Here is a 56,121-nt window from a genome sequence, read left to right on the forward strand (position 1 = left end):
GAAGCACTTGCGCCCTGGGTCGAGTACTACAACACTCGACGACGCCACAGCGCACTCGGAGGGCTCCCGCCGGTCAGCCGCCTGACACCAACCTGATGGCCGGGTACACCTAGTCGCGGTGGGTGTCAGGACGCCTCGAACCGGGCTTCGACGTCGGCGCTGATGGTGATCCGGTCGGGTTCGAGCACCAGCTCGGGTTCGCCGTCGACACCCATCGGCGCGGCGAGCGCCCGCATCATCGGGGCGCCGGCGGAGCGGACCGGTTCGGTCGGCGGAGCGACACCCAGCATGCCCGGGTCGGCGATCGCGACCGCGTGAAAGGTGCCGAACCCCAACGCCTCCGTGAACCCCTGCGCCTTCTCGATGGCGTCGAGGACCGCGAGATGCCGCACCTTCGCGAGCCGCTTCGCTTCCGCCTTGCGGCTCACCCACCACCGCAGATGGTCGACGTTGACGGCCTCGACCTCGGAGGCGCGGGTGACGAACGGGCCGACGGCGCGGAAGTCGGTGAACGTCACCGTGATCGAGGCCGACGACTGGTACACCCACTGCCGCTTCTTGCCATCCCGGCTGTACGGGCGGTGGCGGCTGTGCTGTACCTGATCGAGGGTCCACCGCTTGACGGGACTGTTCTCGTGATCGCGCAGCGCCGTCACCAGGTCGGTGACGGCCTTGACCGCCGCGGTGGCAGGCTCCGCCGCTGCCTCGTGGGTCGCGCCGTCGGTGTGGACCCGCAGTCGCACTGTGCAGCGGTTCGGCGTGAACTCACGCTCCGCGTGGCCGGTGACGGTGATGGCGATCGAGTGCTGGGTCATGTTACGAGTGTGCCAGCGTGTCCGAACGCGGCGAGCAGCATCCGGGCCGTCGTCGCGATCAGGGCGTCCCGATCCGACCCGGGCGGACGTAGCAGCGCGATCCTGGAGCACAGGCTCGCCGTCGCACCCATGGTGATGAACACCAGGTCGTCGATCGCCGCGTCGTCCAGGTCGGGACGCAGCCGTGTCGGAATGATCCGAGCCAACGGCAGCAGCGGCCCCTCGACCTCCGCCCACGCGTCGCCGAACGCGCTCTCCGCCGACGTGTACGAGGCCCGTATCACCGCCGCGTGCGCCTCGAATGCCGACGTCAGACCCTCGACGACCGTCACCATCGCGTCGAACGGTTGCTGGTCCATGGCGCGGCCGATGCTGCTCGACAGCCGGGTGGTGATGTCGTGCACGGCGGCCAGGCGCAGTTCCTCGATGATGGCGTCCATGTCTGCGAAGTAGCGGTAGACGGTGCCGATGCTGACGTGGGCGTGCTCCGCGATCGCGGCGGTGCTGGGTCTGCTGCCGGGTTTGCGCTCCAGAAGAGTGAGGGTGGAGGTGAGGATCCGACCGCGCATCTCCCGTCCGCGCTGCTGAACCGGTGAGCGTCGTGCGGTCTTACCTGCCATTTCGACCCTCCCGATGCGGCTGTGTGAAAGTGAATAGTAAGTGAGGATTCCTCGTGTTTACATGAAATGCATGGATCGACCGACTCCCAGCGCCCTCGTCAACGCCGATCTCGCGCTGCGCCGCTACGGCGACGCCGGCCGCGTGTGGCTCGACGGGATGTGGGAGGCCGATCCACTGGCCGACGCGGTGGTCGACGATGGGTTCGGGGGATCGTCGGCCATCGCATCGGTCCGTGCCGCCATCGAAGGTGGCATCGACTCCGTCGTGGACGCGCCGCAGTCGCTGCGTGACCTCTTCGCATTCCTCGACGACGAGCCCGAGTGGCTCGACCACGACCGGCTCGATCATGCCGCCGACGCCCTCATCCGCAACAGTGCCGTGATGGGCATGGTGCTCGGCGCCGCGTCCCTCGTTCGGGGCGCGGGTAACACGATCGCGGGCAAACCGCTCGCGCTCACCGGCCGGTACGCCAGCGAGCCCGCCATCCGCTCCGTCGAGGTGGGGGAGTGGCTGCGTCACGTCATCTCGCGCGGCGGAATGCGCCGCGGCGGTGCCGGTTTCGAGTACACGGTGCGCGTCCGCGTGATCCACGCGCACGTGCGTCGCGGTATCCGGCTCAGCGGGAAGTGGGACGACGCGGCGTGGGGTGTGCCGATCCCGCAGCCGTACATGGCATTCACCATCGCCGAGTTCGGACACATCGCCAACGAGGCCATGCACGGACTCGGCGTGCGCTTCACCGATCGCGAACTCGCCGACATCTACCACCTGTGGCGGTACGTCGGGCACGTCATCGGCATGAGCGACGCGCTGAACCCGCACACCGAAGCCGACCACGTCCGGATCGAGGAGCTGTACCGGCTCACCTCGCCCGGCCCCGGCGACGACGACCGCGACTTCGTCGTCGCGCTCACGGAGGACTACCTGGCGCCCGAGCTCGCGAACATCCTCCCGGGCAGCGAGAAGATGCGGAAGTCGTTGGCCGTCAAGCTGATGTACGGACTGCAGCGGGTGTTCATCGGTGACGCGGACGCCGACGCCCTGCGCATCCCCGACGGTCGGCTCAAGCACGTCCTCCGATACGCCGGACCCGTGCTGGCCGGGGTCGGGCGGGTCCAGCAGCTCCGCGTTTCCGATCGGGAGGCGGCCATCCTCAAGGCGTACCGGGTCCGGGATTCCGAGATGGCGCGGATGCGCGCCTCGTACCGCGTCGAGCACGGTCTGGTGGACGCGGCGCCGCACTGAACCCCCTCGCGTCGACGACCCCGAGCGTGCGCTCGGGGTCGTTTCGCGTTCCCGTTGCTCAGTAAGCGCAGAAATGATCTAATCTGCGCAGCAACTGAAAGGGGTTTCAAGATGCTCGTCAGTAGGTGCGCGTTTGTGCTGTTTCAAGTCGAGTTGTTGCGGCGGAGCGCTGTAGGTCGGACCGGTGATCCGCTATCCGAGGGGTTGAGGCTGGGTGGCGAGCGTCGACATCGCCGGCTTCGGCACCTCCGCGGCGAGGTGAATGACCGCTGCGTGCGGAGTAGTCCGGTTCAGCGAGTGTCCGCCTTTCTCGGGCGTTCGGGTCGGGAGTCGGGTACCGTAATCGAACATCAGTTCGGACTGAGGTGTGGGTTGGGGGGTGGGGCGGTGATCCGGGCATACCTGTTCGCGCTCGATTCCACCATCGAGCAGGAACATCAGTTTCGGTCGCATTGCGGGGCGCAGCGGTTCGCCTACAACTGGGCGCTCGCACAGGTGACGGCGAACTGGAACCAACGCAGCGCCGAGGAGTCCTACGGGATCGCCGAGGCCGACCGCACCCCGTGGATCAACACCTCCGCGTACTCCCTGCGGAAAACCTGGAACCAGGTGAAAGACGTCGTGGCCCCGTGGTGGGGTGAGAACAGCAAGGAGGCGTACGCCTCCGGGTGCACGAACCTGGCTGTGGCGTTGAAGAACCGCCGGGATGGGCGTACTCGGATGCCGCGGTTCAAGTCGAAGCGATCCCGCCCATCCTGCGGCTTCACCACGGGTGCGTTCGGGCTCGGCCGCGACCGGCGGCACATTCGACTTCCCCGGATCGGTGAGGTCCGCACGTACGAGTCGACCCGGAAGCTGGCCCGCAGGATCGAGGCCGGGACCGCCCGGATCATCTCGGCGACCCTGTCGTTTCAGCGGGGCCGGTGGCATGTGTCGTTCGCGGTCGAGCTTGCCGACACAGACACCGATGCCGCCCCGCGTGGCGGGCAACCGGTAGCGGGTATCGATCTGGGCATCACCGCATTGGCGACCCTGTCGACCGGCGAGACGATCGCCAACCCTCGCCACCTCGATAAGGCACAACGGCAGCTGCGGCGGGCTCAGCGAGTCACGGCCCGTAGACAGGGGCCGGATCGGCGCAGCGGGCAAGCGCCGTCGAATCGCTGGCGCAAGGCGAACGATCGTGTTTCGCGGTTGCATACCTGTGTCGCGAACCAGCGGCGTGATGGTCTGCACCAGCTCACCACCCGACTCGTCGGCGAGTTCGACACGATCGTGATCGAGGATCTGCACGTCGCCGGGATGGTGCGTAACCGGCGCCTCGCCCGCCGAATCGCCGATGCCGGGTGGGGTGAGTTCAGGCGCCAGTTGACCTACAAGGCGGACACGGCCGGTGTGCGGCTCGTCGTCGCGGACCGATGGTTCGCGTCCAGTAAGACCTGTTCCGGGTGTGGCGCGGCGAAAACCAAGCTGGCCCTGTCGGAACGGACGTACGTGTGTGCAGTGTGTGGCCTGATCCTGGATCGGGACCACAACGCCGCGCTCAATCTCGCCGCCCTCGCGGGCGGCGGCACCGGAGAGTTGCTTCGGGAGCAGCCCGCTGGAACTCGCGTCAGACCCGACCATGTGTCGGGCAGTGAGATTGCCACGGGAAGACCGCGATGCGGTCAACGCCACGTTCGTGAGGACGTGGCTCACGGAGCAGAGCTGCACGCTTCGTGAACGGCGCCATGATCACTTTCCTCAACTCGACCGCCTTCACCGCGTTCGGTGCGCCGACCACCTGGGCCGAAGTGCTCGGCTTCGTCACCGGCGCGCTGTGCGTGTGGCTGGTCGCGCAGCAGTCCGCCTGGAACTGGCCGATCGGGATCGCGAACAATCTCGTCTGGATCCTGCTGTTCGCGACCACCGGCCTCTACGCCGACTCCGGACTCCAGGTCGTCTACATCGCCCTCGCGCTGTGGGGATGGTCCAACTGGGTGCGCGGCGCCGACACCGGCGCGCTGCATGTCACCGGCACCAGTGCGCAGGAATGGGCATGGCTGGCGGGCGTTGGTGTCCTCGGCACCGCCGGGCTGACCGTCCTGCTCGACACGGCGACGTCGTCGACGGTCCCCTTCTGGGATGCGGTCACCACCGTCCTGTCGCTGCTCGCGACGTGGGGTCAGGCGACGAAACGCTGGGAGTCGTGGCTGCTGTGGATCGCCGCGGACCTCATCTACATCCCGCTGTACCTGCACAAGGGGCTGACGCTGACCGCCCTGCTGTACTGCGGGTTCCTGCTGCTGTGCGTCCGCGGGCTCGTCGCGTGGCGTCGTAGCCGCGTCGCGACGCCCGAGTTCGCGGTGGTGGCGTGATGTATCGGCACGCGCTCGTGATTGGCAAGTTCTATCCGCCGCACGCCGGCCACCACCACCTCGTCCGCTCGGCGTCCGAGGTCGCCGAGCGGGTGACGGTGGTGGTGATGGCGTCCGCTGCGGAGTCGATTCCGTTGGCGGACAGGGTGTCCTGGATGCGCGACACTCACGCCGGCGCGGAGACGGTGACCATCACCGGCGTGTTGTGCGACGCGCCGATGGACCTCGACTCGCAACCCGTGTGGGCGGCGCAGGTTGCGTGCATGCGGGCCGCGGTCCGCCGCGTCACCGCCGTCCCCGTCGACGCCGTCGTCTCCAGCGAGAAGTACGGAGACGAACTGGCGCAGTGGTTCTCGGCCACCCACGTCAGCGTCGACCCCGGACGCGTCAACCATCCCGTGTCGGGGACGGACTGCCGCGCCGACCTGCCGGCGCGCTGGGACGACCTCGACGCCCCGGCTCGCGCGGGTCTCACGACGCGGATCGTGGTCGTCGGTGCCGAGTCGACCGGCACCACCACCGTCAGCCGCGCACTGGCCGAGCGGTTTCGCGGGCGCGGCGGCGTCTGGGCGCGGACCGGGTGGGTGCCCGAGTACGGGCGGCAGGCCACGGTGGACAAGCTCGACCACCTGCGACGCGAGCGCTCGGATGCGTCGATGGACGACCTCGTGTGGACCGGCGACGACTTCGCCCACATCGCCGCCGAACAGACACGGCTCGAAGAGGCGGCGGCCCGCGCCGGGTCGCCCGTCCTCATCTGCGACACCGACGCGTTCGCCACCACCGTGTGGGAACGGCGGTACCTCGGAGAGTCCGCGGGGCACGCCGTCGCCCCCGAGCGCGGCGCCCTCTACCTGCTCACCGACCACGACGGAGTTCCCTTCGTGCAGGACGGAATTCGCGACGGCGAACACATCCGCGCCGACATGACCCGGTGGTTCGAGGACGCGCTCACCGCAACGGGACGGTCCTGGGTCCTGCTCACGGGCACCGTCGACGAGCGGGTGCAGTTAGCGGAGCGCGTCGTCGACCAGGCGCTGCGGATCAACGCGACGTTCGCGGACCCGCTGTGAGTGGGTGGTCGTGCGCTGGGCCGGCGTGACCGAATGTGGCGTTCGGTCACTTGAAGTGACCGAACGCCACATTCGGTCAAAAGAAAGGGGGTGTTGGGGCGGCGTCGGCCAGACGGGTGGTGTGGGTTGGGGGCGGTGGATCAGCGGGAGCCGGCGACCACCGGCAGTGACTCGTCGCGGGTGAGGGAGAAGAAGTAGGGGCGCTCCGATCCACGCAGGTCCATCCATCCGATGACGGTGTCGTCGGAGACGCGGCGGAACACGTCGTTGATGGGGTGTGCGTCGTAGATCATCGTGGCGGTGTCGACGCCGCGGAAGCGGGTGGACCGCAGCCGTGCCTTGGGCTTGCGTGTCGAGACGACGGGTCGGCCGGTGGCGACGAGCCTCGACAGGTCCTTGCCCTCGAAGGACGGGACGAGGCGGTGCATCAGCAGCGTGAACGGGATGCGCTGCGGATCGAGGGCCCACAGGGACCGGCCGTCCGCGGACGGGAACAGGAGCGGGTGCACGGTCTCCGCGTCCACGAACTGCTTGCCCCACCAGCCGCTGGCGTCGAGCATGCCGTCCATCTTGTGTCCCGTGCGCAGCTCGGCGCCGCGCCACGTGCCGATCAGGAAGTCCGGGTCGGCAGGAGGCGCGTCGTCGAACACCGCCTGTGCCTCGTCCACCGTCGCGCGCTGCTCGGCGATGATCCGCTCTGCCACAGACATGCCGTCCTCCTGTCATTAGTTAACCGACATTCTGCACAGAGTTGTGCAAACAGGGAAGGGGGTGGTGGTTACCCGCGTCGGGATGTGACCGTGCACCTCCAGCGAGCCGCATGCCAGTTGGCGGCCCGATGTTCGCCGACATCGACGCCCGCGCCGCCGAACTCCTCGCAGGCACCGAAGCCCTGCTCGAGTCCATGAACCTGCCGGACCAGGTGCGATGGGATCCCCTCGTCACCGGTGGGCTGGTCGACGAGTCGGAGTCCCTCAGCGATAGCGGTCCACACGTCACGCACGTGTACGGCGACGCTGCGCACCACACGATCGATTGGGGTCAGCCTGGAGATTCTCGGGACAGCGCGGAGCTGCCACCGAGCAGAATCGTGCTGATCAACTCAGGATCGTCGGTCATCGGCACGTGCCCGATCCCGGGCAGCACCATCACCCGGGCCTGCGGGAACACACTCCGCACACGCCGCGCCCGATACACCGGCAAGATCATGTCCCGCCGACCCCACGCGACCGTGACCGGCACCTCCGGGTCGACGGGCGCCGGGAAGTCGAAGGTCGCCTTCCTCGCCCGGTCCAGCACGGCGTTCGTGGCGAGCGAATGGGCGCCGATCACCGCATCCTCGTACGAGACACGGCTGGGATGGCCGTAGAACGGCGCGAGTGAGGCGGAGCGAAGGGGCCGCAGGCTCATCGTCTTCGGCATCCGCGAACCAGTCGCCCGGGTGAGTCCGCGCAATATCAGAAACGTCAGATCGGTGAGCCTCTGATCGACATGGTTGACGAAGAATCCTGCTGGAGAAAGCGCGGTAACCGAGGCCACCTCGCCGCGGGCAGCCATGGCCAGGGCAAGCCAGCCCCCGAGAGAGTTTCCGGCGATGTGTGGGCGTTCTCCCGCCGGTGTCACGGATCGGACGAAACCGGTCAACTCGTCGAAGAGCAGGCCCAACACGTCGTCCCCATCCGAGAGGGCGGCCGACTCTCCGTGGCCCGGAAGATCAACGGTGACCACCCGGCGATACGGCGTCAACTGATCCAACACGCATGCCCAGGATTGCCGCCGATCTGCGATCCCGTGCACGAGTATCAGCGTTGGCCCGACACCGGCGACGTCGTGGCGCAGGTCCATACAGAAACGCTACCGCCGACACTGCCAGCGAGCAGGACATTCGATGGAAGCGTTTGGCGAGGACGAGACGACGGTGGCCCCGACTTCGGTTGGGGCCACCGTCGTCTCACGTCCGGGCCGCCGCCGGCGCGGCTGTCCGGATTCGGTGGCGCCACGCCGGGATGCGATCGGAAGCGGCACCGGCATGCTGTCGTACGCCAGGCTTTACTTCTTGCGCCGCCTGGCGTGCACCGCTGGATCCGCAACGCTTTGGGGAAACCATGCAGGTCATCGGCCACACGTTGGATGCCGAGACAGCAGCGATCACCGATCCACAGTGGCAGGAGATCGGCGCTCTGGTCCGCATCGTCGCCACCGCGACACCCGAACAAGTCGAGCAGTTCGCCACCGCCCGGGCCACGGCGGCCGGCGGCTGTGGAGGTTCAGCCGCCGACGGTGGGGCCATCGACGCGGCCGGTATCGCCATGTGCGCCGCCTGGTGCGAGGTCCGCAACGTCGACGCCGCGTGGGCCGCGGCTGCGGACGCCACCAGGCCGTTCGGTGGCGTCTGGTCCGTCGAGTGGAAGGCCGCCTGGGAGGCTGCGCTCGCGCTCGTCGTCCGAGATCTCGTCGGCCGGTACGGATTCGAGCAGCAGCACTATGACCTGTTGGCGGGGCCGTGGCGGGCGGTGTTCGGGCCGCTGCACCCCGACGACGACGCCTTCTGAACGGGCCCGCTGGGGGCACCCCCGTTGTGCGATTTCGGGGGATCCGTTGTCTACTCCGATTCACGACTACGGCTGCCATGCTCGGCCGGTTCTTCCTTCCCTGATCGCCGCCGCAATCTTGGCGTCGGCGGTCGCCGTCTGGCGCCGACAGAAGATGGCTCCGACACGTGCGGAGTTCGTGTCCGTCGGTCAGACCGTCGCGGCGGCGCGGTGGGCGCGTTCGCGGTGGGTGGCGGTCCGGACAGTCGCCCCCGGGGGCAGTGATGGCAGGCGGCTCGCTCCGGCGCGCACCCGGTGACGGGGACGTCCCCGACACCACCGCGGTGTCGGGGACTTCTGGTGCCCTTCGCGTGAGGGTCAGACGGTCTTGTTCGTGCCTGCGTCGGCGAACTGGCCGAGCAGGCACTCCGCGGGTGCCTTGTCGTGGCGCTGGCGGATCAGGCGCGGCTGGACCATGCGCGGGTGTTCGGGGTTGGTGACGTACAGGAACGTCACCACCCAGACCTGACCGACCTCGACCGCACCCTTGCCGATGGTGGACGCGGTACCGACCTGGACGAGGTTCCCCTCGGCGTCGTGGACGGCGAGCTCCGCGGAATCTTTCACCGGGTGCAGGGCGGTGACGACGACATCGACGTCCTTGATGAGCTTGTGCTTGACCAGCATGGTCGAGCGGCGACCGGACTCGTAGGTGCCGCCGCGATGGCGCAGGATGATGCCCTCACGCTGCTCGGCCACAGCGGATTCGAGCATGGCGACCTTAGTCTGGGCGGTCACCGCGATCGGCGCGAGCACCACCGAACTGCCCTCCGGGGCCTTGTCGACTGCGGGGATGCCCAGCAACTCGGTGAGGATGGTGAGCGCGTGGTGACGGTCCGGGAACGTGGTGGTCTCCCGCGTCCAGGTGTGGACGCCGTTGGTGGCGACGATGAGGTCGAACAGCACCAGGGTGCGTCCCACCACCTCACCGTCAAAGACCCAGCGGCCGGAGTGCAAGGCGCTGAACGGATTCAGGTGCGCCGGTCCGACATTGCGGACCTTCGCCTGGCCCTGGCGGTTGAGCACGCGAATCTCACCGTTGTCGACTTCGATGACGACACGGTCGCCGTCGTACTTGAACTGGGCGTACCAGTCGTCGGAGTCCATCGCGTCCGCTACGGTCGCGGCGGGCTGCACGGACGCGAGCATCGGCCGCACCGGCAGCAACGGAATGGAGTCCTCGGCGACCGCGGGCTCCCCGAGGGACGAGATGGCGGTCAGTGCCTCGACAGCGGCAGCGGTGAAGTCGTCACGGCGGGCATCCATCTCGACGGCGGCGACGGGCTCGGTGACGATGCCGACGGCGTCACCCTTCTGCAGACCCTCCGCGAGTGTGTCGAGCACCGTGAGGTTGTCCGCTGTGATGACGGCGCTGGTTTCGACGGCACCCGAGCGCACCGGCTCGTAGCCCTTCTTCACCTTGCCGGCGAACTTGGCGGCGGCGGCCTTCGCTGCCGCCTCGGGGCTGGCGGCCTCGACGAGCTTGGTGAAGGTGCCCAGGGTGCCGTTGCGGCCGTACTGAGAAACCCACACGGAGCCGAAGGTGAAGGTCCGGTAGAACTTGTCGTTCCCGGCACGCGGGTCGATGTAGACGGCCTCGTTGACGTGGGCGGTGGTGGTCACTGCGGGGACCGACATACTCGGCTTCCTCCTGAAGGGCGGTGGGTGCTGCGATGCACCAAGCTTCACATCCACCCCCGACAGGGTGCGGCAGTCGCAGCATGGCTGCGACGCCGCCGGACAGTCCGCACCCCGGGAGGCCGAGTAGTGTGGCCTCGACACCGATCGGGTGGTGGTCATCCGCGCGAGCAGGCTTGTCTCGGAACCCAACTCACCCATCGCATTGTTGCGGCACCTCGAAGCCAACCCGGAGTGCCGTGAAATGGTCCGGCAGGCAGGCGCCCGCGACCTGCTCCGGTCCGCACCGCTCAGATCTACGTCCGAGTGCTCAGGCGACGAGATCCTGGTACTCGGGATGCTTCGCGACATAGGCGTTCACATACGAGCAGGACGTGCGGATCTTCAGCCCCTCGGCGCGCGTGGTGTCGAGGGCGGCTGCGACCAGCGCGCCGGCGAGTCCCTGCCCGCGGAACTCGTCCTCGGTGACCGTGTGGTCGAAGTCCCGCACGTGGTGGTGCTCGGAGTACTCGGCGTAGGCGGCGACCTTGTTGTCGACGAGGAGTTCGAATCGGTTGTTCTCCGGCAGGTGCTCGATGCGATGCGACACGGTCGCCGTCCTTTCGTCGGGTACCCAGCACGCTACGGCGTGCACAGTCGACTCGAACAACCGCCCGAAGTGGTGTCGTTATTCCGCTGCGCTTCGGCTCGGCTCACAAGCTCCTGGAGGCACCGGCCACGGGCGCGGAGCAGGGTCACGACACGACGACGAAGGCCCGTGCGGCGCAGTGCCGTACGGGCCTTCGTCGGTGACGAGCCGGCGGATCAGCTCTGGCTGATCCCGCCGGCCAGGATGACCAGCGCGTTGATGGTGTTGGTGACCGAGTCGACCAGGCCGGCACCGACGATGTCGACGCTGCCGAGCGGAATCAGGGCGGCGGTTTCGAGAGAGCCCATGGTGTACCTCCAAATGCGGCGGGACCGCTGCGGTCCCGAGTGAAAAGTTCACCCCGACGGGTCGGGGAGTGGCGCTGCGCCCGCTGTCCAGGTCGCAGCGTGGCGGTCAGGAGGCGGAGAGTCCCGCGAGCACGCCGAACAGGTGCTCCAGCGACGAAACGAGCTGGCTGGACGCCAACAGATCCTCGACCGATCCCATGTGTTTCTCCTCACGTGAAAGCGCCGCTCGACGCAGTTCTGTTGAGCGGCAGTCATCTTCGATGGTTCTCGGGTCGGTGACCCAGGAACTTAGGCGATGCTAACAGTGGGAGGGTTGGCGTGGGGGAGCCACGATTTCAGTTGAGCAGCTCGCGGATGTCCTCGGCCGACAGCGACGAGCTGAACGCACCGCCCTCGTCGACCACCGACGAGAACAGTTCCGACTTCCGCCCCTTGAGCGTCATCACCTTCTCCTCGATCGTGTCCTTCGCGATGAGTCGATACACCATCACGTTTCGGGTCTGGCCGATTCGATGGGTGCGGTCCACCGCCTGCGCCTCGGTGGCGGGGTTCCACCACGGATCGAGCAGGAAGCAGTAGTCGGCCTCGGTGAGATTCAGCCCGAACCCGCCCGCCTTGAGGCTGATCAGGAAGACGGGCGCGTCGCCGCTCTTGAACTCGTCGAGCACCTGCGCGCGACCCCGGGTCCGCCCGTCGAGGTAGGAGTGCGCGATGTTCTCCGCGTCGAGGCGCGTGCGAACCCGGTCGAGGAAGCCGGTGAACTGGCTGAACACCAGCGCGCGGTGCCCGCCCGCGACGACGTCCTCGAGCTGCTCGATCAGCGCGTCGATCTTCGCGGACCCCACCGTCCGGTGCGTGTCGTCGACGAGGGCGGGGTCGAGGCTGAGCTGGCGCAGCACCGTCAGCGACTGCAGGATCGTGAACCGGTTGGAGTCGAGGTCGTCGACCAGACCGAGAATCTTCTGCCGCTCCCGCTGCAGCCGGGTGTCGTAGAGCTTGCGGTGCTGCGGCGACAACTCGACCTCGAGCACCTGCTCCTGCTTCTCGGGCAGATCGGCGGCGACCTGCTCCTTCGTGCGGCGCAGCATCAGGGGACGGATCCGCCTGCGCAGCTGGGCGAGAAGTTCGGTGTCCCCGGACTTCTCGATGGGCGTGCGGTAGAACTCCTGGAACTTCGTCGGATGCGGGAACAGTCCCGGCGCCGTGATCGACAGCAGCGACCACAGCTCCATCAGGGTGTTCTCCAGCGGCGTGCCCGAGATCGCGATCTTCGTCGGGGCGTCGATCCGGCGCATCGCCTGATACGCCTTGGATCGGTGATTCTTGACGAACTGCGCCTCGTCGAGCAGCAGCATCGACCACCGGTACGACTCGTACTCGTCGGCGTCGAGCCGGGCCAGCGTGTACGAGGTGATCACCACGTCCGCACCCTCGATCGACTCACCGAGGGCCGCGCCGCGCTTCGCGGACGTCTCGGACATGGCGACGACCTTCAGGTGCGGCGCGAACCGCTGCGCCTCGGACGCCCAGTTCGGCACCACCGACGTCGGCGCCACGATCAGTACGGGTTCAGCCGACGACTTCGTCTGCCGCGCATGGCAGATCAGCGCCAACGACTGCACCGTCTTGCCGAGACCCATGTCGTCCGCGAGGATGCCACCGAGTCGGTTGGTCCACAGGAACGCCAGCCACCGGAACCCGTCGAGCTGGTAGGGCCGCAGTGTCGCCCGCAGCGTCGACGGTGGCTCCAGGTCCGCGGTCTCGGTGAGGTCCAACAGACCCTGCACCTGCACCCGCCACTGCTCGGCCTGACGCTCCACGACGCCGAGCGCCGCCAACTCCTCCCACACCCCGGCCTGGAACCTGCTCAGCCGCAACTGGTTCGGATCCTGGTCGTGCATGTCCCTGGCCTCGGTGATCAGCGCCTTGAGGCGCTGCAGCTCAGGCTTGTCCAGGGACAGGTACGCGCCGTCCGGGAGCAGCAGGTGCGAGTCGCCCGCGCTGAGGGCGGTGAAGACGTCCTTGAACGGCACCGGCTGACCCTCGACACGAACCGTGATCTCCAGATCGAACCAGTCGCCGTCGTCCGTCGCGTCGGTGCCGACCCCGATCTGCAGGGATTCGCCCGCGTCCCGGTAGTCGGCGGGACTACCGCTCACCCGGACCTCGACGTCGTCGCGGCTCTCGAGCAACGGCAGCAGCTCGCCCGCGACCCGGGCGGTGTCGAGGCCGTGCAACGTCACGCGCGGGTACGGACGGTCGACGCCCTCCCGGCGTAGGCCGTATTGGTCGAGTGGCGCGTCGAGTCCGGCGAGCAGCGCACGTTCACGTTCCTCCGAACGGAACGCCTCGTGCAGGGGACCGTCGAGCGCCGCCAGCCGTTCCACGCCGTCGATCCGGTAGGACATCCACCACGTCACGTCGGCGCGGTGCCCTTCGGAGTAGGCGACGTCGAGGACCAGTCCGGGGCCCTCCACCGTCGGCGGCGTGAAGTCGTCACTCGACGAGCGGACCGCCGCGGCGCGCTGCAGGCGGGGGAAGTACTCGCTGGTGAACCGGGTCGTGTCCTCCGGCGGCACCGTCACCGACTCGTTCCCGATGATCAGGTCCTGCATCGCCCGCGGTGCGCGGCCGGTGAGCCGGGCCATCCGGAACGGCCACCGGTCGGGTTCGGGCTTGCGAGGCTCGTCGGAGGGAAGGTAGAGCACCCCATGCGGGTCGGAGCCGAAGAATCCGAGCACGCTCACGGGCAGGTCGGAGTCGTCGACGTGGATGGTCGGCGTCACGTCGAGACCACGATCCGACCGGGAGAGGTCCACGACCAACTCGGCACGGGCCGGCCGCGGTATCGTCCCCATCTCCTTCCGGGTGTGGACGAATTCGACACCGGCGTCGTACATCTCGTCGATCAGCGTCCACAACCGTTCCGGCATCACGGATGTGAGGTCGATGTCCTTCTCGTTGCCGTATCCGTAGTAGCCGCGCCTGCCCACCTGATACGTCGACCACAACTCGGAGAGAAGCAGGACCTGCCGCGGGTCCGCCTCGGGAACGTGCCCGAGACCGGACCACGTCATGTTGCCGTTCACCCAGCCCGCCTTGCCGGGCCGAACCAGTCTCGCCGCCATGCCCCACCGGTCCGAACGCGGGCCGCGCATCAGTGACAACTGCACACCGAGCGGCATCGTCCCGGCCGGGGTGTGGTCCTCGGGCAGGGCGGAGTCGAGGATCGCCTCCCAGTCCGGTCCGGACTCCGCCTCGTCCAACGCGGATTCGACCAACACGACCGTCAACGCCACCACGTGCTTGCAGTTCATCCGGACCGGGCACGAACACTGTCCGAAGGTGAACTCGATCTCCTCACCGAACCGCTGGAAGTTCGCGATCGCCTGGTACGAACCCGTACCCTCGACGGTCCCGATCGCCCTGAGTTCGTCCGGATACCAGTCGATGCCCGCGACGGCGCCCGAACGGGCATAGCGGACGCCGCGACCGTAGGACGTCTGCCCGACCACCCGCGCCAACGAGGCGAGGGTGAAATCGGCGTGCGGGTCGGCGCTCATAACCTCCGACCGTACCGCGACCGCGAACCGAAGCGGTGTGCACAGGTGGCCGGTTCGGGTGACTCCGCCGCTGGTCCCACGCTCAGCCGAGTGACACGGGGTGGAAGTAGAGGGCCGTGTCCGTCTCCTCGATCCGCACGTCCACGGTGTCCCCGACATGGAGATGGCTGGCGACGTTGATCCGGGCATTCGTCCCGAGTGCAGCCCGCACGGATCGTGCGGGAATCAACCCCTGCCTGCCGTCCGGGGAGATTGCCAGCGCATAGCGTCTGCCCGTTCGGGTGACTCGCGCGAACACCGTCACCTCGTCGAGCTCCGGGCCCGCTTCGCCTTCCGGTGCTGTCTGCCGATCCAGTTCCGCCGCGAGCAGGTCCGCCATCGTGTCCACGTTGTCGAGGAGTTCCGCCATCCGGCGCGCCACCTCCTGGTGGAACTCGTTGGGCTTGAGCGCCTTGCCGGGCTTGTACATGTCCTCGTGCGTCAGCTCGCCCCACGCGTCCTGCAGGCGCGTCTTCACCTGCACCTCCACCTTCACGGGGAGATCGCCCTCGTGCGTCGCAACTTTCACCAGCAACACCGCGTGGTAGGCGCGGTACCCGCTGTCCTTCGGTGCCGTGACGTAATCGGTGGGCGGGTGCGCGAGCCGTACCGAACACGCAGGTGACGCGCACGCCTCCTCCAGCTTCTCGGTGAACGCCGTCAGATCACGAGGTGTCTTGCACAGCACCTTCACGCCGAGCAGGTCGTGCAACGACTCGGCGACATCCTCGGGAGTCGTCGGGCGCTGGATCTGCCCGTTCGCCACCTTGCGCATGATCTTGTCGACGGTCCGCGCCCGATCCTTGATCCGGGCCTCGTCGGCGTTCAGCCGGTCGCGATCCTCGTCCTCGAGTACCGAATCGGCCAGCGTGTCCAGGAAGGTCTGCGTCGTCACCAGCGCCGCCGCCCACGCTCGCTCCCGCTGGTCGTACAGCGTGTCGACCAGCGTCGCCACCGCGTCCGCCTTCTTCGTCCTCCGCATGGTCCGCCGGTGGTCGATCAGTTCGGCTCGTCGAAGAGCGTCTGCTCGTCCGGATCCGGGAACAGTTCACCCTGACGCCCCGGTCGTCCCTGACTCGGCGCCTGCGGCGGCGTCAACTCGCCACGCTGCACCTCGACGGCGTCCGGTTCGTCGTCCGCCAGGGCGTCCAACCGGCCGCCGAACCGGTTGGCGAAACGGGGATCGACCGTCCGCGCGAACGCGAACAGCTGCTGCAGCGTGTCGATCAGATGCTGGGGAACGTACGGGGTCGCCAGCACCGCCGCCCACACGTCCACCCGATCCGCGGTCAGCGTGAACTTCAGATGCGGCCACCGCCGATTCAGATCTGCCACCAGCTCACTCGCCCGGGTGCGGTCGCTGACGTCCCGCACCAGCGGCATCCGGACCTGCACCTCACCGCCGTCGAGGTGTGGTCCCACGAAACCGACGAGCTGCCCGATCGCCACCATGAAGTCGTCGTCGCCGTCCGGGTCGTCCTCGCCGGCCGGCTCGTCGAACAACTCCGACAACGTCGACGCGACCAGGTCGTACAGGTGAGCGGAGTCGCGCGGAGTCACCGCCCGCGCCAGATCCAGGGAGTACGGCTCGTCATCCGCCTCTGCCGGCTCCAGCGCGTCGGCATACTCCTGTGCACCCGGCGCATCGACCCGCAGGAACGTCGGATGCGGCACCGACCACACCTCGCGGAACACCGTCACCGACATCGCGGCCAACTGATCCGCCCAGTTCGACGGCTTGTCGACGAAGAACGCGGGCGAACCCGAATCGGGCTCGTCCTCGGGAGCCCGGGTCGGTCGTTGCCACCCCAACGCCACCAAGCGGGCCTCGTCGGCCGCGGACAGCCGATACCGCGGATCGAGATAGGCGTTCGACGGCACCTCGCAGCGGATCTGGCCGTCCCCCCACGCCAGGAACTGCACGCACGGGACGAACCCGTCGACACTCGACTCCTCGCCCAGTTCAAGTGCGAGGAGATCGTCCTCCCGCATCACCGCGATCACGTCGGCGAGACGATCCTGATGGTCGGACCAGGCGCGGTCGACGACGACATCGAAACTCTCCGATTCGGCCATGATCCCCCTCGTCCGTCGTGCCCGGCATGCCATGTGACGTCCACGCTATCGCGACTGACGGCCCGCAGCCGGGAGCCGAGCCGGTGTTCCACGACATGTCCCCAGAACGTGGAACCGAATCGGACTCCCGCGCGTCCAAACGATCAGTGGGCCGACTTCGACAGGGGGTGACATGCGGCGAATCGCAGTTGCGGGAGTCGTGTGGGCGGCCGTCGCCGTGAGCGGGATCGTGCGTGGGGCCTGATGGACGCGATGTGGAGGGGGCGAATATGAGCTTCGTGGACAAGCTCGTGCCGACCGAGGTGCTGGGCTCGGCCATCGTGGAGGCGGCAGGTATCGCCATGGACGTGGCGGGGCCCGCCCTGGTGGACATCGTCGGCGGTGAGGTGTCGGGGCGCGCGCAGATCAACCACTGGAGCGTCGGAAACGACGACCGTGCCGCGATCTACCCCAGACAGTCCGAACTCGAAAGCCGCTTCGGCGGCGAGTTCGACGCCACCGTGTACGTCGACGAGAACTTCGACTCCCTGTCCCACGAGGCGATCATGGCAGCGGTGGAGCCGATGAACCCGGCTGTCGTCACTGCCAGTGCGGAGGGGTGGACCGCGATCGGCGCCGCACTGAGCATGGGGCTCAACGACTTCAAGGTCGCCGTGATGGGCGAGATCGGGAGCGGTGACGCGGCCCGATGGGCGGGTGTCGCGGCGGACAACGCCAAGCAGGCCACCGAGCGCTACGTGACGGCGTCCGATCAGTTGGCGGCCGCGGGCAGCCTCGTGGGAACGAAGGTGGAGGAGGCGGCCACGGCGATCACTCAGGTGAAGGCGACCATGCCGCCGCCGGTGGAACTGGGCTTCCTGTCCCGACCGCAGGACTTCGTCCTCAGCGCCTTCGGGATCAAGGGGCCGATGCACGAGGCCAGCGAAGCCCACCAGCAGGCCATTCACATCATGAAAACGGTGTACAGCCCGGTCATGCGGCAGGCCGACACGCGGGTGCCGACGCTGCCTGCCCCGGTCAGCGTCACCGGTGGTCCCGGCGGCGACGGAGGCATGGGCGGCGGAGGCGCCAGCGGCGGAAGTGGTGGATACGGTGGCGGTGGCGGCACAGGAGCGTGGTCGGCCGACTACACGGAGCCGCGGAACACTGACGTCGACACCGCGGCGGGCGCTCCCGGAAGCGAGGGCGGATCGTCGCAGGGCGCCGGCGGCGCGGTGGCGGGGGACGGCGCGAATGCCGCGAACCCGAACGAGTGGTCGGGCGGGTCGGACGACCGAAGCGAGGTGCGAGCGGCCGGACTGGGTCCGGACGGCCCGGGCACGGCGGTCGGGAGCGCCGGTGTGGGCTCACCGGGAAGTGGCAGTGGAAATGGCAGTGGCAGTGGCTACGGTTCCACGACACCCGGCCACGGATCGGGTGGGGCAGGGTCGACCGGGTCAGGTTACGCCGGAACAGGTTCCGTCTCCGGAGGGTACGGAGGATCGGGTGTCGTGGCCGCTCCCGGTGGCGGACAGGTGCCCGCGGCATCGGCTGCCGGTGCGGGCGCGGCGGGGAAGCCGGGCGCACCCGGCGCGGGCATGATGCCGCCCGCTGCCGGGCGCGGCCAGGGCGACTCCGACGCCGAGCACGACACGCCCGCCTACCTGGTCAACGCCGACAACGGCAACGACCTCGTCGGGACGTTGCCGCTGGTCGCGCCACCCGTCCTCGGGGCGTGACGCAGGGTCAGGAGAGGACTGCGCCGGGATTGAGGATGCCGTCCGGATCGAGAGCGTTCTTGATCCGGCGGGTCAGGTCCATCACGTCCGGTCCGAGTTGGTTCGGCAACCAGTCCCGCTTGAGGCGACCCACACCGTGTTCGCCGGTGATGGTGCCGCCCAACCGGAGGGCGAGGTCCATCACGTCACCGAACGCACGCTGAGCGCGGGCAGTCTCGTCGGCGTCGTTCGGGTCGAAGACGATCAGCGGGTGGGTGTTCCCGTCACCGGCGTGCGCGACGACGCAGATCCGGACCCCGCAGTCGGCGGCGATCCGCTCGACGCCCGCGATCAGCGTCGGCAGCACCTGCATCGGCACGCCGACGTCCTCGAGGAGCAGAGACCCGAGCGCCTGCACAGCGGGGAACACCGCGCGGCGGGCGGCGGTGAACGCCTCACCTTCGTCGGGGTCGTCGGTGGCGAACACTTCGGTGGCGGAACAGGACTCGCAGGCCGCGACCATCGCGGCGATCTCCTGTTCTGCGGCAGCGCCAGGAGCGTCGGACTGCGCCAACAGCAGGGCATGGGCGGACCGGTCCAGTCCCATCCGCAGTGAATCCTCGACGGCGTTGATCGAGGCCTGGTCCATGAACTCGAGCATCGCCGGGCGCAGCGTCCGGGTGATCGCCAGCACCGCTTCCGCCGCAGCCTCCACCGTCGCGAACGACGCGACCATCGTCGACCTCGGTGGTTGGGCCGGAATCAGTTTCAACGTCAGTTCGGTGATGACGCCGAGAGTGCCCTCGCTGCCGACGAACAGTTTCGTCAGCGACAGTCCCGCCACATCCTTCAGACGCGGCCCACCCAACCGAACCGCGGTCCCGTCGGCCAGCACCACCTGCATCCCGAGAACGTAGTCGGTGGTGACGCCGTACTTCACGCAGCACAGGCCGCCCGCATTGGTGGCGGCGTTGCCGCCGATCGAGCAGATCTCGAACGACGACGGGTCCGGTGGGTACCAGAGGCCGTGCTCGGCGGCGGCCTTCTTGACCTCCGCGTTCAGCAACCCCGGCTGGACCACCGCGGTCCGCGTCACCGGATCGACCTCGATGGCTCGCATGCGTTCGGTGGACAACACGATCCCACCGTCGACGGCGGACGAACCACCCGAGAGCCCGGATCCGGCGCCGCGCGGCACCACCGGGACCCGGTGCGCGGCGGCCCACCGCACCGCGGTCTGCACGTCCTCGGTGCTGGTGGCGCGTACCACCGCGAGCGGCGTTCCCGCGTTGGGGTCGGCGGCCCAGTCCTGGCGGTAGCCGGCGACGATGTCGGGGTCGGTGAGGAGGACTCCGTCGGGGAGCTCCCCGGCGAGGACGGTCAGATCAGCGGTCATGCCCTCATCATTCGCTCACGACTGCTCCGCGACCACCGAGACCGGTGGATACGGTGATCGGATGCGGACAGTGGGCATCGACCTCGCGGCCGAACCGGACAAGACGGCGGTCGCCGTCATCGAGTGGGAAGCGAGGTCGGCGCGGATCGCCGACCTTCGTCTCGGCGCGTCCGACGCCGACATCGTCGCGGTCGTGACGCCCGCCGATCGCGTCGGTATCGACGCGCCGTTCGGGTGGCCCGACGCGTTTGTCGACTTCGTCGCCGCGCATCATCGGGGTGATCCGGTCTCGGTCGACCTCGGTACGAAGGCGGGGCGCCAACCGTTGGTGCGTCGCCACACGGATCGCGTGGTGCACGAGGTGACCGGGATCGTTCCGCTGAGCGTGTCCGCCGACCTCATCGCGCACGTGGCATTGCGCTGCGCCGGGCTGCTCGGGGAATTGGCCGTCGCCGGACTCGACGTCGGTAGGGTGGTCGGGTCGGTGGTCGAGACCTATCCGGCGGCGGCATTGAAGCTGTGGGGACTGCCGTCCCGTGGATACAAGGGCGTCGCGAACAGTGCGCGCCTGGCCGACCTGGTGAGCCTGTTCGAGGCCGCCACACCGGGATTCGACTTCGGTCCGTACCGTGACCTGTGCACGGCGTCGGATCATGCCTTCGACGCGGTCGTCGCGGGAACGATTGCCCGCGCCGTCGACCTCGGGCGGACCAGGCTTCCCGTCGCGGACGCCGTCGACGTCGCACGGCGTGAAGGGTGGATTCACCTTCCCGGCGGGACCCCGGGCGACCTGCTTCGGGGAGCCTGCGCGGACTCGGAGTGAGAGCCCGAACTCGGACCGGATTCCTTGTCAGCTCGCGCGTTCGACAACCAGGAAGGTCGCGATGCGGCCGATCAGGTCGTAGGGGATCGGCTTGTTCAACGGGAACTTCGCGGTTCCCGGGCCGGACCGGTAGGGGGCGAGCTCGGCGGCGAACGCGTCGTCGCCCTCCGGGAGGGGATACACACTGACGTGCTTGGCCCACCCGGCGAAGTGCACGACCGGCTTGCCGTCGACGGTGAGAGTGGGGATCTGGTAGCTGATCTTCTCGCCTGCGTCCGGAACGGCGTCGTGGAGCGTGCGCCGGATCCTGTCGAGCACCTCGCGGGTCTCGTCGGGGAACGACGCCAGATAGTCGTCCACCGAGTCGAATGTCTCTGCCATGAACTCCCTTTCGGCGATCACATCGGTACGACCGCGGTGACCTGCAGTTGATCGACGTTGGGTAGTGCGCATCCGGTGCCCGGGTAGGCGACGAACAGCGCGGTCGAGTCGTCCGGCGGATACACGTGAAGTCCGGCAACCGGTGTCGGGCCACACTGGTAGTCCGGGTAGTTCAGGACCTGTACCGCGCGGACCGTCGCCGTCGCGCGTCCGCCGGGGGGCAGGGTGGTGGGACCGCTCGGCGAACCCGACCGGGTCGCCGCCGCGCCGACCTCCGTGCCGTTCTCGGCGGTGACGTACGAGACGCCGGGGAAGCCGGACAGGATGCAGGTGCGGTCGCCGGTGTTCGTGAACACCAGCGGCATCGTCACGGACCCCGCCGATCCGTCGGTGCGCCCGAGGTTCAGTGACAGTTCGTCGGCGGTGCACCGGTCCGCGACCGGAATGTCCGTCGTCGCCGACACGACCTGGTCCGTGGGTGCCAACTCGATGGTGATCGATTGCGGTGGGTCGTCGTCCGAGGAACACCCCGCGAGGATCGTCACGGCGACCAGGACACCGGCGCCCAGGACAACGGTGCCAAGCGCAGCGGCGCGAGTGATCACCGCGGACCCCGTCGCAGGCATTCCTCGAACAGCTCGCGCACCTCGCGGACGTGGTCGTCGAGACCCTCCGTCGTCCAGTCGGTCGTCGGCACCGGGTCGAGGACCTCGACGTGAACCGTGCCGGGATGGGCGACAAACGAATTGCGCCACATCAGTTCGCCTGCGTCGTGGATGACGATCGGCACGACCGGAACCCCGGCCTGCAGCGCCAGGTGGAAGCCGCCCTTCTTGAACCGGCCGAGTTTCGGAGTGGGAGACCGGGTTCCCTCCGGCGCGATCGCGATGGAGATCCCGGACTTCAGTTTCTGCACCGCGGGAGCGAGCGCGGCCTTGGCTCGTGACGTGTCGGCCCGATCGACGTACGCGACGTCGAGCAACGCCCCGACGGGAGCGAAACGCGGATCGTGTGACGCCTCCTGCTTCGCCACGCCCGTGACGTCCCGGCGGATGACGGTGCCGAGCACGAGCACGTCCAGTGAACTCTGGTGGTTGAACATGAAGACCGCGGGACGATGGCTCCACGCATTGTCGCGTCCCCGTACCTCGACGTGAATCCCGAGGATCGTCAACGCGAGATCGGGCCCGACGGTCCCGACGAGATTCGCGGCGTTCTGACGACTGCGGGTCAGCAGACCGGCGCCGACGCCGACCGCACTGGCGGTCATCAGCGCACCGAGCGCGGTCGCGGTGCGGGCCGTGGCCAGCACCGTCGGTCCGCGCTGCGGCTCCGCGAGGCGAACCACGGGCCACTCGCTGCGCTCGGCCCGTCGGGTGAGGCTGCGGTCCGGATTGAGTGCAACGGGCCTGCCCACCGACTCGAGCATCGGCACGTCCTCGTTGCCGTTCGAGTAGGCGAACGCGTCCGCGAGGTCGGCGCCGTGACCGGCCGCGTACTCGGCGAGTGCCTTCGCCTTCGCCTCGCCCCACAGCGGCGGTGCCGCGAGGCGTCCGGTCAGCATGCCGTCCACCACTTCGGGAGTCGAGCAGAGCACGTCGGCGATGTCGAGGTCGTCCGCGACGTACTGCGCCTGGTACGGCGTCGCGGACGTCGCCATGACGATCGTGTGTCCGGCCCTGCGGTGCGCGGCGAGGATGTCGCGGGCGTCGCGGTAGATCATGCCCGCGATCTCCTGCCGGAACAGCCGCAGACCCCACTCCCGCAGTTCGTCGTCCTGCCTGCCGGCGAGGGCCTGCACGGCGATGTCCATCAGTGCGCCGACGTCGGCTCCCCGGAACTGCGTGTCGAAGGCCGCACCGGTCGTGCGCAGCAGCTCGCCGAGACTGATGTCGAAGCTGCGCAGTCGATCCCGGTACACGACTGACGCCGAGTACCCCGAGATCAGGGTGCCGTCGAGGTCGAAGGCGGCCAGCGTTCCCGGGCCGGGCGGCGCCTCCGCGATCGCCCGGTGCAGGTCGTCGAGGGCGGTCATGCGCTCGGCCCGTCCGCGTCGGATTCCGGTGCGCTCGCGGCCACACCGGGTACGGTCAGGGTGGCGAGTCGCTCGTGAGCGAGTTCCCGGATCCGCCGCACCCGACCGACCAGGGCCCGTATCTCCGCGGCGAACTCCTCCCGGCGCACCACGACGGCATCGGCGCCCGCCGCGTCGCCGTCCTCGACGTCGGTTTCGACAAGCCCTCGATTGCGGGCCAGCGCCAGGGCGGTGCCGAACAGTTCGCTCGAGATCGACTCGCTGCTGGCGATCTGCTGGCGCAAGCGGCGCTGCTTGGCAATGCCGAGACACGTTGTCATGAAAGATTTCTCGTCGAACGTCGACGACACCGGCATCACTACCAGCTGATCGGCCACCACCTCGTAGGCTTCGAGGAACGGCTGCAGCACCCGGTGCGCCAGGTAGGGGAGAACCGCCTCCAGCATCTTGGACGCGTGGTCGGGGTCGTCGAGGTCGTTCTCCCAGCCGGGGCGGATGATCGTCAGTTCGTCCCGCATCTGTTGTTCGAACGTGGCCTTGTCCGGGAAGAAGAACTCGAACTTGAGGATGTCGCGGATGCGTTTCGCGTCCTCCCACCCCGACGTCACCAGGTTGTCGGGGTGATCGTCGACGGCGCCCTGGATCACCAACTCCGCGATCGCGCGGGTGACGAGGAAGTGGATGCTGTTGTTGCGGTAGAACGCTGCGACGAGGTGCTGATCGGATCCGAGGTAGTAGACGAGTTCGTCGCCCTCGGCGTAGCGCCGCAGGACACCCGAATCGAGGTGTGTCTGCAGTGCCTTCCGCACAACCTGCGGATTCGTCAGGTCGACGTCGCCCGCTGTCGGCAGGTCCCGGATCAGGATGTACTCGATGAGCGGAGTCAGGATGAGCTCCAGCTCGCGGACGGTCAACGCACGATCCTCGATGCCGAGGAAGGCCAGCAGCACCAGTGACGACGCGGTGATCGGCGTGACCTCGTTGATGCGGTGGCAGACCTCGAACGCGGTCTTCTGGATGGCGCGACGCTGATCGGATTCCTGGGCGAGAGCCTGCGCCAACGACAACGGTCTGCCGATGGTCACGTGCGCGACACCGTTGCGTTCACCCTGCGCGCGGACGTAGCCGACCATCCACCGCAGACCTTCCTTCTGCTTGACCTCGCCGTGCGCCTCCGCCGCCATCGCCGACACCTCGTACAACTGGTCGTAGATGAGCGACACCGGAACGAGATACACGTCCGAGGCGACCGACGACTGGAACGCCTGCGCGAGATACGTGAGAATCCCGAAGCGCGGCGGCCGCAGCTTCCCGGTGCGGCCGCGGCCGCCCTCGATGTACCACTCGAGGTTGAACCGCTTCGTGATCAGGTACCGCATGTACTCGCGCAGCGTCCACTTGTACACCTCGTCGTCACCGAACTTGCGCCGGATGAACACGGTGCCACTGCGTTTCCCGATCGGACCGATCGGCCAGAAGTTGATGTTCAACCCGCCCATGACGTGATTGAGCGGAAGGTCGTTGGCCAGCAGCGCCGGACGCAGCACCAGCGGGTCGAGGTACGAGCGATGGCTCGGCAGGAACACGAGTGAGTGCTGGCGGTTGAGTTCCCGCAGCTCGTCGAACCGGGCGGTGTCCACGTCGAGGCGGTAGGCGCGGGAGAAGTAGCGGCCCAGCCTGCCCCACAGTGCGACCGCACGCCTGCTCTGCGTCGCGACCAGCTCGTCGAGGGATGTCCGGGCGTGCTGGTCGACATCGCTGAGTCGGACGTTCTGCTCCGCCGAGAGCCGACGGATGCCCTCGCGGTACCGCCTGCTGTCGGTGATCTCGTCGACCACGAACCTCGACACCTTGTACTGGTCGCCGAGCAGGGTCCGTTCGGCCCGTTCCAGTGCCAGCGCGGCCTGCCTTCGGATGTACTCGGGCAGCGATCCGCCGCCGTCCTCCGCGAGGCGGCGTTCGAGGTCACTCAGGGGGGCGGGCTCACCCTCGATCACCCGGCAGCGCGTCGGATCGGTGCGGAGCAGTCGCCGCTGCGCGCCGCGGCCCGGATGCAGTGGGTCGCGCGGGGACATCGCCTCGCGCATGCGAACCGTGCCCGGCTCGTTCGGGTTCCGCGGCAGCCACACCACCCGAACCGGCGTCAGCAGCGGGTCGTCCTCGCGTCTGGTCAGGTCGAGCAGCGCCTGATCGGTGATGGCGACCGCGGTCGCCGGGACGGTGGCGTCGCTCAGTTGCTCGCCGAGCCAGGTGTGCAGCACCCCCGACTCCGTCTCCGTCATCGCTTCGGTCAGGTACACCCGAGGCCTCGTCGAGTTCGTCATCGCACTCCCCATCCTCGCTGCACGGCCATGCTCACAGCACCTCCATCCTCGCCGAGGTCGTCAGCTCGACCCGTCGGACACGCCAAGGGCCACCACTTCGTCGAGGGCCTCCTGGAGGCAGTCCATGAACAGCTTCGGATCGGCTACCGCAGCCGTGTCGAGGTTGACGCCGATGCAGCACACCCCGACGTGCGAGACCATCGTCGCCATCACCGCGCAGCCCGGCGCCGGGCCGAACGGGAACATTCGGTCGATCCGGGCGCCCGCGAGGTAGACCGGAACGGGAACTCCGGCGACGTTGCTGGCCTGCAGATCGAGTCCCGTCGACTGTGACAGGTACCAGTTGGCGAGCAACCAGGTCGGGAGTCGAGACAGGACGGGTGCGGCCACGTCGAGTGCGTCGATCGCCGGTTCCTCCCGCAACCCGAGGACGATCGCCCGCACCTTCGCGATGCGCTCGGTGGGGTCGTCCACGGTCGCGGGACCCACGAACCGGACCGCGGTGAACCGGTTGCCGCCCGACGGATCCGAGGCGGTGCGCATGTTCACCGGCATACCCATCGGGACGGGGGAGGGCTCCTGGCCTCGTGCACGTTGATACCGGGCGAATCCTCCGAGCAGCGCGGCGACATAGGCGTCGTTCACCGAGCCGCCTGCCGCTCTGGCCGCGGCCTTGAGTTCGGGCAGACCGACTTCGAGGACGCCGAACCACCGTCCGAGGCCGCGGTCGCGGAGCAGGGGAGAGCCCTCCGCCGGCGGCGGCGTGACGATTCGGCGCAGTGAGTTCGCGTAGCCGAGCACGTCCCCCGCCGTCCCCAACGGATCGGTGACGGCCGCCGCCGCGGTGCGCACCGCGCCGTCGACGAGTCCTCGGATGAGGCCGGGAGTGCGGCGCAGCTGCGTGACGACCTCCTCGCCGAAGGCCGTCACGGTGTTCAGGTTCTCCGGCGGCGCGGGCAGACGGTCGGGCTTGTCCGGGGTCGGCTCGCGGCGCCTGCTGTGCAGGAGCGTCATCAGGCCGATGCCGCCCATGCCGTCGGTCATGCTGTGGTGGGTCTTGACGAAGTAGACCGCGCGGCCGTCGTCGAGTCCCTCGATCAGCATCGCCGTCCACGGAGGCCTCGCCTTGTCGAACGGCTCGCAGGCCAGATGCCTGCAGATCCGCAGCGCGTGGTCGAACGTCGCGGGCTCGGGCAACCGAACCCGACGCAGGTGGTAGTCCAGGTCGAATTCCGGGTCCACCGACCACACCGGATTGCCCAGGCCGAAAACGGGTTCCACGGCGCGCATCCGAATCCGCGGGACGATGTGCGACGCCCATTCGTGCGCCCGCACGAGCCGATCCCAGTCCGGGGATTCGTCGAGGACATCCACGGCGACGATCGGTGACCGGAGCCTCGGTTGTGCCTCCTCCATCCGCCACATGCCTGCCTCGAGATCGGACATGGTGCGGTCCCAACCCGCTGCCACACCGGAGAGGTCGACATCCACCGCGCTCGGAGGAACGAGAGGTCGGCCGTCACCCATGTCGCACTCCCAACGTCGTCGACTGCTGGTTGCGCACACGCCGCCGTCCACTCCAGGTCGTTGCCGACGCGGGTCACGCCTGCGGGTGCCTCCCTCAGTCTGTACCCGCCCGGTGCGCTCCGGGGCGGATTCCGTCGTGAGTGCGAGTGTCGTGCCGGGTGGGCACGCGTGCGCGTCGTGCCGAGGCCGTCCACCGGACGGGGGAGTCGACCCGTATCGCCTCCGGATCCAGCCGGGGGGTGTATGAGTGTTTTGTGGTGCATCACACACGCCGGTTAACCAGATGTTTCGATGCTGGCTATACAAACAATGCTCTGACCGCGCTAGATTGCCCCCATCGCTCGGTGCCGGTGATTCGTTACAGGTCCGGCGAAAGTGTCGGTTGGTTGGCCGACGCTCGTTGTTACCGCGCCCGGATGCGCGGAGTGCGTGATTGGAGTTACCGATGGCCGTGACGAGTGCTATCGACGGGATCGTGCGGGCAATCTTCGCCTACGAGTTCGACGACCTGGATTCCGTCGACCCGGATGCCGTCGATGCGATCAGGGCCGGGAAGCTGGACGACTGGGTCTGTGCCGTCGCCGACTCCGGACTGCTTGCCAACGACATGGTGCGCGACCTCGAAGCTGCCTGGCGTGGAAACCCGGAACTCCTGGTCGACGCCCTGTTGGACGGCTCCGACGAGGTCACCTCACGGCGAGTGCGGGCGTCGCGGGTACCTGCAGCTGTCGCTGCCGAAGCCGCGTTCGTCAGCTGATCCCAGAGGGCGGCCGACCGTTCGTCGTCTCGTTCGTCACATCAGTCACAGTGGACACTCTGTTACCAGATTGTGGCGATTCGTCCTCGTCAAGGCCGAGAATTCCGGCTAGGTTGGGCTCCAATCGCTCGACGGCGTCACAGTGTTACACCGTCGCTCGAAGTCATTACGACGAAGGGATCGGCCGTATGAACAACATGGCAACTCCGACCCAAGAGTTGATGAGTGCGGTTCTGTCCTGTGAGTGGGACGGCGGGGAGATCGACGTCCACGCCGTCGACCAGGTACGCGACGGTGAGCTGAACACCTGGCGAGAGGCGCTCTCGGACAGTGGACTGTTCACGGACGAGGCCCTCGCCGGAGTGGTCGCGGCATGGCGCCGCGACCCCGAGATCCTCGTCGACGCGCTGCTCGCGGGAGCCGACGAGATCTCCCGTCGACGACTGAAGGCTCCGCGCCGCGCGTCGCTGCTTCCCGTCCTCTGCACCCGCTCGGGCGTCCTCGGCTGATCCGAGATCATGAGCCCTCACCGATCACGACGACGTCGTCATCGGTGAGGGTTCTGTATTTCACGCCCGACCTCCGGTAGCCGTCGGCAATGCGGTCGATCAACTCGACCTCCTCTGCCGGATAGCCCGGAGAACGATGGTGCGGCACGATCGCGAAATCGATCAGACCGAGACCGTCCCAGATCGGCGTCGTCCCGCACACCGCCTCGACCTCGGCCGGGTCGTCCACGAGTTCGAGGCCGCGCAGGCTCGGTGACATCACGCACGCGCCCGCGCTGTAGCCGGCGTACGCCAGCGCATCCTGCCGCAGCAGATCCGTCAGAACCACGTCACCGCCGCACGCCGCGAGCTGTGCGCGCAACACGAAGGTGTTGCCGCCGCGGACCCACACCGCGTCGCACCCCGCCAGATGATTCCGCAGGGCGTCGGGCGTGCCTGCGTACTCGCGCAGGTCCAACTCGTGTGCGTCGAAACCGAGTCTCCGCAACGGAACCAGGTCGGACACCACGGCAGAGTCCCGCGCCGTCCCCCAGGCATCCGCGGCGTTCGCGATCACCGCGACCCGGCCCGGGCCGCCGACGAGGCGCACGAACCGGTCACGGTGCGCGCCGAACCGGTACGACGCGAGAAACAGTCGCATCGCCGTCAGATCGTGAACGCCAGATTGGTCGCGATCTGGATGCCGAGTTCCTCGTGACCGGTGATCGTCACCTCGCCCGCTCGGTCGGTGGGCGAGACCCGGCCACCGCACAGCCGGGTGAACAGCCGCGAATCCATGGCCAGTGTCGTCGTCGCCGGTCCAGGCAGCTCGTCGACCAGCGCGGCGCGCCCCTCGACCGCCACGTGAATGTTCCGAGCCAGCGGACCGGTCAGTGCGAAGGTCACCGACGTGCCCTGCGGAGCCCTGCCCTTCTTCGCGACGGCGAAGGGGACACCCGAGAGGAGTTCGGCGAGGGCGTATTCGGCACGCACGTCACCCTCGTCGCCCGGCCGCCCGATCGCGTCGCGGATGTCGTGTTCGTGGAACCAGCAGTCGAACAGGCGGGTCCGCATGAAGCGGCCGTAGCTGTCCGGGCCGACCGGCGTCATCGACGGCGCGTCGAAGTCGGCCTGGGTCATCGTCCGGAGCGCGTCGGCGCGGCGGGAGGTGATGTCCCGGTAGTGAGCGAGGATCTGCTCGGGCGTGTGCTCACGCAGTCCGTGGATCCAGCGTTCGTTGAACGCGCCGATCGGATTGTGCACGTGGGGCGAATCGGGGACGTCGCCCTCCTCGACCGGCGGATCGATACCCGCGAGCATCGACTCCGTTCCGATCAGGTGCGCCACAACGTCCTGCACCGACCAGCCGGGCAGGGGAGACGGCGTCGACCACTGCGCGGGCGTCAACTCGTCGAGCAGGAATCCGATCGTCTGCCACTCGCCGATCAAGGCGTCCGTGAGGGGTTCCTTGTCGAGCAGGGTCGGTGTCTTCGCGTCACTCACCCGGCCAACTCTAGGACCGGCCCACTGGCCGCGCCGGGAGTAGGCGAATCCGGCGTGCCTACCCGGCGCAGCGCGGGCAGGGGCGTTCGGGACCGTCGGGCAGGAACGCGCCGCACTCCGGGCACACGCGATCCAGCCAGCACACCGGGTCGCCGCCGAGGTCGTCGCCGCTCGATTTCCGCGCGTCGGAGTGCTCCGTCATCGGCTCGTGGGTCATCGGCTCCTGGGTCATGGGCTCACGGCTCGCAGGCTCGCGGATCACCGGTTCTCGTCCAGGAACTCCGCCAGGACCTCCGCGTGGCTGTGCGCGACGTCCCGGGTTGCGGTCAACAGCACGAGGGCATGACCCTGCGCGAGAGCGCGGACGTGGTCGACGGACTCCCGGCCCGCGTCGGATTCGAGCTCGGCCCGATAGCGGGCTCGGAACTCGCGGAAGTGAGAGGTGTCGTGGCTGTACCAACGACGCAGTTCCGTCGACGGGGCGAGGTCCTTCGCCCAGTCGTCGTAGTGGAAGGAGTCCTTGCGGACCCCACGCGGCCAGAGCCGGTCCACGAACACGCGAACCGTGCCCGCTTCGGCTTCGGGATGGTCGTAGACCCGTTCGACGGTGACGTGCCCGCCGCCGAGGGCGGCTCTGGTCACTGCATTCCTGTCGGTCATCGATCGCCTCCGGTGCTTACGCCCGAATCGTCACGGCGTGCTGTGTTGGCTCCCACCTGAGCCCAGTTTAGGGAGTCCGGACGGACCGCGCCGGGCACATCGTCGAGTTGTGACGGTTACCCGCTTACCGTTGTGAATCTCACGCCCTTGGTGTGTGCTCTGTGAGATCCAGTTGCGCTACGAACAAAGGTCCAGGTCACCCAACATGCCGAATCAGGCCTGTGACCTGGGGCACAATAAGAGGACTCTGTGCTGGGTTAACTCCAGTACGGATTCGATTCAGTAGGCGAAAGTCGGGATCCGAGGTGCCTTCGGGACCGTAAGTCTGGCTAGCATTGGCCCACCTCGTGCCGCCGGACATACGCCGTTCGTCCGCATTCGGGCCTCCACCCTCTCGGCCCGCCCCAATTCATCGCAGGAAAGCAGTCACATTGGAAACATCGAAGAGCACGCCGCAGGCGCGCCCGACGGTCGGCGTCGTTCGGGAAACGAACGACGGCGAACGGCGAGTGGCCCTCGTGCCCAAGGTCGTCACGACTCTGATCGGCAAGGGCCTCGACGTCGTCGTCGAAGCCGGTGCCGGACTCGGGGCGTTGATCCCGGACGAGCTGTACAAGGAGGCCGGTGCCACCATCGGCGACCCGTGGTCGGCTGACCTGGTCGTCAAGGTCGCGCCGCCCACCGACGCCGAAACCGCGAAGCTGAAGTCGGGATCCGTCCTGATCGGATTCCTCGCGCCGCGCACCAACCCCGACGGGATCGCCGCACTGAAGGCCGCGGGCGTGTCCGCGTTCGCGGTCGAAGCCATCCCGCGCATCTCCCGCGCCCAGGTGATGGACGCGCTGTCGTCGCAGGCGAACGTTGCCGGCTACAAGGCCGTCATCGTCGCCGCATCGGAGTCCACCCGGTACTTCCCGATGCTGACCACCGCCGCGGGCACCGTGAAGCCGGCGACCGTGCTGGTCCTCGGTGTCGGTGTCGCCGGCCTGCAGGCCCTCGCGACCGCGAAGCGGCTCGGCGGCCGGACCACCGGCTACGACGTCCGTCCGGAGGTCGCCGACCAGGTGCGCTCCGTCGGCGCGCAGTGGCTCGACCTCGGTATCGACGCCGCTGGTGAAGGCGGCTACGCGCGTGAACTCACCGAGGACGAGCGGGCCCAGCAGCAGCAGGCGCTCGAGAACGCGATCAAGGGCTTCGACGTGGTCGTCACGACCGCACTCGTGCCCGGCCGTCCCGCTCCTCGCCTGGTCACCGCCGCAGCGGTCGAAGGCATGAAGCCCGGCAGCGTCGTCGTCGACCTCGCGGGCGAAACCGGCGGCAACTGCGAACTGACCGAGCCCGGCCAGACCGTCGTCAAGCACGGTGTGACGATCTGCTCGCCGCTGAACCTGCCCGCGACGATGCCCGAGCACGCGTCGGAGCTGTACTCGAAGAACCTGCAGGCCGTCATCGAGCTGATGCTCGACGACAGCGGCGCACTCGCACCCGATTTCGACGACGAGATCCTCGCGGCCGCCTGCGTCACCCGGGAGGCGAACGCCTGATGTACAACGAACTGCTCGCGAACATCGCGATCCTGGTCCTGGCCGGGTTCGTCGGATTCGCCGTCATCTCCAAGGTTCCGAACACGCTGCACACGCCGCTGATGTCGGGTACCAACGCCATCCACGGCATCGTCGTGCTCGGCGCGCTGGTCGTCCTCGGCCACCTCCCCGGCGACGCGCCGTGGTCGATCAAGCTGATCCTGTTCGTTGCGCTGGTGTTCGGCACCCTGAACGTCGTCGGCGGCTTCGTCGTCACCGACCGGATGCTCGCGATGTTCAAGCCCAAGAAGGCTGTGGCCGAGAAGAAGGAGGCTGACGCCTGATGGGCTACCTCGTCACAATCCTGTACATCGTCGCGTTCTCGATGTTCATCTACGGTCTCTCGGGTCTGACCGGCCCGAAGACCGCGGTGCGCGGCAACTACATCGCTGCCGTCGGCATGCTGGTCGCCGTCGTGGCCGTGCTGATCGACGTCCGCGAGACCGACAACTGGATTCTCATCGCCGCCGGCCTGATCGTCGGTGTCGTCCTCGGTGTGCCGCCCGCGCTGCGCACCAAGATGACCGCGATGCCGCAGCTGGTCGCGCTGTTCAACGGCGTCGGCGGTGGCACGGTCGCGCTGATCGCGTGGGCCGAGTTCCTCAACTCCGACGGCTTCACCGCGGTCGAGGCGATGCCGTCGGCACCGTTCATCGTCGGGTCGCTGTTCGCCGCGATCATTGGTTCGGTCTCCTTCTGGGGCTCCCTCGTGGCATTCGCGAAGCTGCAGGAACTGCTGAACAAGAACGTGGAGAAGGTGTTCGTCTCCAATGCCAAGGCCTTCCAGGTCGCGAACATGGCGTTGGCGCTGATCTCGATCGGACTTGCCGTCTACATCGGCTTGGGCGCCGACGGTGACCCGCAGTCGTCGCTGCTGATCCTCGGGCTGCTCGTTGCGGCCGGTGTGATGGGCCTGTTCGTGGTGCTGCCGATCGGCGGCGCCGACATGCCCGTCGTCATCTCCCTGCTCAACGCCCTCACCGGTCTGTCCGCCGCGGCAGCCGGCCTGGCACTGAACAACCAGGCGATGATCGTCGCAGGCATGATCGTCGGTGCGTCGGGCACGATCCTGACCAACCTCATGGCCAAGGCGATGAACCGGTCCATCCCGGCGATCATCTTCGGCTCGTTCGGCGGCGGTGACGCCGGCGGTGCGGGCGGTGCGGCAGCCGGTGGCACCGTCAAGGCGACCTCCGCCTCCGATGCGGCGATCCAGATGGCGTACGCGAACCAGGTCATCGTCGTCCCCGGCTACGGACTGGCGGTCGCGCAGGCCCAGCACGCCGTCAAGGAAATGGCGAACCTGCTCGAGGAGAAGGGCGTCGAGGTCAAGTACGCGATCCACCCGGTCGCAGGCCGCATGCCCGGACACATGAACGTCCTGCTCGCCGAAGCCGACGTCGAGTACGACTCGATGAAGGAGATGGACGACATCAACGGTGAGTTCTCCCGCACCGACGTCACCATCGTCATCGGCGCCAACGACGTCACCAACCCGGCCGCACGCCAGGACTCGTCGTCCCCGATCTACGGGATGCCGATCCTCAACGTCGACCAGTCGAAGTCGGTCATCGTGCTCAAGCGGTCCATGTCGTCCGGCTACGCCGGCATCGACAACCCGCTGTTCACCGCGGACCAGACGTCGATGCTCTTCGGCGACGCCAAGAAGATGGTCGGCGCCGTCACCGAGGAACTGAAGGCGCTGTAGATCCGGCACCGCCACAGGCAACGAAGGCGCCCCTCTCCGACTCGATCGGGGAGGGGCGCCTTCGTTGCTTCGTGTTCCGGAGCCGGTGGTCAGGTGATGACGCTGCCGGTCGGGATGAGTGCGGTGGTGATCGCGGCGATCACCAGGGCGAGTGGGTCGAACTCCGTGATGCTTCCCATTGCAGTGACTCCTCGTGTGGATCAGAGAGTGATCGGCATCGGTTCGTTGTCGATGATCAGGTCCAGGATGAACCCGATGATGTCCTCGACGCTGCCCATGGATGCTCCTGTGTGGTGTCGCGGTTGTTGTCGGCCCGAGGATAGCCACCCGATTGGGTCCTGGCGGCCCACACTGCCCGTGACATCCGCCGCTCGACGCACCCGGACCGTCCTGGTGGTGAGTGCTGGCTACTCGGGATCGACGGGACGGGTCTGCCCGTAGCCGGTGCGCACCGCCTCCTCGATGACGGCCTGCAGGTGCGTTTCGGTCATCGACCGCGGCGTCGCGACCGACGCTGCCTTCAGGTACACCCGGCACAGCCATTCGAGGAGGACCGCGTTGTCGAGTGCCTGGGTCAGTGACGAGCCGACTGCCACGGTCCCGTGGTGAGCGAGGATCGCGGCCCGCGTGTGCCGGAGCGCGTCCAGGGTCGCGGTGGTGAGTTCCTCGGTGCCGAACGGAGCGAACGGCACCAACGCCAACTTCCCGCCGAGCAGCAGCTGCTGGTAGTGCACGACCGGGAGTTCGTCGGCCACCAGCGACAGCGCCACCGCGGCTTCCGAATGCGCGTGCACGACAGCCGTCGCGTCCGAATCGCGGTACACCCCGAGGTGGATGCCCAGCTCCGAGGTCGGCTGCAGCAGACCGCTGCGATGGCGACCGTCGAGATCGACGACGGTGACGTCGTCGGCGGTCGCCGTGGCGAGCGTGACACCGGTTGCGGTCAGCGCGACGAGGTCGCCCATCCGGACGCTGACGTTCCCGGCGGTGCCGAGAACGAGTCCCTGCCGGGCCAGCTCGCGGCTCGTCGCGGCGACCTCCGCCCGAGCGAGGTCGAGCTCGTGTCCGGTCACGCCGGGTCACCGCCGCGCTCACGAACGAAAGCCTGGACGGTGGCCAGGTCGAACGCGCCGTGGTCGCTGCCGAGTCCCTGGGCGACCTGGGCGGCAGTGGCGTTGCCGAGACGTGCGGCGTCCACGGGCCCGAATCCGAGCGAGATGCCGCGCAGGAAGCCCGCCGAGAACGAGTCGCCGCAGCCGGTGGTGTCGACGACGTCGACGTCGTAGGTCGGCACCTCGGTGATGCCGTCGGCGGTGGCGATGACGGTCGGCTTCGCGCCCGCCGTCGCGACCACACACCGCGCGCCCCGCTCGACGAGGCGACGGCACCCGTCGTGCAGGTCGGTCGTCGCGGTCCAGCCGAGCACCTGCTCGTCGTTGGGCATCAGGAAGTCGATGTGCGGCAACGCCGCCTCGAAGTACGCGAGGGCCTCCGGCAGTCCCGCGGCCAGGCTGTCCGCGGAGGTGACGGCACCGTTCGCGCGGGCGCGGGAAAGCAGTTGCGCCGCAACCTCGCCGCCGTAGAACTCGGGTGCACCGAGATGCACGATCTCGGCGTCGTCCAGCGCGTCCCACGGAACATGCTGCGCCAGAAACATGTTGGCGCCCACGACGTGGAAGGCGGGGCGTGAACCGTCCGGGCGGATCGGCAGCACCGACGCCGACGTCTGCACGTCGGACGTCCGGTGCAGCAGCGACGTGTCGACACCGTCGCGTTCGAGCAGCGAGGTGAGCAGGGTGCCGAGGGCGTCGTCCCCGATGACGCCCGCCGAACGCACCGACGCCCCGAGCTTGGACAACACCAGGCCGGTTGCCGCCGCGGTGCCGGCGGCGGTCATCGTGATCTGCTCCACCAGGGCACCACCCTGGCCTTCGGGGATCTCCGTCACCGGACGGACGAGGGTGTCGAGAACGTGCACGCCGACGACGAGGGCGCGCACCTGATTCGAATCCGTGGTCATGCCGTCATTCCTTCTGTATGAGTAGGTCGATCGAGTTCCGAGTCCGTGCGTTCGGACAGCACGACCGCCTCGAGCGCCCGCATCGAACGGTCGAACTCGGCCGCCATCCCCCTGCGGAGGACGCGGTGCACCAGCGCGCCGAGGGGGCGAGGCGCGAGGTCGAAGTGGAACTCGTAGGTCATCGACGTCGCCGCACCGCCGCTCAGTGGTGCGAACCGGAAGACGTTGACGACGTCGCGCAGGGGTGCGAATCCGGTCCCGGAGTCGACCCGCAACCGTCCGGGTTCCATCTCGCGCACCGTCCACGTGGCGTGGGTGGTGAGCGGGCCGATCGAGGCGACCGTCTCGGTGTACTGGCCGCCGATCTCGGCGAGCCCGTGGTGGGTGTGGACCTCGTGCACGCTGGTGACCCAGTCGGCGTAGCGGCGAGTGTCGCTGGTGACCGCCCACACCTCCTCCGGCGTCACCACCAGGTTCCGGTGTGCGCGAATCACGAATCGGTCGGTCATGCGGTACTCCCTTCGGCGGCAAGGATTTCGGCTGCCGCGTTCTTTCCGGACCGGACGGCCCCGTCCATGTAGCCGTTCCAGTGATTCACGTGCTCGGCGCCTGCCCAGTGCACCTTCCCGAACGGGACGTCACGCCACCGTCCGAGACTGGTGAGGGTTCCGGGAGTGAGGACCGATGTCGGCCCGCCCCGCGTCCACTCCTCGGAGGTCCAGTCCTTCTCGATGCACATGGTGGGGTGCAGGGCCTGGGGGCCGAGTGCGGTGGCGAACGCGCGGAGCACCGCGCCGCGTCGCTCGGTGGGAGACTTCGGCGCCCAGGTTCGCCACTGGTCCGCACCGACGAATCCCATCAGGACGCCGGGGCCGCCGTCGGGTGGTGAGTTGTCGAACATGGAACAGACCGGGAACGACGGGTCTCGGAAGATCGCCTGCCCGGACAGTCCGTCCCCGCGCCAGAAGGGTTCCGGGTACACCGCCTCGAACTTGGCGAGGGTCCCGAAACTCATCCTCTGGAAGAGTGCCTCCTGCGGGGCGGGCAGCAGGGGGTCCCAGTCGATGCGGGTGGCGAGTACGGGCGGCACGGCCACCACGACGTGATCGGCGGTCCACCGGTCGGTGTCGGTGTGCACGACCACCTTCGGACCGGTCTGGTCGATGCGGCGCACCGGGGAGCCGAGCGTGACGATGTCGCCGAGGTCCTCGGCGAGGCGCAGTGAAACGCGTTGTGACCCACCGACGAATCGCGCGTCCTGGGCAGCCCCGGTGACGCCCATCATCCGGCCCACCGTTCCCGGCGTGTACTCGTTGCCCGCGCCGGCGACATACCAGAGGCCGAACAACGCGGACGCGTCGGCGGCGGTGCCGCCGAATGCCGACCCGAGCAGGATGTCGAGCAGTTCGACACCGCCGTCGGTCACCGCGCCGCGTCGGCACCACGTGGCGAGGGTCTGGGAGTCCAGGGTTCGGGCGTCGGCGGCGCGCCACGGCTCGTCGAGGGGGATCGAACGCGCCGCCCGATCGATCCGGGAGATGAGCACCCCGACGTCGAGCAGCGCCGACGGGTCCGGCGGGACCCCGCCGCCGAAGCGTCGGGCCACCCCGTCCTTGACGTAGACGTTGGTGCCGGTGTCGAACGCGGGGAAGGTGGCGACCCCGAGTTCGGCTGCCAGCGAGAGGATGTGGTCCTGGGTCGGACCCACGAACTGTCCGCCGGCCTCGACGACGTGCCCGCCGCCGATCTCGTGGTCGACGGTACGGCCGCCGACACGGTCCCGTGCCTCGAGGACCTGGACGGAGTGACCGGCGGCGCGCAGAGTCCGCGCCGCGGTGAGTCCGGCGAGTCCGGCGCCGACGACGAGGACGTCTCTGTGGTTCGTCATCGACGGCCGCCGTTCGTCGCGGGAACAGACGACCGCAGGCCGATCTGCAGTGCACCCGCGGCCTCGGCGAGCGCCGCGGTGGCGGCCTGCCCGACACCCGTCGCGTTGACCAGTCCGTGCACGATGCCGGGGTGCCGTCGGATTCCGACAGGAACGCCCGCCTCGCGCATCCGCCGCGCGTAGGCCTCACCTTCGTCGCGCAGCACGTCGAAACCGGCAGTCGCGACGTATGCGGGCGGTAGTCCCGACAGGTCCTCGGCCAGCAGCGGCGACACCAGTGGGTCGACGGCTTGCGCCGGGTCGGTCAGGTAGTGATCTCGATACCAGTCCATCTGCGCCTCGGTCAGGAAGAGGCCGTCGCCGAACAACTCGTAGGAACGGTGCTTCGAGCTGAGATCGGTCACCGGCATGAACAGAAGCTGGAAGTCGGGAGTTCGGCGATCCGGTCGTGTGCGGGCCTCGATCGTGGTGGCCAGCGACACCACGGCGGCGAGGTTGCCTCCGGCACTCTCGCCGCCCACTCCGACCGCGGTGGGATCGATGCCCAGGTCGTCGGCGTGCGCGATTGCGTGGTCGAACGCGGCGATCGCGTCGTTCACCCCTGCGGGGAAGGGATGTTCGGGAGCGAGCCGGTAGTCCACCGACAGCACCGCAACGCCGGCTTTGGCGGCGAGGAAGCGGCACACCGAGTCGGCGGCACCGAGCCCTCCGAGCACGAATCCGCCGCCGTGGAAGTACACGAGTAGTGGCAGGCGCAGGCCGGGGTCGTGGTGCGGGCGGTAGAGCCGGGCCGGAATCGGCCCGTCGGCCCCGGCGACCGTGAGCTCGCGGACCTCGCCGACCTCGCTGGCGGCGCCGACGATCCACGCCTCCCGGTCGATCTGGGCTCGCCCTTCCGGTAACGGCAGCTTCTCGAAGGTCGTTCCGGCGGCGAGGGTCATCAGTCGAAGTCCGAGCTGCACCTCCGTGTCCAGCTCGGTGCCGTCGATGCGGAGGGGCCTACCGCCGAGCAGTCGCTGCACCGGGCGAGGCAGAGCGGCGACGGTGCGGAGCACCGCCCGGGCGAGCCGGTCTGCGGAGTGGGGTTTCTCCGAAGGCATGTGTCTCCTTGCGTGAGTGCTCGTCGTGACCGGTCCGGAAAGTCGAGCGGCGGACCGTGGTGGAGCAGATGCTAGGCCAAAGTCTGGCCAACTGACCAGACTTTGCGGCGGTCGGTATCGTCGCGGTCCATGGACACCGGCGGACGCACGCACTACACGCGCGGTCGTGAGCGGCGCGACGACCTGATCAACGCCGCCATCCGGACGATCGCGCGCCGCGGACTCGAACGCGTGACCTTCCGCGCCGTCGCCGAGGAAGCCGGATTCCCCCCGTCGACGACCAGCTACTTCTTCGACTCGGTCGACGACGTGATCGACGCCGCCATCACCCGGGTCGCCGACAGCGTCACCGCCAAGGTTGCCGCGCTGCTCGACGCCAGCCGGTCCGGGGAACTGGACGCCGCAGACCTCGCCGAAGCGATGATCGACATGGTGTCCGGTCAGGACAGCTACGATTCCATCGCCCAGTTCGACGCCTACCTGGCTGCGCGCCGCCGACCGGAGCTGGCGGAACCCGTGCACCGCATCATGCGCGGCCTCGAGGAGTCGACCGAGAACGCGCTTCGCGCGCTCGGGGTGGACGACCCCGTGGTTCCCGCGCAGCAGTTCGTCGCCCTGATCGACGGATTCACGCTGCACGAGATCGCGAGGCCGGGGCGGACCGAGAGCCGGGACGCGCTGCGTGACCTGCTGATTCGGGTCCTCGACTCGTACGTCGGCGACTCCCGGATCCGCTAGGCGGTCGGTTCGGAAGCGTTCTCGTCGGCGATGCCGGCACCCGATGTCGCCGGACGCACCTGGCCGGCGAACCACGATGCCAGCAGGACGATCACGAGCGGCACGACGAGCGTCGCCGTCAGCGGCATCAGGTGGGTGAGCCACCCCAGCAGTGCCGGACCCGCGAGCAGTCCGATGTACCCCATCCCGACGACCCGCGACATGTTCACGCCGGGAGCGCCGCCGTGCAGGTTGCCCGCCGCCGTGAAGATCTGCGGGATGCACCCGGACAGGCCGAGCCCGAACAACGCCCATCCGGCGAGCGTCAACGGAACCCACACCGACGCGATCACGGCAGTCAGCCCGACCGCCGCGATCAGCGTCCCGTAGCGGACGACCGCGACCGGACCGAAGGTGGCTGCCACCCGGTCGGCGGTGAGTCGGCCGACGGTCATCATCACCGCGAATGCGCCGAACGCCAGTGCCGCCGTCGACTCGGAGGTACCCAGGTGTTCCTTGACCTGCAGGGTGCTCCAGTCGTTCGCGGCGCCCTCGGCGAGGAACACCGCGAACGCGATAGCGCCGAGGGTGAGGATCTTCGCGGTCGGGGTGCGTCCGGAGGCGGCTGCGCCGGCGGGGTGCTGCGGGGCGGAGTGATGTTCGTGGGGGAGAAGCATCGGCACGCAGGCGAGGATGAGCACGGCGCCCAGCGCCGCCGCCCCGGACAGGGCGGTCAGCGGACTCCACCCGGCGGCCAGCGTCGCCGCGCCCAGCAGCGAGCCGACGACACCGCCGAGCGAGAACAGTGCGTGGAACGCCGACATGATCGGTCGGCCGTACGCGCGTTCGACGTGCACGGCCTGCGAGTTCATCGACACGTCGAGCGCCCCGTTGCCGAGGCCGAACACGGCGAGTGCCGCGGCGAGCGTGACGGTGTCCGTCGCGAGGCCGGGGCCGATCGCCCCGGCCGACAGCAGTAGACCTGCCGCACCGACCATCGGTTTGCTGCCCCACCGGTCGGCCAGCGGCCCCGCGATCTGCATGCCGATCAGTGCGGCGCCCGCCAGCACCAGCAGCAGCCATCCGAGGGTGGCGTGGCTGATGCCGGTGCGTTCGGAGATCGCGGGAATGTGCACCACCCACGCGGCGAGCAGGAATCCGTTGACGGCGAAGACGCCGAAGACTGCGGCGCGGGCACGGCGGAGGCGGGCGGGGTCGAGCGTGGTGAGAAGCATCGCTCCCCATTCTGGCCGCTCCGCCGCCAGGTGCGCCTTCCTGGTGGTCAGAACTACCACGAAGGCGCACGGGCGGCGGAGCCACCGAGGAGGGTGGCGACGTCGGCGAGGAAGCGCGAACCCTGCTCACCGTCGACGACACGGTGGTCGAACGAGAGACCCAGCGTTGTGACCCAGCGGGGAACGACCCGGTCGTCGACCACCCAGGGGCGGCGCGCGACAGCACCGAGGCACAGGATCGCCGCCTGGCCGGGCACGAGGATCGGGGTGCCCGCGTCGACGCCGAACACGCCGACGTTCGTGACGGTGATGGTGCCGCCGGTCAGGTCGGCGGCAGTGGACGTGCCTGCGCGGGCCGCGGCGGCCGCGCCGGACAGCGCCTGCGCGAGGTCGAGGAGGGTCATGGCGTGCGCGTCCCGGACCGTCGGCACGAGCAGGCCACGGTCCGTCGCGACCGCGACGCCCAGGTTCACGTGCCCGAACGTGACGATCTCCTGCCGCTCCTCGTCCCAACTCGAGTTCAGTTCGGGGTGGGTCCGCAGCGACACCAGCATCGCCTTCGCGACCAGCGCCAGCGGGGTCAGCGTGATCTCGGTGAAGGCGGCCGTCGCGCGCAGCCGGTCGAGCAGGTCCATCGACGCCGTGACGTCGGCGGTGACGAAGACGGTCACGTGCGGTGCGGTGAACGCGCTGCGGACCATCGCGTCGGCGGTTCGTTTGCGGACGCCGTGAACGGGGGTACGGGTTTCGCCGGGCTCCGCCGTTCCGATGTTCCCGACGTCCCCGAGATCCCCGACCGTGACGGCGCCGCCCGGGCCGCTGCCGCGCACCGTCGCCAGGTCGACGCCCAGTTCCCGGGCCAGGCGACGCGCGGACGGCGTCGCGTCCGGGCGGGCCTGGGGGCCGTCGTCCGGGCGTGGTGCTGGGGGCGGGCGGCGTCGCCTGGTCCCGGTCTGTGTGGTCGGCCCGTAGCCGACGAGCACCGGATCACCGTGCGGTGCAGCCTGTTCGGGCAGGTCCGTCGTGTCGATCCGAATCAGCGGCGCACCGACGGCGACGATCGTGCCCGGCTCGGCGAGCAGTTCGACGACGACGCCCGCGAAGGGAGACGGCAGTTCGACGCCTGCCTTCGCGGTCTCGACCTCCGCGATCGGTTGGTTGAGTGTGACGACGTCGCCCGCGGCCACCGTCCACGACACCAGTTCGGCGTCGGTGAGGCCTTCGCCGAGGTCGGGTAGCCGGAACTCGTGAACGGTCACGGCGTCACCCGGCGAGGGTCCGGTCGACGGCGTCGAGGATCCGGTCCGGGTCGGGAAGGTAGTGCTTCTCGAGCTTTGCGGGCGGGTACGGCGTCGCGAAGCCGCCGACGCGCTGGATCGGGGCCTCCAGTTGGTAGAAGCAGCGTTCGCCGATGCGGGCGGCGATCTCCGCGCCCAGCCCCGCGAACACCGGGGCCTCGTGGGCGACGACGAGCCGGCCGGTGCGGCGCACGGACGCTTCGACGGTGTCGAAGTCGATGGGGGAGAGCGACCGTAGGTCCACCACTTCGAGGGAGTGGCCCTCGCTGTCGGCGATGCCGGCGGCGGCCAGTGCGGTCGCCACCATCGGTCCGTACGCGACGACGGTCGCGTCCGTACCGGTTCGGGTCACGCGGGCGCGGTACAGGTCGAGGTCGGGTGGTGCCTCGGGGTCGTAGTCGCCGCGATCCCAGTACCGCCGCTTCGGTTCGAGGAAGATCACCGGGTCGTCGTCTGCGACGGCCTGCCGGATCATCGTGTACGCGTCGGCGGGAGTGGACGGCGTCACCACCCGCAAGCCCGCGGTGTGCGCGAAAAGGGCCTCCGGCGACTCCGAATGATGTTCGACCGCACCGATTCCGCCGCCGAACGGAATGCGGATCGTCAGGGGTGCCCGGACGCGACCCTCGGTGCGGTAGTGGATCTTGGCGACCTGCGAGACGATCTGGTCGAACGCGGGGTAGACGAAGCCGTCGAACTGGATCTCGCACACCGGCCGGTACCCGCGCAGTGCGAGACCGAACGCGGTTCCGACGATGCCGGATTCGGCGAGGGGTGTGTCCATGACGCGATTCGAGCCGAAGTCCTTCTGCAGGGTGTCCGTCACCCGGAACACTCCGCCGAGAGCGCCGATGTCCTCGCCCATCAGTACGACCTTCGGGTCGTCCTCCAGCGCGCGACGCAGCCCGGCGTTGACGGCGCCCGCGAGCGTGGTGGTGGTCATGACGGCACCTCCTCGAACGAGCGAAGGTAGTCGCCGTACCGCGCGCGTTCCTCGTCGAGGAGGGGATGCCCGTGGGTGTAGACGTGCTCGAACAGGGCCGCCGGGTCGGGGTCGGCGAGTGCGAGGGTGCCCGCGCGGAACGCGGCGGCGGCATCGTCCGCCTGCTCGCGGACGGCGGAGTCGAAGGTGTCGTCCCATCCGTCCTCCGCGTCGAGCAGACGACGGATCCGCTCGAGGGGATCGCGCGCCTGCCACGGCGCGACGTCGGCGCCCGTGCGGTAGCGGGTGGGGTCGTCGGACGTGGTGTGCGGACCCATCCGGAACGTCAGCGCCTCGACGAATCCGGGTCCGCCGCCGTCGCGGGCACGGGCAACGGCGCCACGGGTGACGGCGAGGACCGCGAGGACGTCGTTGCCGTCGACCTGCACCGACGGGATCCCGTAGCCGGTTGCCCTCCGCGCCAACGGAATCGGGGACTGCAGACGCACCGGTTCGCTGATCGCCCACTGATTGTTCTGGCAGAAGAACACGACACCGGCGCCCCACGTGGCCGCGAACCCCAGTGCCTCCGCGATGTCGCCCTGACTGGTCGCACCGTCGCCGAAGTAGGCGACGGTGGCGATCTCGGCGCCGTCCAGGTGTGCGCCGAGCGCATAGCCGACGGCGTGCAGTCCCTGCGCACCGACGACGATCGCGGGGTTCGTCATCGCGTGCGCGTTCGGGTCCCAGCAGGACAGGGACACGCCGCGCCACAACCTCGGCCACTGCGCCGGGTCGACGCCGCGGCAGTACGCGAGGCCGTGTTCGCGGTAGCTCGTGAACACGTAGTCGTCGGGGTGCAGTGCCCGCGCTGATCCGATCTGGGCGGCTTCCTGGCCTAGGCACGGCGCCCAGATCCCGAGTTGACCCTGCCTCTGCAGCGCGGTTGCCTCGGCGTCGATACGTCGCACCACCGCCATGTCCGTGTACAGCCCGCGCAACCGTGCGGTGTCGACGTCGGCGACGACCTCCGCGTACGGCGCACCGTGCACCCGCCTGCCGTCCGGTTGGACCAGCTGGACCGGGTAGACCTTCTTGTCGCCCACCGGGACCTCCTCGCGGTAGCCGTCGGGGAAGTCCTCGTGAGACGACGCCCGACGCGCCGAGCCCTCACCACCAGCATCCCCCTTTGTCGCGGTGGCGCAAGGTGCGCGTACCAGCGGGCCGATGCGGAGTCGTGATATCCAGCAGACCGTGTGATTGGGGCACTAGCATCGACGGTTCGGACGGGCATGCCGCCGAATCCGTAGGGCCAGGGCCGGACGGTCCGGCGATCAGGAGGGATCAGTCGATGAGCAATGCCGTTGGCCTCAACGAGGAGGCGGTCGCCGCCTGGATCGCGGACCTCGGGATCGGAGCGCTCGCGCCACTGACCTTCCAGCGCATCGGCAACGGTCAGTCGAACCTCACCTACCGGGTGACGGACTCCAGCGGTTCCCAGTGGGTTCTGCGCAGACCGCCGCTCGGACACCTGCTGGCGTCCGCCCACGACGTCGCCCGCGAGTACCGGATCATCACCGCCCTCCAGGGCACCGGAGTGCCCGTTCCGAAAGCCCTTGCCCTGACGGAGGACCCGTCGGTCACCGACGCTCCCCTGATGCTGATGAGTCACGTCGACGGCGTCGTCGTCGACAACATCGGAGTTGCCAGGAAGCTGACGCCCGAGCTGCGCCGCGCAACGGGACTGTCCATGCCGAGGGCGCTCGCGCGCATTCACGGCGTCGATCTCGAACTCGCGGGCCTCGACGACCTGGCGAGCCGATCTCCGTTCGCCGAACGCCAGATGCGACGGTGGACGGGGCAGTGGGAGAAGTCGAAGACGCGCGAGGTCCAGGCGCTCGACGATCTGACCGAACTGTTGGCTCGGTCGATCCCGCAGCAGACCGAGACGACCCTCGTGCACGGTGACTTCCACCTGAGTAACGTCATCACCTCCAAGGACGACGGCAAGGTCGTCGCCGTTGTCGACTGGGAATTGTCCACGCTGGGTGATCCGCTCGCCGACGTCGGAGCGCTGCTCGGTTACTGGGCGCAGGCCGACGACGCCGTGACCGGTCCGTTCGTGGCGTCGACGGTGGAGGGGTTCCCGACACGTGACGAACTCGCCGAGGTGTACTTCGCCGAGACGGGCCGTGACCCGGCGGCACTCGGTTTCTGGCATGCGCTCTCACTGTGGAAGCTCGCGATCATCGCCGAGGGGGTGTTGCGTCGGACGTTGGACGACCCCCGCAACACCGCCGAGTCGGGCGCGCCGTCCGTGAAGCTCATCGACGACATCGTCGAACGGGCACGCGAGACCGCCGACGCCGCCGGCCTTCGCTGACCTTCCGGCAAATGCCTGGCGTGAGTAGGTTTTTCGATACTCCTCTTCATGGCGATGGGTAGGGATTGCGAAGTCCGCAGTGTGGTAAGTGATTTCACTCGTACATCGACAGTCGGGGTGGTCGGGTCTGTAATCATGATTGGACCTTTGCTTCACTGCCGCTATCGGTTTCGAGCATTGCGCGAACTCGAAGCCGTGCTCGTGTCCGTGATTTGATTCCCGAAAGTGGCACGCAATCCGCTGTGGTGGTGGCACACTCGTGCTCGGCCGATTCGGCTGTACGTGACACCGCGAACCCACCGCGTACACGGTGGAGTGACCGGGTTCGACGCGCTTCCTATCGGGGGGAGTTCGTCATCGCACCCCGGCATTGCCGGTCCTGGTGCATCAACGGATTAGAAGGAGTCTCCATGGATAAGATCGTCGCTCTGCTCACCGATCTTCTCGGCACCATGTCCGCCGACGGTGGGGCCACGCCTCCGGTCACCGAGACCCCCGCAGAGTAGGTCGCGATCGGGGCATCGCCCCGGCCGCGCCAGTGCATCCGTCCACCCCGCTCGGACCCGAGCGGGGTGGACGTGTTCCTCGGGTCGCGCGATTCGCTCAGGTGCGGACGAGCCGTTCGACCGCGATACGGATCTCGTCGGGGATCGGCACGGGACGCCGTGTCTCGGAGTCCACGTACACGTGAACGAAGCGACCTGTCGCAGCCAGGTCGAGGCCGTCGCCCGCAACGCGGAAGATGGCCAGCGAGTAGGTGATCGAGCTGCTTCCGAGTCGGTCGACGGCCAATCCGATCTGGAGGGCGTCCGGGAAGCTCAGCTCACGGCGGTACGTACAGGACGTCTCCGCGACGACGCCGATCGCGGGCAGGTCGCGGATGTCCACCCCCGATTCGTGGATGAGGAATGCGTTCACCGCCGTGTCGAAGTACGAGTAGTAGGTGACGTTGTTGACGTGCCCGTAGTGGTCGTTGTCGGCCCACCGGGTGGGCACAGGCCAGAGGACGGGGTAGTCGGCTGCGGTCGGGACGGAAGCGGCGTCGGCGGTCACGAACCGACCCTAACCACCCGACCGAACGCGTCGCGGCTCCGCCCGCAGCAGCAGTCGGATCACCAGGCCCGCCGCCAGTGCCCAGAACGCGGAACCGATCCCGACGAACGCGACGCCCGACGCCGCCACCAGGAAGGTCAGCACCGCAGGGAGGCGATCCGACTCGTCGGACAGCGCCGACACCAGAGCGCCTGCGAGGGTGGCGAGCAGGGCGAGGCCGGCAACCGTCTCGACGACGCCGGGCGGTGCGGCAACCACCAACGCCGAAAGCGCCGCCGATGTCACGGCGAGAACCAGATAGGACAGCCCAGCGGTGAACGCCGCGACCCACCGTCGGCGCGGGTCGGGGTGTGCGGTGGGGCCGGCCGCCAGCGCGGCACTGATCGCGGCGAGATTGATCGCGTGACCGCCCGCGGGTGCCCCCACCACCGTGCCGATACCCGTCACGGCCATCGCAGCGCGCCACGGGACCCGGTAGCCGAACGACGCCATCACCGCTGTGCCCGGGATGTTCTGCGACGCCATCGTCACGACGTACAGCGGTAGGGCGATTCCCACGAGGGCCTGCCACGACCACTGCGGGACGGTGAGATCGAGTCGGGGGACGAGTGCGGTCCGGTCCACGGTCGCGTTGCCGGACGCCAGGTCGATCGATATCACCACCGCGGCGGTCGCGAATGCCGCGGGCACAGCCCAGCGGGTCGAGAACCGTTGCAGGACGAGCCACACCACGATGACCGGCGCCACCGCGACGGGTGAAACACGCAGAGCGGTGACGGGTTCGAGGCACAGGGGGAGCAGCACGCCCGCGAGCATCGCCTGCGCCAGCGGGACGGGAATCGACGCGATGAAGCGCCCCAGTCGCGGCCACAGCCCGGTGAGGACGACGGCGACACCCACCGCGACGAACGCTCCGACCGCGGCAGGCCACCCGCCTGCGACGGCGCCGGAACCCGCGAGCAGCGCCGCACCCGGTGTCGACCAGGCGAGCGTGATCGGCATCCGGAACCGACGGGCCAACCACACCATTCCGACGGCCTGGGTCACGCACAGCGCCAGCAGCCCCGAGGCGGCCTGCTCGGGGCTCGCACCCACCGCGCGCAGGCCGGTGAGCACGACCGCGAACGAACTCGTGAAGCCGACGAGAGCGGTGACCACCCCGGCGACGATCGCGTGACCGGTACCCGGATCGGACGGGGACGAGCGGGATTCGGCTGGTGCAGGCACGACCGACATTGTCCCCGGCACGTCGCAGCGGCCTCGCGCGGTGGTTCCCACCCGGCGCCGGGGCCACCCGAGGAGTAGCTTGTGATCCACACCACACGCCGACGACGGGACCGGCACATGACGCCACCGATCGCGACCTGGTTCCGCCGACGCCTCGGACTGGTGGCTGTCGCCGCCACCGGACTACTGGTACTCGCCGGCTGTTCCGATTCCGGCACGGACACCACGACATCGGCGACGTCCGGATCCGCAACGGCAGGATCGGACGCACCGTTGGACCCCGAACTCTCACAACGCCTCGACGTCGCCATCGAGTCGGCGATGCAGCAGGCGTCGATACCCGGCGCGATCGTCGGTGTCTGGAGCCCGGACGGCGCCTACGTCACGGCGCACGGCGTTGCAGACAAGGCCACCGGCGCGCCCATGGAGACCGACTTCTACAGCCGTATCGGCAGTGTCACCAAGACGTTCACCGTCACCGGGATCCTCCAACTGGTCGACGAGGGCACGGTGGGCCTCGACGATCCGATCGACAAGTACATCCCGGGTGTTCCGGGAGGTGACCGGATCACGATCCGGGAGCTGGCGCGCATGCAGAGTGGGCTCGCGAACTACACGGCGAGCGAGGATTTCCAGAAGGCGTTCTTCGCCGACCCGAACGCCCCGTTCACTCCTCAGCAGCTCCTCGGATACGCATTCGCGCTGCCGGCGTCGTTCCCGCCCGGCGAAGGGTTCGAGTACTCGAACACCAACACGACCCTGCTCGGCCTGGTCGTCGAGAAGGTCAGCGGAATGCCGCTGCCCGACTACGTCACCGAGAAGATCCTCGCGCCGCTCGAGCTGGACGACACCAGTTTCCCCACCGATGCGGCCTTCCCCGAGCCTCACGCGCAGGGGTACACGACGCAGACCCTCGACGGAAACGAGACCACCGCGACCGACTGGAACCCTTCCTGGGGCTGGGCGGCCGGCGCGATGATCTCCACCCTCGACGACCTGCGGATCTGGGCTCCCGCTCTGGCGAACGGAACACTCCTCACCCCCGAAACGCAGGCGCAGCGGCTCGAGACCGTCACTGCTCCCGGCTACGCGCCGGGGGTCGGCTACGGGCTCGGGATCTTCAACGTCGAGGGCTGGATCGGGCACAACGGCAGCCTCCCGGGATACCAGACCGTCGTCGTCCACCTGCCGGAGAAGGAGATGACCCTCGTCATCATGATCAACACCGACGAGGCGTACGAGGGGAGCGAGCCGAGCACGCTGCTGGCCAACGCGATCACGCAGGTCATCACCCCGGACCACGTGTACCGACTGGCCGAGAAGGCGCCGACGCAGGCTCCGCCCGCAGCGCCCACGACGCAGGCTCCGCCCGCAGCGACCACGATGGTGCCGACTCCCACCAGTTGAGCCTCGCCGGGCGGCGTCAGGCGCGGGAGAACTCCGACGCCCGGCGGATCTGGTCGGCGGTCGGCATGACGCCGGTGTAGAGGACGAACTGCTCCGCGGCCTGCAGCGCGATCACCTCGGCGCCGGTGACGACGGACTTCCCGGCGGCGCGGGCGGCCCGGATCAGCGGCGTTTCCGGCGGCATCGCGACCACGTCGAACACGGTGTCGGCGGCGTGCACCGCGTCGTCGGCGAACGGGGAGTCGTCGGCTCCCGGACCGCCCGCCATGCCGATCGGGGTCGCGTTCACGAGAAGTCGGGGACGCAGCCCGCCGAGGTCCGGCTGCCAGCCGAAACCGTACTGCTCGGCGAGCGCCCGACCGGTCGACTCGTTGCGCGCGATCACGGTGACGTCGGCCAGTCCGGTGTCCCGCAGCGCTGCGACGACGGCCTTCGCCATCCCGCCGCTGCCCGCGACAGCGGCGCTCGTGGTGGGTTCGACCGCACGGTCCCGCAGGAGTGTGGCCACGGCCTGGTAGTCGGTGTTGTAGGCGTGCAGCACGCCGCCCTCGTTGACGATGGTGTTGACCGAGTCGATCGCCGACGCCGAGGGGTGCATCACGTCGACGTGGGCGATGCACGCCTCCTTGAACGGCATCGACACCCCGCAGCCCCGAATCCCCAGGGCCCGGATGCCTGCGATCGCCGCAGGCAGATCGGTGGTCGTGAAGGCCTTGTACAGGAAGTCGAGGTCCAGTTCCTCGTACAGGAAGTTGTGGAACCGCGTCCCGATGTTCGAGGGTCGCGCGGACAGGGACATGCAGAGTGTCGTGTCCCGGTTGACGGTGTCCTTGCTGAGTGGGCGCACCCGTCCACGGTAGCGCCGGGAGCTGCGGCGCACCTGTGAGCGAGTGACTCGCATCACGCCACGCCGTACAGTCGAGGGGTGTCGCGACCGGGGTGGATGGCGAAACCTGCGGCAGCAGTGCGGAAGACCTCCCGGTGATGTCCTGAGCTGGGCCTAGTTGCCGAACGATGGGCGAGGGTTGACCGTTGGCGCGCCGAGCGGCTAGCAGTACGCTTGTTATGTTTGGCTCCGCAGCCCGGGGTTACCCGCGTTGTATGGGTTTACGAATTGAGTCGTTCGCCGACCGCTCACAATGCGGACGGCAACCGTGTGACCAGGGGAAACTTCCTAGGAGGACGCGAAGTACATATGTCCAAGATCAAGGTTGAGGGCACCGTCGTCGAACTCGACGGCGACGAGATGACACGCATCATCTGGCAGTTCATCAAGGACAAGCTGATCCATCCGTACCTCGATGTGAATCTCGAGTACTACGACCTCGGTATCGAGTACCGCGACAAGACCGACGACCAGGTCACCATCGACGCCGCGAACGCCATCAAGAAGCACGGCGTGGGCGTCAAGTGCGCGACCATCACCCCGGACGAGGCGCGGGTCGAGGAATTCGGTCTCAAGAAGATGTGGCGGTCGCCGAACGGCACCATCCGTAACATCCTCGGCGGCACCATCTTCCGCGCGCCGATCCTGATCTCCAACGTGCCGCGCCTGGTTCCGGGCTGGACCAAGCCGGTCATCGTCGGACGTCACGCCTTCGGCGACCAGTACCGCGCCACCGACTTCAAGGTTCCCGGCGCAGGCACGGTCACCATCACGTACACCCCCGACGACGGCTCCGAGCCGATCCAGCACGAGGTGTGCAAGATTCCCGAGGACGGCGGTGTCGTCATGGGGATGTACAACTACAAGAAGTCCATCCAGGACTTCGCGCGGGCGTCGCTGGCCTACGGCCTGCAGCAGAACTACCCGGTCTACCTGTCGACCAAGAACACGATCCTCAAGGCCTACGACGGCATGTTCAAGGACGAGTTCCAGCGGATCTACGAGGAAGAGTTCAAGGCGGAGTTCGACGCCGCGGGCCTGACCTACGAGCACCGCCTCATCGACGACATGGTCGCCTCCTCGCTCAAGTGGGAGGGCGGCTACGTCTGGGCCTGCAAGAACTACGACGGTGACGTCCAGTCGGACACCGTCGCGCAGGGCTACGGCTCGCTGGGCCTGATGACCTCCGTGCTGATGACCCCGGACGGCAAGACCGTCGAGGCGGAGGCCGCGCACGGCACCGTCACCCGGCACTACCGCCAGCACCAGCAGGGCAAGCCGACGTCGACCAACCCGATCGCGTCGATCTTCGCCTGGACCCGTGGCCTCGAGCACCGCGGCAAGCTCGACAACACCCCCGAGGTGATCGACTTCGCACAGCAGCTCGAGGACGTCGTCATCAAGACCGTCGAGGGCGGTCAGATGACGAAGGATCTCGCGCTTCTGGTCGGTGGCGACCAGGGCTACCTGACCACCGAGGAGTTCCTCGGCGCGCTCGACGAGAACCTGCGCAAGGCGGTCTCGGCGAAGTAGGTCACGCCACGTCACGAAGGGCCCCTGCCCGGTCGGATCACGACCGGGGCAGGGGCCCTTCGCTGTGGCGGCACTCTCGGGTGAGCGAGCTCACCGGCCCCCACCTGGAGGTTCGTCGCCGACGCGACGACAATCGACGGGTGGTTTCGTCGACGCTGTCCCGCTCCGAACGTCCGCTCTCCCGGCGGTCACTCGCGATGCTCGCCCTCGCGCTCGGCGGATTCGGGATCGGCACGACCGAGTTCGTCGCCATGGGACTGCTGCCCGAGATGGCAGGGGGACTCGACATCAGCGAGCCGACGGCGGGACACGTCATCTCCGCCTACGCGCTCGGGGTGGTGGTGGGCGCTCCGCTCATCGCGGCCCTGACCGCGCGAGTCCCCAGGCGAACCCTGCTGATTGCGCTCATGGTGGCGTTCACCCTCGGCAACGCGGCGTCGGTGCTCGCTCCCGACTATCCGACGCTGATGGCCGCGCGGTTCGTCGCCGGGTTGCCGCACGGCGCGTACTTCGGCGTCGCAGCACTGGTCGCGGCCCACCTCGCGGAACCGGGCCGCCGCGCCAAAGCCGTCGCGAACGTGATGATCGGCCTGTCGATCGCGAACGTCGTCGGGGTCCCGGTCGCCACGTGGCTCGGGCAGCACCTCGGCTGGCGAAGCGCGTTCGCCCTCGTCACCGTCATCGGAGTCGCGGTCGTCGCGTCCCTGATCGCATGGATCCCGCGACTGGACGCGATGCCGACGACCAACCCGATCACCGAACTCGGCGCGCTCACCCGGGTGCAGGTGTGGATGACGCTGCTCATGGGCATGGTCGGTTTCGGCGGCATGTTCGCCGTCTACTCGTACATCAGCACCACGCTCACCGACGTGACCGGCCTCGCGAAGTCGCTGATCCCGGTGGCATTGATGCTGTACGGGCTGGGCATGGTGGTGGGAAACGTCGTCGGCGGCCACCTCGCCGACCGTGCCCTGACGAAGGGGCTCGCCGTCTCGATGACCGCGCTGGCGCTGATCCTCGCGGTCTTCGTGATTGCCGTGCGGACGCCGGTGACCGCGCTGGTGTTCGTGTTCCTCATCGGCGTCGCCGGGTCGGCGATGGTGCCTGCCCTGCAGACCAGGCTCATGGACGTCGCCGCCGACGCGCAGACCCTGGCCGCGGCCCTCAACCACGCGGCATTGAACGTCGCGAACGCGTTCGGCGCCTGGATCGGCGGCGTCGTGATCGCCGCCGGATACGGATACACGGCGCCCGCCGCGGTCGGGTCGATGCTCGCGGTCGCGGGGCTGGTCGTACTCGGCTTCGCGGTCCTGTTGGAACGCAGAAAGGCGTCCACGCAGGTCACCGGGTGAGGTCCGCCCGTGTCGGCGCGCTCCGCTACGGTGTCCTCCCGTGCCGCACATCATCACCACCGTCAACGTCAACGGCATCAGGGCCGCAGCCAAGAAGGGTCTGCTCGAGTGGCTCGCCGCCACCGATGCCGACGTCGTTTGCCTGCAGGAGACCCGCGCCGACGACAAGCAGCTCCGAACCACCCTGGCGTCCGCCCTCGACTCCGGATGGCATGCCGTCAGTGCCGAGCCGGAGGTCAAGGGCCGCAACGGTGTCGCGGTGCTCTCGCGGCGGCCCGCGGACGCCGTGCGGATCGGCCACGGCGACGACGAGTTCGCCGGTGCGGGCCGCTACCTCGAAGCAGACTTCGACGACCTCACCGTCGCCAGCCTCTACCTGCCGTCCGGGGAGGTCGGCACGGATAGGCAGGTGGAGAAGGAACGATTCCTCGCCACGTTCGGCGCACACCTGTCGGCCGCTGCCGCGGCGGCCACGCAGGCAGGCCGGCACATGGTGGTGTGCGGTGACTGGAACATCGCGCACACCGAGCTGGATCTGAAGAACCACAAGGGCAACGTGAAGAACTCGGGATTCCTGCCCGAGGAACGTGCCTGGATGGGCGCGGTGTTCGGAGAGTACGGCTGGGTCGACGTGGTGCGCGGCCTGCACCCCGACATCGCCGGGCCGTACACCTGGTGGTCGTACCGCGGAAAGGCGTTCGACAACGACTCCGGATGGCGGATCGACTACCAGGCCGCCACCCCGGAACTCGCGGAGCGCGCGAAGGAAGCGGTCGTCGAGCGCGCGGAGTCGTACGACCAGCGCTGGTCCGACCACGCGCCGGTGACGGTGCGCTACCGCTGACCGGTTCCGTCGCCTCCGGGACTGCATGAAAAGATCGACGCATGTCGAGTTCCGAATCGTCCGCGCCCACCGCCAAGCAGCGGGTGCTGTCCGGTATCCAGCCGACCGCCGACTCGTTCCACCTCGGCAACTACCTCGGCGCGCTCGCCCAGTGGGTGCAGTTGCAGGACGATTTCGACGCCTTCTACTTCATCCCCGACCTGCACGCCATCACCGTTCCGCAGAACCCGAAGGATCTCCGCAAGCGCACCAAGATCGCCGCGGCGCAGCTGCTGGCGCTCGGGATCGACCCGGAGCGGTCGACGCTGTTCGTGCAGAGCCAGGTGCCCGAACACGCGCAGCTGGCGTGGGTTCTCAACTGCATCACCGGTTTCGGTGAGGCGAGCCGGATGACGCAGTTCAAGGACAAGTCGGCGAAGCAGGGCACCGAGGCGGCGACGGTCGGCCTGTTCACCTACCCCGTGCTGATGGCTGCGGACATCCTGCTGTACCGCCCTCAGCGCGTGCCGGTCGGCGAGGACCAGCGTCAGCACCTCGAGATGGCCCGCGACCTCGCGCAGCGATTCAACACCAGGTTCGGCAAGACGTTCGTGATCCCCGAGGCGCAGATGATCAAGGGCACCTCCAAGATCTACGACCTGCAGGATCCGACGTCGAAGATGAGCAAGTCCGCCGCATCCGACGCGGGCCTGATCAACCTGCTCGACGACCCGAAAGTGTCCGCCAAGCGCATCCGGTCCGCCGTCACCGACAACGAGCGGGAGATCCGGTTCGACCGCGAAACCAAGCCGGGCGTCTCGAACCTGCTCACGATCCAGTCCGCACTGTCCGGGACGAGCGTCGAGGACCTCGAAAAGGGTTACGAGGGCAAGGGTTACGGCGACCTCAAGGCCGACACCGCCGACGTCCTGGTCGAGTTCGTCACCCCACTGCGTGCGAAGGTCGACGAGTACCTCTCCGACCAGGCCGAACTCGACCGCATCCTCGATGCGGGCGCGGATCGGGCGCGCGAAGTGTCGTCCCGTGTGCTGGCGGCCGTCTATGACAAGGTGGGGTTCCTGCCGCAGAAGGGCTGAACCGAAGGAGACGTAGCAGGTGCCGGACATCAAGGGGTTCCTGGAGCGCCGACGTGCCGCCTGGCCCTGGCTCGATCACGTCGTCCGTGCCGCCGGTCGCTACCAGGACAACAGGGGCGACTACTTCGCCGCGGGTATCACATATTTCAGTGTGTTCGCGCTGTTTCCCCTGTTGATGGTGGCCTTCGCGATCGGCGGCTTCGTCCTCGTCCGGGACCCCGCGCTGCTCGACTCCATCCACGACGCCGTCACCGAGGCGATGCCGGGAGATCTCGGAGTTCAGATCAACGAACTCATCGACTCCGCCATCGCGGCGCGCGCCACCGTCGGTGTGTTCGGTCTGCTCGTCGCCGCGTACTCGGGACTCGGATGGATGGCGAACGTCCGTGAGGCGTTGACGGAGATGTGGGAGCAGCAGCATCCCAAGTCCGGGTTCGTCGCGACGAAACTGCACGACCTGGCGAAGCTGGGTGGACTCTTCGTCGCGGTGGTGGCGTCGATCGGGCTGTCTGTGCTCGCCGGAGGCGGCGTCATCGGAACCGTGCTCGAATTCCTCGGAATCGACGATCTCGGCTGGGTGCAGTCGCTCGTCGAGATCGGGCTGAGTGTGCTTGCGCTCGCCGTGACGTGGGGTCTGCTGACCTGGGCGATCGCCCGGCTGCCCCGGGAACCGGTCACCCTGGGCAGCGCTGCCCGCGCTGCGCTGATCGCTGCGATCGGCTTCGAGATCTTCAAACGGGTCGGGGTGATCTACCTGCAGAGCGTCACCGGCGGTCCGGCGGGCTCGACATTCGGTCCCATCATCGGTCTGCTCGTCTTCATCTACTTCACAGCGCGGCTCGTCCTGTTCTCGACAGCGTGGGCGGCGACGTCCCACGACAACGAGGCCCGCGCGTTCGTGCCGCCGCCCGAGCCGGCCGTGATCGAGGTGGCCGCGCCTGCGCCCGCGAGGCGCACCACGTTCGCCGAGGCGACGGTCCTGGTCGGGACGGGCGTCGCCGCGACGCTCGGGATCGGTGGGCTGCTGCGGCGCCGCCGAGCCAAGCGCTGACGGGGCGTCGCCTAGCGCCGTCGGCGGCCCTGAACAACAGCGGCCGACGCGACGAGCACGGCGATGATCCCGCCGCCCACCGCGACGATCGTTGTGGTCGACGCGCCACCCGAGGAGTGCGTGGCTGCGCCCGCCGCGGACACCGGACTCGCGCCCGCAGGCGGCGCTGCAACGGTGACGGAACCGGTGGACTCCGCTTCGTCTGAGGACACGCTGCCGGGTTCGACGAGGGCACCCACCGACGTCGATTCGGGGAGGGCAAAGCCGTAGTCGAGGAGTCGCGCGGCCTGCTC

The 56,121-nt window shown here is 68.5% G+C and carries 54 protein-coding genes (1 of these 54 only partly in view); 21 read left to right on the plus strand and 33 right to left on the minus strand.

The window, feature by feature from the left end:
- Window positions 1-96, plus strand: a 96-nt coding sequence (locus tag FFS72_RS21085) for an integrase core domain-containing protein (protein WP_137875768.1), incomplete at its 5' end; no start/stop codon positions are given.
- Between the two features lie 29 nt (window positions 97-125).
- On the opposite strand, the gene FFS72_RS21090 is transcribed toward FFS72_RS21085, so the two are convergent.
- Entirely contained in the window at window positions 126-815 is a 690-nt protein-coding gene (locus tag FFS72_RS21090; RefSeq protein WP_137875769.1) for an SIMPL domain-containing protein, read from the minus strand.
- Complete coding sequence (locus tag FFS72_RS21095) at window positions 812-1,384, minus strand: TetR/AcrR family transcriptional regulator (RefSeq protein WP_137875815.1); 573 nt, start codon at window positions 1,382-1,384, stop codon at window positions 812-814. Before FFS72_RS21095 ends, FFS72_RS21090 begins: the two co-directional genes overlap by 4 nt.
- Before the next feature lie 121 nt (window positions 1,385-1,505).
- Here FFS72_RS21095 and FFS72_RS21100 point away from each other — a divergent pair, with 121 nt between their 5' ends.
- The 4 genes from FFS72_RS21100 (at window position 1,506) to FFS72_RS21115 (ending at window position 6,111) form a co-directional block, all read left to right on the plus strand.
- On the plus strand, window positions 1,506-2,681 hold the full coding sequence (locus FFS72_RS21100) for an oxygenase MpaB family protein (RefSeq protein WP_137875770.1): 1,176 nt from the start codon (window positions 1,506-1,508) through the stop codon (window positions 2,679-2,681).
- A 387-nt stretch (window positions 2,682-3,068) separates the two neighbouring features.
- The gene (gene tnpB / locus FFS72_RS21105; RefSeq protein ID WP_171018775.1) at window positions 3,069-4,403 is read left to right on the plus strand and encodes an IS607 family element RNA-guided endonuclease TnpB; all 1,335 of its coding nucleotides are present in this window, start codon (window positions 3,069-3,071) and stop codon (window positions 4,401-4,403) included.
- 8 nt (window positions 4,404-4,411) lie between these two features.
- Complete coding sequence (gene pnuC, locus FFS72_RS21110; protein ID WP_137875816.1) at window positions 4,412-5,038, plus strand: nicotinamide riboside transporter PnuC; 627 nt, start codon at window positions 4,412-4,414, stop codon at window positions 5,036-5,038.
- A complete protein-coding gene (locus FFS72_RS21115) occupies window positions 5,038-6,111 on the plus strand; it encodes an AAA family ATPase (protein ID WP_137875772.1) in 1,074 nt (357 codons plus the stop codon). Before pnuC ends, FFS72_RS21115 begins: the two co-directional genes overlap by 1 nt.
- A 140-nt stretch (window positions 6,112-6,251) precedes the next feature.
- On the opposite strand, the gene FFS72_RS21120 is transcribed toward FFS72_RS21115, so the two are convergent.
- Together FFS72_RS21120 and FFS72_RS21125 are read right to left on the minus strand one after the other, a co-directional pair.
- A complete protein-coding gene (locus tag FFS72_RS21120; RefSeq protein WP_137875773.1) occupies window positions 6,252-6,821 on the minus strand; it encodes a DUF4334 domain-containing protein in 570 nt (189 codons plus the stop codon).
- A gap of 331 nt (window positions 6,822-7,152) precedes the next feature.
- Window positions 7,153-7,956, minus strand: a complete 804-nt coding sequence (locus FFS72_RS21125) for an alpha/beta fold hydrolase (protein WP_137875774.1) — start codon at window positions 7,954-7,956, stop codon at window positions 7,153-7,155.
- Between the two features lie 260 nt (window positions 7,957-8,216).
- Here FFS72_RS21125 and FFS72_RS21130 point away from each other — a divergent pair, with 260 nt between their 5' ends.
- On the plus strand, window positions 8,217-8,663 hold the full coding sequence (locus tag FFS72_RS21130) for a hypothetical protein (RefSeq protein ID WP_137875775.1): 447 nt from the start codon (window positions 8,217-8,219) through the stop codon (window positions 8,661-8,663).
- A 357-nt stretch (window positions 8,664-9,020) separates the two neighbouring features.
- Here the strand turns inward: FFS72_RS21130 and FFS72_RS21135 are convergent, their stop codons facing one another.
- From FFS72_RS21135 to FFS72_RS21155, 6 genes are all read right to left on the minus strand, one after another.
- The gene (locus FFS72_RS21135; protein ID WP_171018776.1) at window positions 9,021-10,340 is read right to left on the minus strand and encodes an ATP-dependent DNA ligase; all 1,320 of its coding nucleotides are present in this window, start codon (window positions 10,338-10,340) and stop codon (window positions 9,021-9,023) included.
- Between the two features lie 310 nt (window positions 10,341-10,650).
- On the minus strand, window positions 10,651-10,929 hold the full coding sequence (locus FFS72_RS21140; protein ID WP_137875777.1) for a GNAT family N-acetyltransferase: 279 nt from the start codon (window positions 10,927-10,929) through the stop codon (window positions 10,651-10,653).
- A 215-nt stretch (window positions 10,930-11,144) separates the two neighbouring features.
- A complete protein-coding gene (locus tag FFS72_RS27015; RefSeq protein ID WP_283235440.1) occupies window positions 11,145-11,276 on the minus strand; it encodes a hypothetical protein in 132 nt (43 codons plus the stop codon).
- 335 nt (window positions 11,277-11,611) lie between these two features.
- Entirely contained in the window at window positions 11,612-14,839 is a 3,228-nt protein-coding gene (locus FFS72_RS21145) for a DEAD/DEAH box helicase (RefSeq protein WP_137875778.1), read from the minus strand.
- Between the two features lie 82 nt (window positions 14,840-14,921).
- Entirely contained in the window at window positions 14,922-15,860 is a 939-nt protein-coding gene (locus tag FFS72_RS21150) for a GTP pyrophosphokinase (RefSeq protein ID WP_137875779.1), read from the minus strand.
- Window positions 15,861-15,877: 17 nt separating this feature from the next.
- Window positions 15,878-16,954 carry a TY-Chap domain-containing protein gene (locus FFS72_RS21155; RefSeq protein ID WP_137875780.1) on the minus strand — a complete coding sequence of 359 codons (1,077 nt, stop codon included), beginning with the start codon at window positions 16,952-16,954 and terminating at the stop codon, window positions 15,878-15,880.
- Window positions 16,955-17,223: 269 nt separating this feature from the next.
- Between FFS72_RS21155 and FFS72_RS21160 the strand changes: the two genes are divergently transcribed.
- Complete coding sequence (locus tag FFS72_RS21160; RefSeq protein ID WP_137875781.1) at window positions 17,224-18,672, plus strand: hypothetical protein; 1,449 nt, start codon at window positions 17,224-17,226, stop codon at window positions 18,670-18,672.
- A 7-nt stretch (window positions 18,673-18,679) separates the two neighbouring features.
- Here FFS72_RS21160 and FFS72_RS21165 read toward each other — a convergent pair whose 3' ends face one another.
- Complete coding sequence (locus tag FFS72_RS21165) at window positions 18,680-20,047, minus strand: FAD-binding oxidoreductase (RefSeq protein ID WP_137875782.1); 1,368 nt, start codon at window positions 20,045-20,047, stop codon at window positions 18,680-18,682.
- 61 nt (window positions 20,048-20,108) lie between these two features.
- On the opposite strand from FFS72_RS21165, the gene FFS72_RS21170 reads away from it, so the two are divergent.
- Entirely contained in the window at window positions 20,109-20,870 is a 762-nt protein-coding gene (locus tag FFS72_RS21170) for a DUF429 domain-containing protein (RefSeq protein ID WP_137875783.1), read from the plus strand.
- 27 nt (window positions 20,871-20,897) lie between these two features.
- Here FFS72_RS21170 and FFS72_RS21175 read toward each other — a convergent pair whose 3' ends face one another.
- From FFS72_RS21175 to FFS72_RS21195, 5 genes are read right to left on the minus strand one after another with little or no spacing between them, the layout of a single operon-like run.
- Window positions 20,898-21,251 carry an iron chaperone gene (locus FFS72_RS21175; protein WP_137875784.1) on the minus strand — a complete coding sequence of 118 codons (354 nt, stop codon included), beginning with the start codon at window positions 21,249-21,251 and terminating at the stop codon, window positions 20,898-20,900.
- Window positions 21,252-21,268: 17 nt separating this feature from the next.
- Entirely contained in the window at window positions 21,269-21,877 is a 609-nt protein-coding gene (locus FFS72_RS21180; RefSeq protein WP_137875785.1) for a DUF4232 domain-containing protein, read from the minus strand.
- Window positions 21,853-23,286, minus strand: coding sequence for an HAD-IB family hydrolase (locus FFS72_RS21185; RefSeq protein WP_137875786.1), 1,434 nt, complete (start codon window positions 23,284-23,286; stop codon window positions 21,853-21,855). Before FFS72_RS21185 ends, FFS72_RS21180 begins: the two co-directional genes overlap by 25 nt.
- A complete protein-coding gene (locus FFS72_RS21190) occupies window positions 23,283-25,610 on the minus strand; it encodes a glycerol-3-phosphate 1-O-acyltransferase (RefSeq protein WP_137875787.1) in 2,328 nt (775 codons plus the stop codon). The genes FFS72_RS21185 and FFS72_RS21190 overlap by 4 nt, the downstream gene beginning before the upstream one ends.
- 60 nt (window positions 25,611-25,670) lie before the next feature.
- Window positions 25,671-27,137: a wax ester/triacylglycerol synthase domain-containing protein gene (locus tag FFS72_RS21195; protein ID WP_137875788.1), complete on the minus strand. Its 1,467-nt coding sequence runs from the start codon at window positions 27,135-27,137 to the stop codon at window positions 25,671-25,673.
- A 445-nt stretch (window positions 27,138-27,582) separates the two neighbouring features.
- Here FFS72_RS21195 and FFS72_RS21200 point away from each other — a divergent pair, with 445 nt between their 5' ends.
- Window positions 27,583-27,894 (plus strand): hypothetical protein, encoded by a 312-nt coding sequence (locus FFS72_RS21200; protein ID WP_137875789.1) that lies wholly within the window; start codon window positions 27,583-27,585, stop codon window positions 27,892-27,894.
- A gap of 221 nt (window positions 27,895-28,115) precedes the next feature.
- Window positions 28,116-28,403 (plus strand): hypothetical protein, encoded by a 288-nt coding sequence (locus FFS72_RS21205; protein ID WP_137875790.1) that lies wholly within the window; start codon window positions 28,116-28,118, stop codon window positions 28,401-28,403.
- 7 nt (window positions 28,404-28,410) lie between these two features.
- Here the strand turns inward: FFS72_RS21205 and FFS72_RS21210 are convergent, their stop codons facing one another.
- From FFS72_RS21210 to FFS72_RS21220, 4 genes are read right to left on the minus strand one after another with little or no spacing between them, the layout of a single operon-like run.
- Window positions 28,411-29,043, minus strand: a complete 633-nt coding sequence (locus FFS72_RS21210) for a Type 1 glutamine amidotransferase-like domain-containing protein (protein WP_137875791.1) — start codon at window positions 29,041-29,043, stop codon at window positions 28,411-28,413.
- Between the two features lie 5 nt (window positions 29,044-29,048).
- Window positions 29,049-29,885 carry a maleylpyruvate isomerase family mycothiol-dependent enzyme gene (locus tag FFS72_RS21215; RefSeq protein ID WP_137875792.1) on the minus strand — a complete coding sequence of 279 codons (837 nt, stop codon included), beginning with the start codon at window positions 29,883-29,885 and terminating at the stop codon, window positions 29,049-29,051.
- A 58-nt stretch (window positions 29,886-29,943) separates the two neighbouring features.
- Window positions 29,944-30,102, minus strand: a complete 159-nt coding sequence (locus FFS72_RS26565) for a hypothetical protein (RefSeq protein WP_212744380.1) — start codon at window positions 30,100-30,102, stop codon at window positions 29,944-29,946.
- A 41-nt stretch (window positions 30,103-30,143) separates the two neighbouring features.
- The gene (locus tag FFS72_RS21220; protein WP_137875793.1) at window positions 30,144-30,545 is read right to left on the minus strand and encodes a DUF488 domain-containing protein; all 402 of its coding nucleotides are present in this window, start codon (window positions 30,543-30,545) and stop codon (window positions 30,144-30,146) included.
- 431 nt (window positions 30,546-30,976) lie between these two features.
- Here FFS72_RS21220 and FFS72_RS21225 point away from each other — a divergent pair, with 431 nt between their 5' ends.
- From FFS72_RS21225 to FFS72_RS21235, 3 genes are read left to right on the plus strand one after another with little or no spacing between them, the layout of a single operon-like run.
- On the plus strand, window positions 30,977-32,089 hold the full coding sequence (locus FFS72_RS21225; RefSeq protein ID WP_137875794.1) for a Re/Si-specific NAD(P)(+) transhydrogenase subunit alpha: 1,113 nt from the start codon (window positions 30,977-30,979) through the stop codon (window positions 32,087-32,089).
- Complete coding sequence (locus FFS72_RS21230; RefSeq protein ID WP_050063753.1) at window positions 32,089-32,412, plus strand: NAD(P) transhydrogenase subunit alpha part 2; 324 nt, start codon at window positions 32,089-32,091, stop codon at window positions 32,410-32,412. Before FFS72_RS21225 ends, FFS72_RS21230 begins: the two co-directional genes overlap by 1 nt.
- Window positions 32,412-33,836, plus strand: a complete 1,425-nt coding sequence (locus FFS72_RS21235; RefSeq protein WP_137875795.1) for an NAD(P)(+) transhydrogenase (Re/Si-specific) subunit beta — start codon at window positions 32,412-32,414, stop codon at window positions 33,834-33,836. Before FFS72_RS21230 ends, FFS72_RS21235 begins: the two co-directional genes overlap by 1 nt.
- 407 nt (window positions 33,837-34,243) lie before the next feature.
- Here FFS72_RS21235 and FFS72_RS21240 read toward each other — a convergent pair whose 3' ends face one another.
- From FFS72_RS21240 to FFS72_RS21260, 5 genes are read right to left on the minus strand one after another with little or no spacing between them, the layout of a single operon-like run.
- Window positions 34,244-34,909, minus strand: a complete 666-nt coding sequence (locus FFS72_RS21240) for a class II aldolase/adducin family protein (protein WP_137875796.1) — start codon at window positions 34,907-34,909, stop codon at window positions 34,244-34,246.
- Entirely contained in the window at window positions 34,906-35,856 is a 951-nt protein-coding gene (locus FFS72_RS21245) for a carbohydrate kinase family protein (protein ID WP_137875797.1), read from the minus strand. Before FFS72_RS21245 ends, FFS72_RS21240 begins: the two co-directional genes overlap by 4 nt.
- Complete coding sequence (locus tag FFS72_RS21250; RefSeq protein ID WP_137875798.1) at window positions 35,853-36,365, minus strand: SRPBCC family protein; 513 nt, start codon at window positions 36,363-36,365, stop codon at window positions 35,853-35,855. Before FFS72_RS21250 ends, FFS72_RS21245 begins: the two co-directional genes overlap by 4 nt.
- Entirely contained in the window at window positions 36,362-37,744 is a 1,383-nt protein-coding gene (locus FFS72_RS21255; protein WP_137875799.1) for a flavin monoamine oxidase family protein, read from the minus strand. The genes FFS72_RS21250 and FFS72_RS21255 overlap by 4 nt, the downstream gene beginning before the upstream one ends.
- Complete coding sequence (locus tag FFS72_RS21260; RefSeq protein WP_137875800.1) at window positions 37,741-38,844, minus strand: alpha/beta hydrolase; 1,104 nt, start codon at window positions 38,842-38,844, stop codon at window positions 37,741-37,743. The genes FFS72_RS21255 and FFS72_RS21260 overlap by 4 nt, the downstream gene beginning before the upstream one ends.
- Before the next feature lie 129 nt (window positions 38,845-38,973).
- Between FFS72_RS21260 and FFS72_RS21265 the strand changes: the two genes are divergently transcribed.
- Complete coding sequence (locus tag FFS72_RS21265) at window positions 38,974-39,582, plus strand: TetR/AcrR family transcriptional regulator (RefSeq protein ID WP_137875801.1); 609 nt, start codon at window positions 38,974-38,976, stop codon at window positions 39,580-39,582.
- Here the strand turns inward: FFS72_RS21265 and FFS72_RS21270 are convergent.
- The 4 genes from FFS72_RS21270 to FFS72_RS21285 are packed head-to-tail and all read right to left on the minus strand — an operon-like array spanning window position 39,579 to window position 44,122.
- Window positions 39,579-40,796 (minus strand): MFS transporter, encoded by a 1,218-nt coding sequence (locus FFS72_RS21270; protein ID WP_137875802.1) that lies wholly within the window; start codon window positions 40,794-40,796, stop codon window positions 39,579-39,581. The two genes, FFS72_RS21265 and FFS72_RS21270, sit on opposite strands and share 4 nt — an antisense overlap.
- Before the next feature lie 53 nt (window positions 40,797-40,849).
- Window positions 40,850-42,055, minus strand: a complete 1,206-nt coding sequence (locus FFS72_RS21275) for a dihydrolipoamide acetyltransferase family protein (protein ID WP_137875803.1) — start codon at window positions 42,053-42,055, stop codon at window positions 40,850-40,852.
- 4 nt (window positions 42,056-42,059) lie between these two features.
- The gene (locus FFS72_RS21280; protein ID WP_137875804.1) at window positions 42,060-43,037 is read right to left on the minus strand and encodes an alpha-ketoacid dehydrogenase subunit beta; all 978 of its coding nucleotides are present in this window, start codon (window positions 43,035-43,037) and stop codon (window positions 42,060-42,062) included.
- Window positions 43,034-44,122, minus strand: coding sequence for a thiamine pyrophosphate-dependent dehydrogenase E1 component subunit alpha (locus FFS72_RS21285; RefSeq protein ID WP_137875805.1), 1,089 nt, complete (start codon window positions 44,120-44,122; stop codon window positions 43,034-43,036). The genes FFS72_RS21280 and FFS72_RS21285 overlap by 4 nt, the downstream gene beginning before the upstream one ends.
- A gap of 245 nt (window positions 44,123-44,367) precedes the next feature.
- On the opposite strand from FFS72_RS21285, the gene FFS72_RS21290 reads away from it, so the two are divergent.
- Window positions 44,368-45,399, plus strand: coding sequence for a phosphotransferase family protein (locus FFS72_RS21290; RefSeq protein ID WP_137875806.1), 1,032 nt, complete (start codon window positions 44,368-44,370; stop codon window positions 45,397-45,399).
- A gap of 603 nt (window positions 45,400-46,002) precedes the next feature.
- Here the strand turns inward: FFS72_RS21290 and FFS72_RS21295 are convergent.
- On the minus strand, window positions 46,003-46,452 hold the full coding sequence (locus tag FFS72_RS21295) for an acyl-CoA thioesterase (RefSeq protein ID WP_137875807.1): 450 nt from the start codon (window positions 46,450-46,452) through the stop codon (window positions 46,003-46,005).
- Window positions 46,453-46,461: 9 nt separating this feature from the next.
- Window positions 46,462-47,688 carry a benzoate/H(+) symporter BenE family transporter gene (locus FFS72_RS21300; protein WP_137875808.1) on the minus strand — a complete coding sequence of 409 codons (1,227 nt, stop codon included), beginning with the start codon at window positions 47,686-47,688 and terminating at the stop codon, window positions 46,462-46,464.
- Between the two features lie 108 nt (window positions 47,689-47,796).
- Here FFS72_RS21300 and FFS72_RS21305 point away from each other — a divergent pair, with 108 nt between their 5' ends.
- Window positions 47,797-49,086: a serine hydrolase domain-containing protein gene (locus FFS72_RS21305; protein WP_137875809.1), complete on the plus strand. Its 1,290-nt coding sequence runs from the start codon at window positions 47,797-47,799 to the stop codon at window positions 49,084-49,086.
- A 16-nt stretch (window positions 49,087-49,102) separates the two neighbouring features.
- On the opposite strand, the gene FFS72_RS21310 is transcribed toward FFS72_RS21305, so the two are convergent.
- On the minus strand, window positions 49,103-49,933 hold the full coding sequence (locus FFS72_RS21310) for a shikimate 5-dehydrogenase (RefSeq protein ID WP_283235441.1): 831 nt from the start codon (window positions 49,931-49,933) through the stop codon (window positions 49,103-49,105).
- Window positions 49,934-50,281: 348 nt separating this feature from the next.
- Here FFS72_RS21310 and FFS72_RS21315 point away from each other — a divergent pair, with 348 nt between their 5' ends.
- The 5 genes from FFS72_RS21315 (at window position 50,282) to yhjD (ending at window position 55,828) form a co-directional block, all read left to right on the plus strand.
- Window positions 50,282-51,505 (plus strand): NADP-dependent isocitrate dehydrogenase, encoded by a 1,224-nt coding sequence (locus tag FFS72_RS21315; protein ID WP_137875811.1) that lies wholly within the window; start codon window positions 50,282-50,284, stop codon window positions 51,503-51,505.
- A gap of 197 nt (window positions 51,506-51,702) precedes the next feature.
- A complete protein-coding gene (locus FFS72_RS21320) occupies window positions 51,703-52,857 on the plus strand; it encodes an MFS transporter (protein ID WP_137875817.1) in 1,155 nt (384 codons plus the stop codon).
- 40 nt (window positions 52,858-52,897) lie between these two features.
- Window positions 52,898-53,701, plus strand: coding sequence for an exodeoxyribonuclease III (locus FFS72_RS21325; protein WP_137875812.1), 804 nt, complete (start codon window positions 52,898-52,900; stop codon window positions 53,699-53,701).
- Window positions 53,702-53,742: 41 nt separating this feature from the next.
- Window positions 53,743-54,777, plus strand: a complete 1,035-nt coding sequence (gene trpS / locus FFS72_RS21330; RefSeq protein ID WP_050063742.1) for a tryptophan--tRNA ligase — start codon at window positions 53,743-53,745, stop codon at window positions 54,775-54,777.
- A gap of 19 nt (window positions 54,778-54,796) precedes the next feature.
- Window positions 54,797-55,828 (plus strand): inner membrane protein YhjD, encoded by a 1,032-nt coding sequence (gene yhjD, locus FFS72_RS21335; protein ID WP_137875813.1) that lies wholly within the window; start codon window positions 54,797-54,799, stop codon window positions 55,826-55,828.
- 11 nt (window positions 55,829-55,839) lie between these two features.
- Here yhjD and FFS72_RS21340 read toward each other — a convergent pair whose 3' ends face one another.
- On the minus strand, window positions 55,840-56,121 hold the final stretch of the coding sequence (locus FFS72_RS21340) for a D-alanyl-D-alanine carboxypeptidase family protein (protein WP_137875818.1). It continues 1,044 nt past the right edge of the window; the window shows 282 of its 1,326 coding nt (coding positions 1,045-1,326); its start codon lies off the right edge, out of view; the stop codon is at window positions 55,840-55,842.

This window comes from Rhodococcus sp. Q, from assembly GCF_005503035.1.
GTDB lineage: Bacteria > Actinomycetota > Actinomycetes > Mycobacteriales > Mycobacteriaceae > Rhodococcus_G.

Bases quoted from the DNA above. Each gene is read 5' to 3' on its own strand.
- FFS72_RS21090 (WP_137875769.1), bottom strand. From the start codon at position 815: ATGACCCAGCACTCGATCGCCATCACCGTCACCGGCCACGCGGAGCGT.
- FFS72_RS21095 (WP_137875815.1), bottom strand. From the start codon at position 1,384: ATGCGCGGTCGGATCCTCACCTCCACCCTCACTCTTCTGGAGCGCAAA.
- FFS72_RS21100 (WP_137875770.1), top strand. From the start codon at position 1,506: ATGGATCGACCGACTCCCAGCGCCCTCGTCAACGCCGATCTCGCGCTG.
- pnuC (WP_137875816.1), top strand. From the start codon at position 4,412: ATGATCACTTTCCTCAACTCGACCGCCTTCACCGCGTTCGGTGCGCCG.
- FFS72_RS21115 (WP_137875772.1), top strand. From the start codon at position 5,038: ATGTATCGGCACGCGCTCGTGATTGGCAAGTTCTATCCGCCGCACGCC.
- FFS72_RS21120 (WP_137875773.1), bottom strand. From the start codon at position 6,821: ATGTCTGTGGCAGAGCGGATCATCGCCGAGCAGCGCGCGACGGTGGAC.
- FFS72_RS21125 (WP_137875774.1), bottom strand. From the start codon at position 7,956: ATGGACCTGCGCCACGACGTCGCCGGTGTCGGGCCAACGCTGATACTC.
- FFS72_RS21130 (WP_137875775.1), top strand. From the start codon at position 8,217: ATGCAGGTCATCGGCCACACGTTGGATGCCGAGACAGCAGCGATCACC.
- FFS72_RS21135 (WP_171018776.1), bottom strand. From the start codon at position 10,340: ATGTCGGTCCCCGCAGTGACCACCACCGCCCACGTCAACGAGGCCGTC.
- FFS72_RS27015 (WP_283235440.1), bottom strand. From the start codon at position 11,276: ATGGGCTCTCTCGAAACCGCCGCCCTGATTCCGCTCGGCAGCGTCGAC.
- FFS72_RS21145 (WP_137875778.1), bottom strand. From the start codon at position 14,839: ATGAGCGCCGACCCGCACGCCGATTTCACCCTCGCCTCGTTGGCGCGG.
- FFS72_RS21150 (WP_137875779.1), bottom strand. From the start codon at position 15,860: ATGCGGAGGACGAAGAAGGCGGACGCGGTGGCGACGCTGGTCGACACG.
- FFS72_RS21155 (WP_137875780.1), bottom strand. From the start codon at position 16,954: ATGGCCGAATCGGAGAGTTTCGATGTCGTCGTCGACCGCGCCTGGTCC.
- FFS72_RS21160 (WP_137875781.1), top strand. From the start codon at position 17,224: ATGAGCTTCGTGGACAAGCTCGTGCCGACCGAGGTGCTGGGCTCGGCC.
- FFS72_RS21165 (WP_137875782.1), bottom strand. From the start codon at position 20,047: ATGACCGCTGATCTGACCGTCCTCGCCGGGGAGCTCCCCGACGGAGTC.
- FFS72_RS21170 (WP_137875783.1), top strand. From the start codon at position 20,109: ATGCGGACAGTGGGCATCGACCTCGCGGCCGAACCGGACAAGACGGCG.
- FFS72_RS21175 (WP_137875784.1), bottom strand. From the start codon at position 21,251: ATGGCAGAGACATTCGACTCGGTGGACGACTATCTGGCGTCGTTCCCC.
- FFS72_RS21180 (WP_137875785.1), bottom strand. From the start codon at position 21,877: ATGCCTGCGACGGGGTCCGCGGTGATCACTCGCGCCGCTGCGCTTGGC.
- FFS72_RS21185 (WP_137875786.1), bottom strand. From the start codon at position 23,286: ATGACCGCCCTCGACGACCTGCACCGGGCGATCGCGGAGGCGCCGCCC.
- FFS72_RS21190 (WP_137875787.1), bottom strand. From the start codon at position 25,610: ATGACGAACTCGACGAGGCCTCGGGTGTACCTGACCGAAGCGATGACG.
- FFS72_RS21195 (WP_137875788.1), bottom strand. From the start codon at position 27,137: ATGGGTGACGGCCGACCTCTCGTTCCTCCGAGCGCGGTGGATGTCGAC.
- FFS72_RS21200 (WP_137875789.1), top strand. From the start codon at position 27,583: ATGGCCGTGACGAGTGCTATCGACGGGATCGTGCGGGCAATCTTCGCC.
- FFS72_RS21205 (WP_137875790.1), top strand. From the start codon at position 28,116: ATGAGTGCGGTTCTGTCCTGTGAGTGGGACGGCGGGGAGATCGACGTC.
- FFS72_RS21210 (WP_137875791.1), bottom strand. From the start codon at position 29,043: ATGCGACTGTTTCTCGCGTCGTACCGGTTCGGCGCGCACCGTGACCGG.
- FFS72_RS26565 (WP_212744380.1), bottom strand. From the start codon at position 30,102: ATGACCCACGAGCCGATGACGGAGCACTCCGACGCGCGGAAATCGAGC.
- FFS72_RS21220 (WP_137875793.1), bottom strand. From the start codon at position 30,545: ATGACCGACAGGAATGCAGTGACCAGAGCCGCCCTCGGCGGCGGGCAC.
- FFS72_RS21230 (WP_050063753.1), top strand. From the start codon at position 32,089: ATGTACAACGAACTGCTCGCGAACATCGCGATCCTGGTCCTGGCCGGG.
- FFS72_RS21235 (WP_137875795.1), top strand. From the start codon at position 32,412: ATGGGCTACCTCGTCACAATCCTGTACATCGTCGCGTTCTCGATGTTC.
- FFS72_RS21245 (WP_137875797.1), bottom strand. From the start codon at position 35,856: ATGACCACGGATTCGAATCAGGTGCGCGCCCTCGTCGTCGGCGTGCAC.
- FFS72_RS21250 (WP_137875798.1), bottom strand. From the start codon at position 36,365: ATGACCGACCGATTCGTGATTCGCGCACACCGGAACCTGGTGGTGACG.
- FFS72_RS21255 (WP_137875799.1), bottom strand. From the start codon at position 37,744: ATGACGAACCACAGAGACGTCCTCGTCGTCGGCGCCGGACTCGCCGGA.
- FFS72_RS21260 (WP_137875800.1), bottom strand. From the start codon at position 38,844: ATGCCTTCGGAGAAACCCCACTCCGCAGACCGGCTCGCCCGGGCGGTG.
- FFS72_RS21265 (WP_137875801.1), top strand. From the start codon at position 38,974: ATGGACACCGGCGGACGCACGCACTACACGCGCGGTCGTGAGCGGCGC.
- FFS72_RS21270 (WP_137875802.1), bottom strand. From the start codon at position 40,796: ATGCTTCTCACCACGCTCGACCCCGCCCGCCTCCGCCGTGCCCGCGCC.
- FFS72_RS21280 (WP_137875804.1), bottom strand. From the start codon at position 43,037: ATGACCACCACCACGCTCGCGGGCGCCGTCAACGCCGGGCTGCGTCGC.
- FFS72_RS21290 (WP_137875806.1), top strand. From the start codon at position 44,368: ATGAGCAATGCCGTTGGCCTCAACGAGGAGGCGGTCGCCGCCTGGATC.
- FFS72_RS21300 (WP_137875808.1), bottom strand. From the start codon at position 47,688: ATGTCGGTCGTGCCTGCACCAGCCGAATCCCGCTCGTCCCCGTCCGAT.
- FFS72_RS21305 (WP_137875809.1), top strand. From the start codon at position 47,797: ATGACGCCACCGATCGCGACCTGGTTCCGCCGACGCCTCGGACTGGTG.
- FFS72_RS21315 (WP_137875811.1), top strand. From the start codon at position 50,282: ATGTCCAAGATCAAGGTTGAGGGCACCGTCGTCGAACTCGACGGCGAC.
- FFS72_RS21320 (WP_137875817.1), top strand. From the start codon at position 51,703: ATGCTCGCCCTCGCGCTCGGCGGATTCGGGATCGGCACGACCGAGTTC.
- trpS (WP_050063742.1), top strand. From the start codon at position 53,743: ATGTCGAGTTCCGAATCGTCCGCGCCCACCGCCAAGCAGCGGGTGCTG.